Here is a 57,671-nt window from a genome sequence, read left to right on the forward strand (position 1 = left end):
CGAAAGTTTAAGCAATGCCTCTCGAGATAAGCATGGCGTATCACAAGGGACAATCAATAAGTGTGAGGAATTGATAGATTTTAGTGCTGAACAGATACCACCTAACGGACCAATGTCCTGCCAAGGCTCTGCATCACTCACCACCAACCGAGTTAAAGCGCGATAATGCTTAATATTACGATTTGCGCTGATCACGGTATCAATACATAAAGGTGATACCAGATCGACTAGGCGTCTCGCCATAGAAACACCCTGATACACCTGAAGACCTTTATCAACCCCCCCCATCCGCTGCGCCTGCCCACCAGCCAGTATCAAAGCAGTTAATTCAAACGCTTGCATCATACGTCTGAAATACCACGCTGCACTAATAAGGCTAACGCTAGACGATCTTTAACATGCAGTTTTCTAAAAACTGCCGTTAAATGCGCTTTGACCGTTCTTTCAGTAACCTCTAAATCACGGGCAATTTCTTTGTTAGATAGACCTTTAGCGATCAGCTTTGCAACGCCCACTTCACGCTCGGATAAAAGCTCTGATCCAACGAAATTAACAGCAGATTCTAATGGCTGCTCTGACGGTGATGCCTCTGAGGACTGCTTAATAAGCTGTTGGATAAACTCTTTCCCACCCCAAATCTCACCAGAAGACACAACTGACAATACCAAACGAAGCTGTTCTTTAGCGATATACGGTGAACATTGACCATTAATCCCCATAGAGAGCATTCGCATAGCGGCAGACTGACTGCTGAGATAAGGGAACGCAAGAATCTTTAACGCAGGAAATCGTTGACGCAAAGTAACTACGTTTTCAACCTTAGCAGAAAACTCGACGTCATCGACATAGATAAAGCAGTAGTCATAGGAGCCATTACGCAAAAGCTCAGCAGTCTCATCAAAACTATGACTCCGAATGAGCTGATCACGCTCTTCGCACACTTTTTTCCAGTGCTCAAAAACTGACCCATTCGTATTCCAGCACAGTACTTTCAAGATCTGCCCCTTATAAATAACAAACGAATATAGAAATTCATTCTATTTTCCCAGTAGTGACGACATTGTTACTTTTTGTTATGAGGATCCAGTTTGCTCAATATTTTTGTAACTATCGTTCACGCATTGCATTTTGTTGAGCCTTAAATATAGGCTTTAGCAAATAATCCAGAACTGTTTTTTTACCCGTGATGATATCGACCGATGACTGCATGCCAGGAATAATAGTTAGAGGTGCACTCTCTGGCCCCAGATAGCTTTTATCTGTTCTAACGCGAACAATGTAGAAACTGTTCCCCTCCTCATCAACAATGGTGTCTGCTGAAATATTTTCTACTTTAGCATCTAGCCCACCATAGATTGAGAAATCGTAAGCAGAAAGCTTTACAACAGCTGGAAGATGAGGCGTTATGAATCCGATGTCTTCAGGTCGTATTTTCGCTTCTATTAAAAGAGAGTCTTCCACCGGAACAATTTCCATCAAGCTCATTCCCGGTTTAATCACCCCGCCCACAGTATTAATTTGTATTTGCTTAACAAGCCCTTTTACAGGCGAACGTACCAGCGTTCGATCCACCTTATCTTCTAGCGTCACACTAGACTCTCTTAATTGATCCAACTGAGACTGCGTTTCCGTCAGCTGCTCTTGAGCTTCCGATCTGAATTTAGCAGAGCTTTCATCCAGTTTTTTGCGTGCTTCTTCTAACGCTGAACGCGCACGGGGAATAGCAAGCCTAGTCGCCTGTAGGTCACCTTGCAGCTGATTCACTTGACGCTCTAACTGAAGCAATTCAACGCGAGAGACGGCTCCTTGCTCGAAAGCAGGACGGGTAAGACGTAACTCCTCATTTGCTAAGTCATAGCTATCTTTAAAGTTACGAAGTTTGGCTTCTTGCTCAACTATTTCTTGCTGTCGCTGGGCAACTTGTTGCTCAAATATAGCGGAGTTTGCGCGCAAGGACTCCTGACGGTTTCGATACAACCCTAATTCACGGTTAATCAGCTCAGGATAGTCCGTTCGAATATCATCCGGAAAAACGGGAGCTATCCCGTTTGCCTCAGCTTTTAGTCTAATTGCCCTAGCTGTCAAATTAACACTTTCTACTTGCCTTTCCCTTAGGGATGACAAAGCCTCAGTATTTTCAATTGTCATCAGCAACTGTCCTTGTGATACCGCCTGACCAACTCTTATATTCACTTCTTTTAGAATGCCGCCCTCAAGGTTTTGAATAACCTGAACTTGACTTGAAGGTATGACCTTCCCTTGTCCTACCGTAACTTCCTCTAACGCTGTAAAATTCGCCCAAACCAATGCACATACAAAAAATGCAAAGACTCCCCAGAGGAGAATACGCCCCCCTTGTGGCGTTTTTAACATAATGGCAGCATTGCGATCACTGAGAAAATCTAGATCTGATTGCCCAACTTCTTTAGCACTCTTCTTACTAAACATACTTAGCTCACTTTTAGCTTGCCTTGACGCAGCGCTTCAAATACATGTTCTTTTGGCCCATCGGCTAAAATTCTTCCGCTGTCCATAACAATAAGACGATCGACTAAATCCAACATTGAAGATTTATGAGTAATTAAAATCAGCGTTTTATCCCCCATAATTTTATCCAACCTTCTGCGCATACGTGTTTCAGTTGTATTATCCATGGACGCAGTTGGCTCATCTAACACCAAGATGTTTGGGTCAAATAGCAGAGCCCTAGAAATAGCGACGCTTTGTCTTTGACCACCAGACAAATGATGCCCTCTTTCACCCACAATACTATCTAGTCCTGAAGGTTTTTTATTAGCAAACTCAGACACTCCGGATAAATCTGATGCACGGATAATCGCTTCATCCTCTACATACGGGACCCCGAAGCAGATGTTTTCTTTAATTGATCCGTAAAATAAAGTGACATCCTGGGAAACAGCACCAACGTTTCTACGTAGATCTACTGGATTAATCTGCCTTAAATCAATACCGTCAATTCTAACAGCACCGTCACTCGGCCCATAAAGTCCCATCATTAATTTACCAACGGTCGACTTACCAGATCCGATTCGACCAATAATGCCGACCTTTTCCCCCGCCTTGATTTTTAAATTAATATTTGTAATCGCATTTTGCTCTTGATCAGGATAGCTAAATGAAACGTCTTCAAATTCAAAGCTGCCATCAAACTTTGGACGATGCACAAACTTAACATCATCCGGTTGCTCGACAGGAGAGTCCATAATTTCAGACAATCCCTTAAAGGCTGTTTTTGCATGATTGTAGCGAGCAGCGAGAGCCGCAAATTGCGCCATAGGTGCTAAAGCGCGGCCAGTCAACATGACACAAGCAACGAGAGCTCCCATGCTCATCTCTCGCTCAGAAATCATATACACACCAACAATCACCATAACGACGGTCGTCATTTGCTGAGCGACCATAGCAAATGATGAACAAGATTGAGCCAACTGACGCGTCTTAAGCCCCCAATCGGCAATATTTCCTACGGCCTGCTCCCATTGATGCTGGAGAGTACCTTGAGCATTATTGATTTTGACACTTTCAGCGTTCGACAAGCTCTCAATCAGCACGGCATTTTTTTGAACCGATGTTTTTTGACCTTCTTCAATAGAGTGTCGGAGTGGTTTCTGAATAATCAAAGAATATAAAAAAACCAACAGAATTGTTACAATGGGAACAAAACCTAAAGGGCCGCCAATTAAGTAAATCACCCCAACGATAAGAAACATAAATGGGATATCAACCAACGTCGTGATGGAAGCAGACGTAATAAAATCGCGAATACTATCAAAGTCTTGTAGGTTTTTAGCAAATGCCCCAACAGATCTAGGCCTTGATGCCATGGTAATATTATTAACTTTGGAAAAAATATTAGACGAAAGCAATATATCTGATTTTTTACCTGCTATATCGATAAAATACGATCTTAACGTTCTAAGAAGAAAGTCAAATACATAAACGACCGTGACACCCGCCGCAAGCACCCATAAAGTATCAAAAGCATTATTAGGCACCACTCTGTCGTATACATTCATAATGAATAGTGGGCTAACGAGAGCGAATATATTAATTAATAACGATGCAATAAAAACGTCTCTATATATTCTCCAGGAAGAAACAATGGTCCCCCAAAACCAGTGCTTATTTTTAGATTCCCCTTCCTCTAATTGCGAACGCTTATCAAATTTAAACTGAGGACGTACAAAAAAACAGTAGCCTGTATACAGATTTAAGAGCTCATCAATAGATAAATCAACCTCTCCTTCACCTGACTCAGGCAGTAATATCTTGGCAATTCCGCGCTCTTTATCTACCCCAAGCAATACACATGCCTTTTTGTCATGCAGTAACAAAACGGCAGGCATCAATACACCAGAAATTTTATCGAGTGGGCGTTTTACAAATCTTGCTACAAAACCCACTTTCTTTGCGGCGCGCGCGAATAGCTCTGGCGTCATTCCCTCTTTTGAAACAGGCAGACCTGCAGATATACCGTCAGCAGTGTAAGGATTATTGTAATGTTTCGACAAAATGACCAAACAATCTAATAACGGATCAACATTCTCAAGTTTGTCGCCCACTTCAGACCATGAAGACGTAACAGAAGTCACTTGTTTCAAAACTTCAGCATTATCTTGACCCTTATTATTTGGATCACCTTCAAAGTCTGCTGGTTGATTAACTTTAAGCTCATCGTCGTTCTCATAAGCAGAGATAGTTTCACTTACCTCTTTTTTATTAAAGACATCCTGATTACCTTGCTTCTTCTTTCTAGCAAACAAGTTGCGCAAACCAAACAATGACTTTTTATCTTTTGAAGCTTCATTACCAGCTGGCGCAGAAACCCCACCAACAAAATTAGATTCTGGCTCTGGCTCTGGCTCTGGCTCTGGCTCTGGCTCTGGCTCTGGCTCTGGCTCTGGCTCTGGCTCTGGCTCTGGCTGAAAGTGTTGGGCATCTGAACGTAATTGCAACAGATCAAGTAAGGTTTTTTCAGATTTAACGGACTCAGATGTGGAATCATCTAAAGATGTATCAGGCAAAACCGGTTCTTTGGCGGACTGACTATCTTCTGCTAAGGTATCTATAGTTTTCGGTTTAGGTTTTAAATCGGGAGCTATAGCTATATCTGATTCTGAAAAAGACCGATGCAGTTCAGTTGTCTGACTTTCACTTTCTTTAATATTAGGAAATGCATTCTGCTCTAATGACTCAGTTTGATCCAAATCGTAGGGCTTAGATACGCTTAGCTTTTCTGCTAAATCAAATGTATCGACAGGGTGTTCTCGAGAGCTTACATCATCCCCTTCCTGTTGAGAGCACTGTAACTTATCGCTTAACTCAATCTCAGGTAAAACCGACTCTTTGGCAGGATACGTTTCTTTTTCTGAGGCGTCGTTAGAGTTAAGTTTGGCTTTCAGGTCGAAAGCTAAGTTCGGTTCTGCAAAAGGCTGATGCTCTTGATTAGACTGATGCTCATTTTCTTCAATATTTTTTGTAGATTCAGTTTGATCTGGATGGTGGAGCTGAGATGCTCTTAGCTTCTCAGCCAAATCAAATGTGTCGCCAGTTTTAGCGGGCGTAATAGAGTCTTCATGTTGAGTGTCCGGCAGGTCATCATTCGAGCCATTCGATAAGTCAACGCCATTTTCATTATCATCATTGGTTCGCTCAGTTTTTTCAAACTGCCGCTCTAAATTTTGTGTCAATGAAAAGCGTTCCGCTTTTTGCTCAGCTTCCGTATTACTTTTTTTGGTTGTTAGAGCACCAAGATTAAACAGCTCTTTTTCTACTAACTCATCAGGCACATTTTGTGTAACAGAAGAAAAGGCTTCAGGCTCTTCAGGAGCTTCAGGAGCTTCAGGCGCTGCAGGAGCTTCAGGCGCTTCAGGCGCTTCAGGCGCTTCAGGCGCTTCAGGCGCTTCAGGCGCTTCAGGCGCTTCAGGCGCTTCAGGAGTATTTAGCTCAACCAATTCAGATTCATCAACACTTGTTTCAGGTGCTACTTTAGTTTCTGGCGTATCATCTACAACCACGGTATCAGCTGATTTAGAGGTTGAGTTCAAGTCATTCTTCGACTCTATCTCTAACCACGCTTGAACATTATTTTTAACCCGGTCATCTCTCGATAACTCTTGATCATTTTCTGAACTGCGTTTTTTTCTAAAAAATAATGACATAAAGTGAGACTCTAAAAGCAGACTGATTAACTTACTTGGATTCTGAACTAGATTAAACAAATAGAAAATATAATACTATGACTCAAAAGGCATCCGTGCCATTAAAACGAAAAGGAAACCAACATGCTCTATGCAAAACTAAGCTCGCAAGGAGATATTTTAGATGTCGCGCCTTATCAAGACGGCGAATATTCAGTGTTGGTGGCCCCTAATGATCCGTTTGTAGCTGAGATTCTTGCTGCTAAAATAAGTCAGGAGTCATCTCAAGAGCTCCTAAACTCTTCAGACCAAGAGATGATGCGGGTACTGGAAGACTTAATAGACTTGCTAACCGAAAAACGCCTCATTCAATTTACAGAGCTACCAATGGCGGCCCAGAAAAAATTATTAAGCCGAAAATTTGTTCGCCGTATTCACTCAGGTAATAACGACACCCTGATTGGTGAGATTCCTGACGACGACGCCTTAATCTAGGAGTCGTCATCCATGTGATCTATGGCTAGTTATCAAAATCTACTGGCCTACCAATGCCATAACCTTGCAGGCCACTGATATCAAAGCGCTTTAAAATTTCAGCTTGCTTATCTGTTTCAACACCCGTTGCAATAACGTCGATATTCAAGCTGTTAAACATCTTACACAACGTGTGCATGAAAAATGATTCTGATTCTTTGCCAATTGCCATTTTTGTATAAGATGGGTCGACCTTAACGTAATCAGGCATCAAATTTTGTAAGTATTGAAACGCTGAGAACTGCTTGCCAACATTATCTATACCAAATTTTACCTTATGTCTTTTCAACGTTTGTGCCAGTAAAAAAGCATGATCTTCCGCACCTAAGACGCTTTGTTCAGACACTTCAAATGCTATTTTTTGCTTTAGCCTATCAGGCAACTCTTGAAGCTTATTATCCAGCCAACTTACAAACGATAATTTTGCATAGCCAGATGCTGATAAATTAACGACATAAGGACCAACGTCAGTCGACCTTGCAATAGCATCGATTACTCGTTGAATGATCACTTGGTCAACTTGCTCACCCAAATCGAACTGTTCCGCTAAACCAATAAAATAGCCCGCATGGTAATGCTTACCTTCAAATTCTAAACTGGCGTAAAGTTCTTGTTGTAACAAAATGTTAAGATCATTTGCTGAAGCAACCGCCTGACGGCGCAACACAAAGCTTTTATGCTCTATGGCGTGTTCCAGCATGTCTTTCCATGCCATACGACCAATAGCCATCTGTTGACCCATATCTGAATCAAATACACTAAACTGATTTGCACCGGCTTGTTTTGCTGAGCGCAACGCGGCATCCGCTTGTGCCATGGCATTAGAACGCTCAACTGAGGCATCAATAACCACAGCACCAATGTTTGCAACGGCATCAGAGTAGCTGATACGCGCTCCCACCAATTCATGCAAATCCGCCATGATGGCACCGACAAGCCCTTTCAGTCGGTCCGTTTCAATGTTCGGAATAAGGGCAACGAAATCTGCACCATTAAGACGAGCAAGCGTCGCATTAGGAAAGCTCAAGAGATGCTTTTCAAGCACTCCTGCGGCAGTACGGATGAAATTATCCGCCGCCTCATATCCCATTTCATTATTAATTTTGGATAAATCCAGTAAGCTCACTAAAGCCAAACCATCGTAAGTCCTGTCTGCATCAGCAAAGTGGGCAGAAACCTGACTTTCAAAGTAGTTTCGGTTACCCAAACCACTAACAGGATCCTTAAAGGCTTTTGCCTGGAGCCACTGAGCCGTTTGAGCTTCGGCCGCAAATTCACGCTCTAGATTTGCCACCATTCGATTCATTGATTCAACAACCGATTTAAGCTCTCGCGTTTTTGGCAAATTCTTCATTTGGATGAAACGTCGCTGCTGGATCGCCTCCGCCTGTTTTTCAACTTCTACAAGCGGTTTAAATAGCCATCTAAGCAGTAGACCACCCAGTAATACACAAGCGGCCCCAATGGCAAGAAAAGATAACAACAAGTCTCGTGACGCCAGCCACAGTTGATAGTACCCATAACCAGCACTCCCCGTGACGTAAACTTGGCCAAGTTCGTTCCATCCATTAGAAATCACGGCTTTTGCTGTAGGTACGTCAAAATCAATAACATCGGTAAACCAAGTGGGAACACCCGAAACCTTGATTGCATTACTGCGTACAATATTTTCATCTGTGGCGTAGACATGTATTCTCACTTCAGAGAAATAACCACTGTCAAACACGGCATTCACATAACTTTCGACAGACGTATAATCCTCAAGCGCCATAAAATCGGAAACCTGCATACTTAGAGTCGTTGCAGAATCCTGAGTTGTAGAGCGTAACTGATCTATCAAATAACTTTTAGTCGTCTGGAAATTAATCGCCATGACCACCACAAGCATCAGAGACAGCAGTAAAACAATAGTAATAAGTAATTGTCGAAAAAGTGTCACAAGTTGTCTCCTAGCCTTCTAAATCCGTTAATCGGTTATTTAAATCTGTCCATAAGCTCAGCCGTGAAGAGCCGCCTACCAGTTGACCGCGCCCTTTCTCCTTTGATAACCATAAGTTTTCAGCATTAAAAGAGTATATCGGTAATAAATCCTTTCGCTGCACCGCAGGTTTAATAGTTTTATCTAAATTATCTAGCAGAACAGGTACAGATGTGGGAGTGTGATAGTACGCCAACACCATATGGTGTTGATTAAGCGTTAGCGCTTTTACGTACACTAGCCTGAGCTTTTCATCTGGAACACCTAATTCACGTAAGGCGAAATACTTGGCAATGGTAAAGTCTTCACAGTCTCCACCACCTGTAGCGAGGAACTCAATGGGCGTCGCCCAATAGTCATTTTGACCCCAATGTTGCTGATCACTTACAAACTGCAACATATTAAAGAAGTTATTTACATTTTGTAACTTTTGACCGACGGACAGCCCCTGCGATTCTTCCACCGTTCGCCGCCAAGCCATAATTCTAAGCTCTGCACGTGGGCCATACTGAGCGCCAATGCGTTTTGCTAAGTTGACATACTTTTGCGATACATCAGCACTCAGAACCGATACTTCTACTGCACTTAATAAAAACAGAACAATTAACCCACAATTAAGCCAATTGATCTTTTTTAGTTTGTTACGTAGAAGCGATATTGTCATGCAAATTAATCTTTAGGGCCATTCTTTGCAAAGTCAGCCAATTGCTCCGCTGATGCTTTACCTTGATACTTTTCTTTCCAATCAGCATAAGGCTCCTTATAGATCACTTCGCGAGCTTGCTCGTAATCCATTGCTACACCTCGCTCTTGAGCGGCGGCGGCATACCACTTGCTCAAACAATTACGACAAAAACCCGCTAAGTTCATTAGGTCAATATTCTGCACATCTTTGCGTTCATCTAAATGCTCTACCAAACGACGAAACGCAGCGGCTTGAACTTCTAACTCGGTTTGTTTATCCACGAATACCTCTACTTAAGAGCGCTGTTTATGCTCTTGTGGTTGCTGTGACCATTGTAGTGCGATCGCCGCACTAAAAAAGTGTCTTAATTTAGAGATTTGTAACATTCCTAAACACTCCAACCCATAAGCTGCGGCTTCGAACGTCGATAATGCCAAGTTGTTTGGCGACTTACGAATATCATATTTTGAAACGGGTGGCGTTAAAAAATGCACTTGCCTGTACCTCAATAACATTGACTCAAGCAACATCATTCTTTTTGCTTTTGGCCACGTGCCATCCAGCAGGATTAAATGTTTGACCTTAGCTTTATCACTTTGTTCGATCGTTTCTAGACCCTCAGAACAACCACTGGGATAAAGCAATAAGCTGTTATCGGCATCAACGCTTTGAAAAAGATTGCTCATTTCTTCGGCATCTTCAAAGCTTACAATGACAGTCTTTAAATAGCACAAAGCAAATAAACGAGCCGTATTCTTCGCGTGCTTTGCCTCGTGCTTATCTTGTATCACCCAAACAGTCATGTCGCCTTCTAAGCTGACGATTAAATGGCAAACGCACTGCCCTAATGGATAACCACAATGCAAGCACGTTACTCGCTTACTAGAAGGGCTTGTCATTAAGACAATATTTCTAAATATTTCTTAACAACATTATCCCAGCCACTATCCAAGGCTTCTATCGTTAATGCGTGCCCAATAGACACTTCAGTTATACGTTTGCCTGCACACAACAAAGCTACATTTTCCAAATCTAAATCATGGCCGGCATTAACACCAAGCCCTGAATCCAACGCAGCTTGAGCAGCGGCTTGGTATTGCTGATTAATCTGTTCAATTCGATCGGTATGATAAGCATTCGCATACGATTCGGTATACAGCTCTACACGATCCGCACCAACCGCTTTAGCCAGCGCCATGTTTTCTGGAATTGGATCCATAAACAGTACAACTCGTATATTTTTTTCTCTTAACTTAGCGACTACAGAACGCAATGCATCTTGGTCACGGGCCACATTCCAACCATGATCTGAAGTCAATTGATTTGGATCGTCTGGCACCAAAGTACATTGATCCGGCTCTACTTCAAGCACCACTTCAAGGAATTTTTCGTCCGGGAATCCCTCGATATTCAATTCACGACCAGGATACTGTTTTAGAAGCTCTTTAATATCATAAGCATCACGATAAGTGGCATGACGTTGGTCTGGACGCGGATGAATTGTGATGCCGAATGCACCTAGATCTAAGGTTCGCTGTGCCATGGTCAACATACTTGGGTAATCTCGGCCACGAGAATTACGTAATAGCCCAATTTTATTTAGGTTTACACTTAGGTGAGTCATGTTACTTCCTATCAATAAATTATCCCTAAAGTATACGCGATACCCCCCTATTACTTTAAGAATTAAATTCCACGGATCAACCGCATAGCATCACCTATGATACAATTTGCCAATGAAATAAGGAGCAGAGTGTGACTTACGAACATTTCGATCTAATTTACGATCGCGCCATTTCAAGATTTAACAGCGAAGCGCTATTACAGACTAATCTCGCAACCCCAAAAACCACTGAAGCACTCATGAAAATAGGGGACGATCGCTGGTTAGCCGCTTTTACGCAGAAAGTGTTTCAATCGGGCATGAACTGGCAAGTCGTCAGTAATAAATGGCCTAACTTTGAAGACGCATTTTTCGGCTTTGACATTGAAAAGATGTTACTCATGCATGATGAAATGTGGGAAGAGAAAGCCAAAGACCCTAAAATCATTCGTCACTTTGGCAAAGTCATGACCATTCGCGAAAACGCCATCATGATGTCGGAAATACAAGCCAAACACGGCTCTTTCGCAAAATTTATCGCCGAATTCCCAGAAAATAACATTGTCGAACTTTGGCAGTACCTTAAAAAACAAGGTGCTCGTTTAGGCGGTAACACGGGCGCGTATACACTTCGTATTATGGGCAAAGATACCTTTTTACTAAGTAAAGACGTTGAAGGTTACCTGAGAAATCATGGGATCATCACCACAGGACGTGATACACAAAGCGCTCTTAAAGCAGCACAACAAGCATTCAACCACTGGCACGAACAATCAGGCCTGCCCTACTGTCAAATCAGTCAGTGCATCGCCTATAGTGTAAATTAACGGAGAAAACATGGCCGACTTAACCATCGATATCGTCGCTGACCCAATATGCCCATGGTGTTACCTAGGCTACACACGCCTCAAAGCCGCTATTGAGCACTTGGGCGATGACTTTCGCTTTGATATTCACTGGCTTCCATTTGAACTACATCCTGATATTCCAAGCGCTGGTGTATCACGTACGCAGTATCTAGGGCAAAAATTTGGCAGCCAGGAAAAACTTAACGAAGTATCTCACGCATTACAAAATGTAGGCTATGAAGCTGGATTAGAGTTTAATTTTACCGACGATGATCTCATTCCAAACACTAAACTTGCCCAACAATTTGTCGCCCAAGCTAGCCGTATGAGTTTGGCAACGCCTATGATGACCGCTTTGTTTTACGCCTATTTTACCAAAGGTGAAAACATTGGCGATGGGGCGGTTTTAAGCAGAATAGCGAAAGAAGTCGGACTGCAAGATGAAGACATCGAAGACGCGTTGTCTCGCGAAGCGGAGTTATTAGTTGAGGAGAAGATGGAGCGCTTGAATAGACTACAGATTGAATCTGTACCCACTTATATCGTCAATGAAAAGTACTTGGTTCAAGGGGCTCACCCACCAGAGACGTTTGCCGAAATATTAACGGACATCAATAAAGAAAATGACGCCTAGGCGTCATTTTTTATGCCCGTTAAATCCAGCACATACCAAAAAACTAAAATTTAATAAAATCTATCAAATTCTCTCTCTAAATTAATTTTATTTTATTGATAATAGTTATCATCCCACATAGAATCGAAGATAAATCGAATTGAGAGTGATTTTCATTTTATGTATGTATGTCTTTGTAACGCAGTCTCTGATAAAGCTATTAAGAACTCGATTGCCAATGGCGCTACGACGATGCGCGATCTTTACAGTGAGTACAACCTCGGAAAACAATGCGGTAAGTGCTGTAAAGATGTGAAGGGGATCCTTAACGAGGAGCTCCTAAAGCTGGCAGACGAGCTCCTCGTTAAAGTGGCTTAATACTTCAATAGATTAATGATCTATTGAAGACTCACCCATTTGCGACTGTAAGTAGTTTTGCAGACCTGCCGTTTTGATAAGGTTTTGCTGAGTTTCAAGCCAATCAATTTGCTCTTCCTGCTCATCCTGAATTTTCTCCAGCACTTCGCGACTCATAAAGTCTTTCTTCTCTTCACACACCTTTACACCGGATTGCAAATCAGGAAGTGTTGCTAACTCAAATGCCATGTTCGAGGCAATCATCTCTTCTGCATCTTCACCAATACGCAGACGACCTAAATCTTGTAAATTAGGTAACCCTTCTAAGAAAAGAATACGCTCTATCAAACGATCCGCATTTTTCATTTTTTGGATCGAGGTTTTGTAGTCTGCTTTATCAAGCACATCAAAACCTTGATCTTTGAACATACGAGCATGAAGAAAGTATTGGTTAATTCCAACCAACTCATTGGCCAGCACCTTGTTTAAGCTCGTTATTACTTCGCGATCACCTTTCATGCTGACTCCTTACATCTGAGATTGAATGTAGTTTTGTTCACCGATGGTATCCATCAAACGTAATTGCTTTTCAAGCCAGTACACATGATCTTCTTCTGTGTCATACAGCAGCTTTTCAAGCATTTCACGTGTCTGGTAATCACCTTTTTCTTCACAAATAGCGATCACATTACGCGCACACGTTACAACTTCAAGCTCAAGCGTCAGGTCATTTTTCATCATTGATCGCACATCCGTACCTACCAACAACTCACGACGCTTAGTCATGCATGGAACACCTTCCAAGAAAAGAATTCGCTTAATCAACCAATCAGAATGGTCTTTTTCTTCATCCATTTCATGGTTGAGGCGCTCATACAATTTACTTAGCCCCCAATCATCGTACATACGCGAGTGAATAAAATATTGGTCGATAGCGGCTAATTCGTTTTCTAGCAACATATTCAAACTATCGATTACTTTTTGGCTACCTTTCATTGGGTTTCCCTCTTTGTTGTAAAGACTACTTTCTCGTAGCGCTAAATAAATTTAGTGTCAGCTTTTTAAAGCTCACTCGGCTTGCCTTCACCCACTTTTATCTCCAGCAGATCGACACGCTGGAACCCTCTTGGTAATTTAAGCCCACGACGTCCACGCTCGCCAATGTAGTCTACCAATTCTTTTTCCGCAAAGGACATGAAACGTTTGCCACTGTGCACCATCAGCAAGTCATCTGGTTGGATTGAACTCATGGCACAGACCCACTCCTCACGTTCTTTTGCTCTTGCCGAAGAAATACTCAGCATTTTATTACCTTTACCCTTCGCCATTTGAGGCAATGACGCCACACTAAAGGCCAACATTCTGCCTTCGTTTGAAACAACTACAGCCCTAGCTGTTTCAGGGTCGAGAACTTTAACAGGAGGTAATACTTGCGCGTTAGCAGGCAAACTTAAGGTTGCTTTACCTGCTTTATTTTTCGCATGTAAATCGCCCAACTTAGACACGAAACCATAACCCGCATCAGAGGCAATTAAGTAATAAGCTTCATCATTATCCAATGTTGCTGCAACGATGTGCGTGTCTTTTTCCAAACTGATGCGACCCGTTATCGGCTCACCTTGGCCTCTTGCCGATGGCAAGGTATGGGCTTTAATGGAGTACGTCCGCCCATTGGATGCAAACAATACTAACGTTTGGTTAGAGCGACCTTTTGTGGAGAGCAAAAACTCATCGCCAGATTTATAGCTTAATCCACGTTCATCAATGTCATGGCCCTTCGCAGCACGAATCCAACCTTGTTTAGACATGACAACGGTAATTGGATCGTTTGACAACAAATCTTCTTCACTGAATGCTTGTGCTTCTTTACGCTCTACAATAGGTGTACGACGGTCATCTCCGAAATCGTTAATAGCTTCTTCAATTTCACCAATGATCAGTTTTTTCAACTTAGCGTCGGAAGCCAAATACCCTTCAAGCTGCTTACGCTCTTTCTCTAGTTCATCTTGCTCACCACGAATTCGCATTTCTTCAAGCTTGGCAAGATGACGTAATTTCAGCTCCAAAATAGCTTCAGCTTGCGTATCTGTTAAGCTGAAACGTTCCATAAGAACAGGTTTTGGTTTGTCTTCGCTGCGGATGATCTCGATCACTTCATCGATATTCAAAAAGGCGGTCAGTAAGCCCTCTAAAATATGTAAGCGCTTAAGCACTTTATCTAAACGGAACTCAAGTCGCCTGCGCACGACCCCAATACGAAAACGCAACCACTCGGATATAAATGTTGCCAGCGGTTTAACCTGAGGCAAGCCGTCTAAGCCAATCACGTTCATGTTCACACGATAGGATTTTTCTAAATCCGTCGTCGCAAATAAATGCGTCATGACACTTTCGACATCAACTCGATTAGACTTCGGTACGATGACTAACCGCGTAGGATTCTCATGGTCCGATTCATCGCGCAGATCCACCACCATTGGTAGTTTTTTGGCTTGCATTTGTGCCGCCATTTGCTCCAGTACTTTACTACCCGATACTTGATGCGGTAACTCGTTTACAACGATTTCGCCTTCTTCAACAGTGTACCGAGCACGGGCTTTAATTTGGCCTTTACCCGTTTCATAAAGTTTACGTATGTCATCACGCGGGGTAATAATTTCCCCTCCGGTCGGGAAATCAGGCCCTTGTACAAATTCAAGCAAATCATCCAATTTTGATTTCGGATTCTTTAACATATGAATACAGGCTTGGCCCACTTCACGCAGGTTATGCGGCAAAATATCCGTTGCCATACCCACCGCAATACCGGTGGTACCGTTAAGTAGCAAATTGGGTAATCGAGCAGGCAGAACCGCAGGCTCATTAAGCGTGCCATCAAAGTTCGGCATCCAATCGACCGTCCCTTGGTTTACTTCCCTTAACAACAAATCCGCGTATTTTGACAGGCGTGACTCGGTGTAACGCATGGCAGCAAACGATTTAGGATCATCCGGTGCGCCCCAGTTTCCTTGGCCATCTACCAACGGATAGCGATAAGAAAAAGGCTGCGCCATTAACACCATGGCTTCATAACACGCACTGTCACCGTGCGGATGAAATTTACCTAATACATCACCAACCGTACGAGCCGATTTTTTGTACTTCGCCGTTGCCTTTAAACCCAGTTCACTCATGGCATAGACAATACGTCGCTGCACAGGTTTAAGACCATCACCAATATGAGGCAGGGCGCGATCTAGTATCACGTACATGGAGTAATTCAGATACGCTTTCTCAGTATAGTCTTTGAGAGAAAGCGTCTCATTGGCTTCAAAGTCAGTCGTGTCACTCAAAAGCGTATTCCTTTCTTAAACGATTCGTTAAGCAAAAAGCCTAAAGATTTCGATAACTTAAATAATTTCACCTACTATAATCAGGCACTATTGTCGCTGCAACCGTTGTCCTTAATGAATTAGTTATTGGTCGATTTTTTCTTTAGCATGTACACTCAATAGCAACGGAACCTATTGTGAGCGGATCATTATGAAAGCAACTTTTGGACAAGACAGCTGGCAGACCATCATACATCACTCGGATAGGATGCGTGTCTATGAAATCCAACTTGCTATGAATGAGCATGCCAATCACAATTTTGCCTTTCCATTTGATAGTTTATTAACCGTTACGGATGGCCAAGTCTTTTTAGAGTCTCCAATCGAGGAAACCACTTTAAAAGCCAATCAAGCGGCTTGGCTCACCCATAATCAAAGCATGCGTTGTGTGGCTGTATCCCCGATCGCTCGGTTATTTATCATTGTCTTTACCAATCAAACGTCACGTCACAAAGAAAAATTCGAACGCTTTGCCAGCGGTACGGAACATAAGCATGAACTCGGCAGCGGCATTACGCATTGGACAGTCGAAAACAAAACTCTGGGTAAAGTTGAATGGGTTATGCTACCCGCTAACCACGTCGAGCCCGCTTATTATTTAAAAGATTCTGAGCAGTTTATCCTGCCACTCAACCACGATGACTCACTCAGTATTATCTACGATGATGACCGCCAAGAAACCATTACCGAGTCAGGAATCGTCATTGAGCAAGGGCGCTCGCGCAGCTTAGTCAATCAAGCGAATAAACCCATTACATTCTTAAGCGTTACCACGCCCTACCCTAAACACAGCCGTATCTTAAAATTAAAGGGATCTCGTTGATTTTAACGTAGTGTTAGAGCGGTCAGCACATGGTCTTCCCATTGCCCATTAATCTTTAAATAATGCTTTGCAATGCCTTCTTTTTCAAATTTTAAACGCTCCAACACGGCAGCGCTTTTATGATTCCGTGGCATATAACACGCTTGTATTCGGTCGATATTTAACTCTTTAGAAAGGTACCGAATACCCGCTTCGAGGCATTCATTCATGTAGCCTTTGCCCTGTAAATCTTCTGCTAAGCTGTAACCCAAAAAACAAGACTGCGATATTCCTCGAACAAACTGCGAATAATTACTGTAGGCCAACATACGGTCTTGCTCAGGATTAAGTAAACACAACACACAACCCTTATCTTCGATAAAATCTCGACGCATCTCTTTTACTCGAAGACGGCAGGTTTCGTCGGAATAATAATCTTCCCCACGCTGAGGCTCCCAACTGACTAAATGCTCGCGCTGCTCATTTACATAGGTTTTCAGTAAAGGGGCCTCACTTTCATCAAGAAGCTTCAACACGCCTCTCGCCGTTTTGATGACAGGAAAACGACCATTGTCCTGCCAACTCTTACCGTTCACAACCACTTTCTCCTTTTGCACTTCCATCAGCTTTACACTATAACGATCAAACCAAAACTGCACGCCAATCGATAGTGTTCTGATCATCATCGTATGATTCATCCAAGCGGTCGCTTGCTCTAATGTTGCCCAATAAAATATCAGTTGAGAACACGCCTCGGCACTCCATTCACTGTATAAAAAACCTTCTTGATCCGCAGCAAGCTCGATGACTTTCTCCGTCATAACGCGAAACATGACATCATCACGCAATGGCGATGTCGTTATACTGACGGCGTAGTAAGGCGTCACAAAGTTATTGTCCATACGTCTAGATTCCCAATTACCCTATAAATAATGAACCAAGTATCCGGCTATTTGTCTACACTTAAGCCGTCTGAGATTATGGATAATGAGCTAAGTCTCGGTGTGGAAGTGCTTTAATACTACTTCTAGGTGTATATTAGCTCCGTCATAAATTTGACGCTTTCCCCTTGGCGTCAACATGGAAAGCTTTTAGCCCACCTCGTAAGAGGTGGGCTTTTTTCCATAAAAAAAGCGAGGCGCAATTCGCAACCTCGCTTTCAAACCACGTAAACGGTTTTAAGAAACGCGCTCACCGTGGGCTTGTTTGTCCGCATGGTACGAAGAACGTACCAATGGGCCACAGGCTGCGTGTTTAAAGCCCAGCTCTTTCGCAACTTGCTCGTAGCGTTCAAACTCTTCTGGATGTACAAAACGATCCATTGGGAAGTGATGCTTTGAGGGTTGCAAGTACTGACCAATCGTTAGCATGTCAACGTTGTGAGCACGCAGGTCTTTCATGACTTCGACGATTTCTTCGAAAGTCTCGCCCATGCCTACCATCAAGCCAGACTTGGTTGAAACATCTGGGCAACGTTCTTTGAATTTTTTCAACAGATCGAGCGACCACTGATAATCTGAGCCGGGACGCACTTGACGATACAAACGCGGGATCGATTCTAAGTTGTGGTTGAAGACATCCGGTGGTGATACCTGAAGAATATCCAACGCTACGTCCATACGGCCACGGAAATCTGGCACCAGTGTTTCGATTTCAATCGATGGGCTTTGTTCACGTGTGTGATCAATACAATCGACAAAATGCTGAGCACCACCGTCACGTAGATCATCACGGTCTACCGAGGTAATCACGACGTACTTCAGTCGCATATCGCGAATCGCAGCCGCTAACTCTTTCGGCTCATCAGGGCTTAACGCATTCGGGCGACCATGTGCCACATCACAGAAAGGACAACGTCGGGTACAGATATCACCCATAATCATGAACGTGGCAGTACCGTTGGAGAAACATTCGCCTAGATTAGGACAATTAGCCTCTTCGCAAACAGACGCTAACTTATGTTCACGCAAGGTACTTTTAATACGTGCAATTTCTGGTGAAGCCGGCATACGCACACGCAACCAGTCAGGTTTACGTGGGATTTCTTCTGTAGGGATAACTTTTACAGGAATACGTGCCATTTTGTCGGCACCACGAAGTTTTTCACCCTGTACAACTCGCTTTTGCTGAGTAGTCATTTTTATTCACCCTTGTTGGATAATCGGATGAGAGTATCCGAGACGTTCAGCCAATACATTGGCAAGCTGAACTTTAACTTGCGCCATCTTGGTATCTGGCTGCAAGCGCTTCATATCAATCATTTGTAAGCCTTGATAGCCACACGGATTAATACGCAAAAATGGAGAGAGATCCATGTCGACATTTAAAGCCACACCATGAAACGAGCAACCTCTTCGCACGCGTAAGCCTAGCGAAGACACCTTCATTTCATTGACATAAACACCTGGAGCATCCGGCTTGGGGTAAGACTCAATGCCATGCAGTTTGCAGACATCGACAATGGAGTTTTCGATAAGCGTGACCAGATCACGTACACCAATCCCCAATCGCTTTAAATCAATCATGATGTAAGCAATCAGCTGCCCAGGACCATGATAAGTCACTTGGCCGCCTCGGTCAGCTTGAACAACAGGAATATCACCGGCATCCAGTAGATGCTCAGCTTTACCCGCTTGCCCTTGCGTAAACACGGACGGGTGCTCAAGCAGCCAGATCTGGTCGGGATCTTCTTTCGTACGAGTCTGGGTGAAATGTTTCATTTCTTCCCAGGTCGACTCGTATGGCACCACACCTAGGTCGTGGCACAGTATAGAATTAGGCATGAATCACATAACCATTTTTACGACATCAACAGCCATCAGATCTGTATGCAAACGCGATAGGTGATCTTCACTTTGCGCGGTGATGCGGAAAGTAAAGCTTACAAAGCGCCCTTTTGAGGACACATTCTTCCTGATCGCTGAATCATCAAGTTCCGGTGCATGCAGACGCACGCACTCAAAAACATTGAGATGCGTGTCATCACTGTCCATTGCGACAACTTTAATCATATAGTTGTCGCAAGGAAACTCGATTTTAGGGGCATCTGGCGCATCCTTGGCAACAACACCGTTTTGATTAATTAAAGCCATTTTTGCTGCTAACCCTTTTTAGAACAAGTTCATAAAGAACAATTTAACTTTATCGAATAAACGTTTGAAGAAGCCGCCTTCAGAAACAGGCTCTAGTGCGACTACGTCACGCTCAAGCAAAATATTTTCGGGCGTACCGACAATAATTTTACCCAGTACATCACCTGCGGCAATAGGCGCTTCAATTTCAGACTTAAGATCCAAAGAAGCAGGAATAGAATCCGCATTTTGACGTGGCATGGTCACCAATACGTCTTCAGAGAAACCAACTTTTACCGTATCAACTTCACCACCCCATACACGCGCATCGCTCAACACTTGGCCTGCACTGTATAGTTTACGTGTCTCATAGTAACGGAAACCGTAGTTCAACAATTTTTGCGTTTCTGCTGCACGGGCTTCGTCTGAACTGGTGCCCATAACAACGGCAATCAAACGCGTACCATTACGAACTGCGGACGCGGCCAAACAATATCCAGCGGCCTCAGTATGACCTGTTTTCAAGCCATCTACTGTTTTATCGCGCCACAAAAGTTTGTTTCGATTCGGCTGACGAATATCGTTATAGGTAAAATATTTCTCAGAGTACAATTCGTAATTTTGCGGGAAATGTACAATTGTCGCACGCGCCAATAAAGCGATGTCTAACGCGCTTGAGTAATGACCTTCTGCAGGAAACCCCGTTGAGTTTACGAAGTGCGAATTGTTCATGCCTAAGAGTTTTGCATGTTGATTCATCAAATCGGCAAAGGCCGCTTCGCCACCTGCAATGTGCTCAGCAACGGCCACACTGGCGTCGTTACCAGATTGAATGATAATACCGCGCATCAGGTCTTCAAGACGGACTTGAGTACCTTCGCGAATAAACATACGCGAACCCTCCATACGCCATGCTGTTTCGCTAATAGTGACCTGATCATTCATTGAGATGTTGCCTTTAGCAAGCTCATACTCAGCAATGTAAGCGGTCATCAGTTTCGTTAAACTCGCAGGTGGCAGCTCCTCACGACTATTATGTTCAACCAGAACATCGCCTGTATAGGCGTCCATTAACACGTAACTGTTCGCGGACAGTTGAGGTGGTGCAGGAATAAGTGATGGTGCAGCTTGCGCTACAGAAACCATGAATGAAATTGTGATGATAAAAAGAGATAACAGTCGTTTCATATTTTTAAACGTCTTAGCCTAATCCGTGATGGCAGGAATGATACTAAAGGGAGCTAGGAATCTCTAGCCTCGATAAAATTCTCTAAGGAGCTAACGCGACTTTTACACTTTTGCCAAAGCCGGCTTGCTCAAGTTTCTGCTGCCAGCCTGACAGCAGTTGATCACTTTCATAAGGCCCAACCAGAACCTTATATAAACCGTCATCCGCATGAAGTACTTCGATATTAATCGATGTATCAAAACGCTCAAACAATTTTTGCTTGAGTCTGTCAGCTGAGTTTTTTTGCGAGAACGCGCCCATCTGTAAATGACTAAACAACAAGTCATTTGACAATCCTTTTGATGTCGAAGGCACATTATCAACGGCCGCAGAAGGCTTAGCTACCGCCACCGCTGGTGTAGAGACCACTGTTGTAGCGGCAGCAGAAGCGGCATAACGCTCACCAGGTTTAGGGGTAATGGCTTCAACACGAACCCGAGCCAATCCTTTTTTGTGATAGCCCAAACGCGCTGCAGCAGCATAAGATAAATCGATCAAACGATCGCCATGAAAGGGGCCTCGATCGTTTACACGGACGATCACAGAGCGCTGATTCGCTAGGTTGGTCACTTTTAAAAAGGTCGGTAACGGCAATGATTTATGCGCGGCTGAAAACGCATACATGTCATAAGTTTCCCCATTTGATGTCTTATGACCATGGAATTTCTGACCGTACCATGACGCGGTACCCTCTGCTTTGTAGCCTTCCGCCGAGTTCATCACATAGTATTTCTTCCCCCAAACCGTATAAGGGGACTTATTACCGCCACGACTTTTAGCTTCATACTTAGGAATTAAATCAGGCAAATGGTCAACTTTGATGTCCCCACTGGGGGCATGATCTTGTAAAATGCTGTAGCGACCACCCCCTGAAGCCTTCTCATAGTCAATTGAACCACTTTTACCACCAATATGCTCAGTACTCATACAACCGGTCAGGCCAATGACAGAGATTAAACCAAGGTATTTAGCCACCTTCATGCTGTGCAATCCTATTCGCTAATTCTAAAACAGACATGGCATAACGGCGACTTGGGTTGTAATCCATGATCGTGAAAAAGTTCTCGTAGGCGAGCCAGTAGTCGACCATCTCCTCACTTTCACGCAGCCCAATTAAGCCTGTTTTACCTGCTGCATAATCTGTTGTCGCCCACACACCTTTGGTACTCCATTCATTCATAGAATACAGCGGTGCTCGGCCTTTATTTACAAGCTCTGATACTTGCTCAGGTTGATCAACACGTGCTGGGATTGCAGCGCGCTGTTGGTATTGCCAACCATGATGACGTAAATAATTTGCAATACTGCCAATGGCATCGGCCTCAGAATTCCAAAGATCGATCCGACCATCTTGATCATAATCCACAGCGAGTTTCATATGGTTACTTGGCATAAATTGCACCATTCCCAATGCGCCACTGTATGAGCCTTTCGTTGCCCCTAAAGTCCAACCTTGGTTGCGAGCCAATAACAAGTAGGCCTCTAGCTCACTTTGAAAATACGCGCCACGTCTTGGGTAATCAAAAGACAAAGTTGTAAGCGATGTAAATACATCGCGGTTACCCGTTACTTTACCATAAGCGGTTTCTACACCTAACAAAGCAACAATAACTTGCCAATCAACACCGTAATCCCGTTCGGCCTGTTCTAACCAAGCTTTGTTGCGCTGAGCGAACTTAACACCCTGTTGGACACGATAAGGATCAATAAAGTTCGCACGATATTCATGATAAGGCGTAATAACTTCTGGCTGATTATCCGATTTAGTGATTACCTGTTCTCGTTTGTAGGTATTAGAGAACATTGAGACAAGCAGCTGACGATCATAATTATGCTGACTCACCATCTTACTGATGAACTTCTGAACTTCGGGTAACTCACTGTATGGCACACTTTTCACGACTTCTGGAGCAGGTTGTGCCTCTACATGATTACTCATTGTTGAGCAGCCATATAACCCAATCGCCAAACTAATGGCTAACACTCTCGTAAACATTACCTTGCCCTTTTATGAGTTTGAATCGACATTAAAATTCCGAATGTCGCCATGATGGTAATGATGGATGTACCGCCATAGCTCACAAGAGGTAACGGTACACCGACAACCGGTAAGATCCCAGAAACCATGCCAATATTTACAAACATATACACAAAAAAGGTTAACGTAATACTGCCAGCTAACAATCGAGCATAGTTATCTTCTGCATACGCAGCAATAAACAAACCGCGTGCAATCACCAGCAAATACGCGCACATAAGCAATGCGCACCCTACCATGCCAAACTCTTCCGCCAATACGGCGATAATAAAGTCTGTATGACTTTCAGGAAGGAAGTTTAACTGTGCCTGAGTCCCCTCTAGAAACCCTTTACCATGCAGCCCTCCAGAACCAATGGCTGTTTTCGACTGAATAATGTTCCAGCCAGAACCAAGTGGATCGCTTTCTGGGTTTAAAAACGTTAATACTCGTTGCTTTTGATAGTCATGCATAACATGCCATAAGCTGTAGCCAGCAATGGGGGCTACAGCCGCCGCCCCCAGAATATAAAGCCAGCCGATACCGGCTAGAAATAAGGCAAATATTCCCGATACGCCAACCAGTAATGCTGTTCCTAGGTCGGGCTGCTTTGCCACCATCAAAGAGGGCACAGCAATAATCACCAACACGGTTATGATTTCTTTCAAACTCGGCGGCAATTGTCGATTAGCGAAATACCAAGCAACCATCATCGGCATGACAATTTTCATAATTTCGGAAGGTTGAAAACGCAGCCCTCCCGGTAAAGCAAGCCAACGCTGGGCACCTTTGGCGCCTACGCCAAACAACAAGACACAAACGAGTAAACCAACCAAGAAAACAAATAAAAATGGAGAGGCTCGGCGCATGTATTTCGGCGGTAATTGTGCTAAGGCAAGACAAACAACCATACCAATGCCTAAACGAAGTACTTGACGCTCAACCATTGCTACGTTTTGTCCCGATGCCGAGTACAAAATAAACAGGCCTCCCGACATTAAAATCAGCAGCGCTAGCAATAGCAATACATCAACGTGAGTCAAACGCCACAGCCGAGCATTGGTGAATGCCAATATACGCTGATAAAACTGCACATTCATCGGCTCGACTCCTTGAAGTAGTCGTATTCTTTCGGGTATTTATCGTATAAATACGCATCAAACAGAGCTTTTGTTAAATCGGCAGGTTTAGCACTGCTGCCACCATTTTCAAAAATAGCAAAGACGGCAATTTTAGGGTTATCTGCAGGCGCAAAACCGATAAACAAAGCATGATCATGAAGGCGTTTATCTAAATTATCGGCATCATACTCTTCATCTTCTTGTAGACTGAATACTTGGCCCGTTCCCGTTTTACCGGCGATTTTATAGTCCGTGCCTTGTAAACGACGACCCGTACCACGAGAGTCTGTTATTACCTTCTCCATGGCCTTGACCATTCGCTCCCAGTTGCGCTGATCTTTTAACTTAATCTCGTGTTCAACGCCATCGTTACCTTCAAACGTCGCTGGCTCATTCGCAATCTGACTGACCATTCGTGGGTAGTACATGTGGCCACGAGCAGCCATCGCCGCAGTAGCGGTCGCTATTTGAATAGGCGTCGCTACCATAAAACCCTGACCGATCCCTACGTTTACTGAGTCACCAGGGTACCAAGGCTCTTTGTATCGAGCCTTCTTCCACTCATTAGACGGTAACAAACCAGCGCTCGCGCCATTTAAGTCTAAAATGGAAGTTTGTCCAAAACCAAGTTTAGACAAAAACGTATGAATCGGTGTAATGCCCATTTTATGAGCCAGTTGATAATAATAGGTATCGACAGACTCGATAATTGAGCGCTCAAGGTCGATCCAACCATGACCACTTCGCTTCCAGTCTCGGTAGCGTCGACCATTGGGATTAATTTGATAGTAACCGCGCGCATAATAGGTCTCAGTCCAAGAGGAGAAACCATACTCTAACCCTGCCAGTCCCATAAACGGTTTAATCGTCGAAGCAGGAGGGTAACCTCCTCGTAGTGCGCGATTAAACAAGGGAAGACGCTTATCCTCCCTAAGTTCAGCGTATTTACTGACGGAAATGCCACGCACAAATGAATTCGGGTCGAAGCCCGGTTTGGACACCATAGCAAGCACCCCGCCGTTGTTAGGGTCAATGGCGACGACCGATCCTTTATAGCTCCCTAGCAAATCGTAAGCATACTGCTGTAAACGGGCATCCATGTATAAATGGAGATCTTTTCCTGGAACAGGATTTTGCCGCTCAATTTCAGACATAATTCGGCCACGAGCATTCACCTCAACTTTTGAGATGCCAGGATGACCAAAAAGCGTCGACTCGTAATATTCTTCCACCCCTGTTTTACCGATAAACAGGGCTCCTTGATACGCAGATCGATCTACTCGCTCAAGATCTTTAGTGGTAATTCGTCCCACATAGCCAACAGCATGAGCAAACGCTTCACCATAAGGATAATAGCGCGTTAACTGCGCCTCGACCTGGACGCCATCGAGCCGATAAAGGTCAACAGACACTTTGGACCACTCTTCATCCGAAAGCTGGGATTTCAAGGTAATGGATTGATACGGGCGACGATAATCTTGCAAACGACTTTCGTAATCAGCCCATTCTTCATCGGTTATATCTACCGATTCACTCAAGGCTTTTTTGAGCTCAGGAAGGCTAAGCGCTCGTTCTGGAATCACCGTCAAACTGTGTATCGGGCGGTTATCGGCTAACACAACACCATTACGATCAAAAATAAGCCCTCTTGGCGGAGGTTCAGTGATCAGCATGAGACGATTGTCATTTGCTTTAGTTTGGTACAGCTCGTGTTCGACGACTTGCAGATAGAATAAGCGCCCCATCAATACACCGACCATCATCAGTACAAAGATTGCAGCGACGACTACCCTGCTTTTGGTCAGGGCATGTTCTTGACGATGATTTCGAAAAACTTGATGATGCTTGCCCAAAACAGAACTCTAACGGTGATATGGATGATTATTCATAAGTGTCCAAGCTCGATAGATCTGCTCAGCCAATAAAATACGCACCATAGGGTGAGGCAGTGTAAGCTTGGAAAGTGACCAAGCTTGATCCGCACGTGCGGTACAGCGGGGATCCAGTCCATCTGGACCACCCACCAACAAAGAAATGTTGTATCCATCCATGCGCCAATGAGATGTCTGCTCAGCTAACTGCTCGGTACTCCACGTTTTACCCAAAACTTCCAAAGCAATAACCTTATCTCCAGAAGGGATCGCTGCCAGCATTGCATCACCTTCCTTTTGAATGGCTTTTGCAATGTCAGTGTTTTTCCCACGGGGCGACATCGGTAGTTCAACTAACTCAAGAGAGAAGTCTTTGGGGAGGCGTTTGGCATACTCTTCGTATCCTTCCACTACCCATTTTGGCATTTTTGTACCAACAGCAATCAATCTAACGCGCATGTCAAAACCTTAACGCTGCTCTGGTTTAATGTCCCAAAGTTTTTCTAGGTCGTAGAACGAACGAGCTTCTTCTGTCATAACGTGTACAACAACATCGTATAAGTCCACAAGAACCCAATCGCTGCCCATCTCACGGCCTTCACTGCCTAATGGCTGAAGACCTTTGCTTTTAGCGTGCTCAACTACGTGTTGACCAAGAGAGTTCACGTGGCGTTTTGACGTACCCGTACAGATGACCATAAAATCCATCATGTCGGTTAGTTCACTCACGTTAAGTACCGTGATGTTATCGCCTTTCACATCCTCTAGTGATTCCACAGCAAGTTCGAGAATTTGATCAGCAGATAATTGGTTTTGGCTCATAGTTTCGGATAACCCTATTTATATAAAGAATGCGCTTCAATGAAACGCTGTATAGTTTCTGGAACCAAGTACGCTATAGACGCTTTTTTGCGACAAAGGTTTCGTACTTGGCTTGATGAAATTGCAAGAGGTGTAAAACTCTCCATCCATATCTTTCCAGCGGGCGCGCATTGTAACTCAGCTGCGCTCTTGGCTCGATGCTTTTCATAAAAAGACTCAAGACTGGAAATAAAGTCAGGCTCCCACCCGGGTCGAGATATGACTAAGATGTGTGCCACACTCAATAACTCTTGCCAACGAGACCAAGTCGGAAGCGACAGAAAGCTGTCCATCCCAACGACCATAATCAAAGGTTCGTCTGCACCTAACTCATGACGCAGCTGCGTCAAAGTATCAATACTGTAACTGCGCCCTTCTCTTACGATTTCTCGCTCATCAACGCTCAATCGTTCATCCGCCTGAATTCCTAACCTCACCATTTCTAAGCGCTGTTCGGCACTGACAGAAGGTTGATCTTTATGTACAGGTTGATAACAAGGGATTAAGCGTAGATTTCTGAACTGAAAATAATCCAGTATATCGACAGCCGAACGAAGATGGCCATGATGGATAGGATCAAACGTCCCCCCCATCACAACCGTGCCTTTCTGTTGAATATCAGATAACTCAGTTGTCACGTGTGTGACCATCGCCTAATACGATATACTTTTGACTGGTTAGTCCGATCAGGCCAACGGGGCCACGAGCATGAATTTTATCGGTAGAAATACCAATTTCTGCCCCTAGTCCATATTCGAAACCATCCGCAAACGCTGTTGAGGCATTGACCATCACCGACGAAGAATCAACCTCCGCCATAAAGGCTCGGGTTTTGGAGTAATTCTGCGTCACAATCGCATCAGAGTGGTGTGAACCATACTGATTAATATGCGCAATGGCTTCATCCATATCGTCGACCAATTTAATGGACAACTTCGGACCTAAATATTCGGTGTACCAATCGTCTTCGGTGGCTGGTTGCGCATTAATTAAAGCACGCGTTTGCTCACAACCAACTAGCTCAACCCCTTTTTCAACCAAAGCATCGGCTAGACGAGGCAAAATCTCCTGAGCGATACGCTGATTAACCAGCAATGACTCCATCGCATTACACACGCCATAACGACGCGTTTTAGCATTCATAGAAATGTTAAACGCTTTTTCAAGATCCGCTTCGTCATCAATATACACATGACAGTTTCCATCAAGGTGCTTGATCACAGGCACTCGCGAATCATTACTAATACGTTCAATCAAGCCTTTACCACCGCGTGGTACGATAACGTCGACAAATTCAGGCATCGTAATCAACAAACCAACGGCTGCACGATCAACTGTATTGATCACCTGCACAGCATCTTCTGGCAAACCAACTGCCGCCAAACCAGACTGAACTGCTTGCGCAATCGCTTGATTCGAGTAAAACGCTTCACTGCCACCTCGTAGGATCGTCGCATTGCCAGACTTTAAACATAGACTCGCCGCATCAATCGTTACGTTTGGACGAGACTCGTAAATGATACCAATCACTCCCAATGGCACACGCATTTTGCCCAGCTGTATACCCGATGGACGATAAACCATATCGGTAATTTCACCCACTGGATCTGGCAATGAAGCAACCTGCTTCAGGCCTTCAATCATGCCATCGATACGGGCGTCGTTAAGCTCAAGACGATCAAGCAATGCAGCTTCTAGACCTTTTTGTTTACCGCTTTCCAAGTCCTTAGCATTCTCTTCTTTAAGTCGAGGTCGTGCAGACTCCAAAGCATCCGCCATAGCGAACAAGGCATTGTTCTTTTGCTCTGTCGTGGCACGAGTCAATTGGCGTGACGCAGCACGAGCCTTTTGACCAACTTCATTCATGTAAGATTCTAAGGACATTATTTACTCTCTTCTTTATCCAGCGATGTCATTTCCCTTATGGGACGCTATAAAAATAGATAAGCGGTATACTACCACATCTTATTCAATCTGATTCTCAATTATTCAACGCCTAAACGATTAATTTACCTATGACGAACACATTTCAATTTCAGCAGATTGGGGTTACTCATTCTTGCTACAAAGAAAAATTTGGTATTCCTCGTCAACCAGGCCTTGTCACTGAGGCTGCAGCATCAATTGAACTGCTGCCTCCGTTCAACCGCATGGATGTCTTAGATGGACTGGAAGGCTTTTCACATATCTGGGTACATTTTATCTTTCATCAATGCATTCAAGAACAATGGAAGGCAAAAGTCAGGCCACCGCGATTAGGCGGCAACAAGAAAGTAGGCGTTTTCGCTACACGCGCCACTCACCGCCCCAACCCTATTGGATTATCCGTCGTTGAGATACAAGGCATTAGACAAGACAAAAAACGTATCTTTATTGATATCATCGGGGCCGACTTATTAGATAAGACGCCCATCATTGATATAAAACCATACTTACCTTACGCCGATGCGCTGCATAACGCACAGGGCGGATTTGCCCCTGAAGCTACCTCTCTTACACCTGTGCAGTTTTCAAAACTGGCATTAACTCAAGCCCTTGCCTATAAAGAAGAGTACAAGAGAGAATTAATCCCTTTAATAGAACAAGTCATTGGACAGGATCCGAGACCTTCCTATCTCACAAATGTTGATGGCAGAACTCACGGCAACTTGCTATGGAACACCAATGTAAAATGGACAGTCAGCAGCGACCATATTTTAATCACAGAGATAGAGTACCCAGTGGGTGAATGATATGAACAAGTCAAAAATGCTGAATGCTTATAAGTCTGTGAATAACTTAAAAGGCAAACCGCAACATGAAGAAGAGAACAAAACAAAGACACCTAAAATTTATCGCTCAGAATACGATGAAAAGCTGATAAAAGAATACCATTTCGCTAAATTTCAGAAGAATTTAGACTTACTTCAGAACAACCAAGAAGTGATCGCCCTACTCAAAAAAGAAGAGTGGGACGAAGAAGATATCAAAACTTTACTCGCCTCATTTCGTTAACGAAAAGCTATACCCACGTTTATCCACATCTTCTGTGTATAGTTTATTTGTCAATCTGATCTAGAAAAAACACATAAAAAAAGCGGACCTGAAAGGTCCGCTTTTTTTAAAACTTAGCACTTAAATAGAACTAGTTTTGGTTCTCAAGTTGAGCCTTGATCAGGTCACCGATTGTAGTCGGGCCAGTTGATTCAGCTTGCTGCTTTTCAGAGTGTGACTTGATAGCCGCTTTCTCTTCTGTAGCATCTTTCGCTTTAATAGAAACAGCGATAGTGCGAGCTTTACGATCAACGTTAGTGATCGCAACTTCAACAGATTCACCTTGCTTAAGAACAGTAGAAGCATCTTCTACACGATCACGGCTGATTTCAGAGACTTTCAAGTAAGCTTCAACGCCTTCTGAAAGAATCACAACAGCACCTTTAGCATCTACTTCACCGATAGTACCAGTAACGATAGCGCCTTTGTCGTTTTCAGCAACGAATGCAACGAAAGGATCTTGCTCTAGTTGTTTAACACCTAGAGAGATACGCTCACGCTCAGCATCGATAGAAAGAACAACCGTTTCTAGAACGTCACCTTTCTTGTACTTACGTACTGCTTCTTCACCAGCTTCTTCCCAAGATAGGTCAGATAGGTGAACAAGGCCATCGATACCGCCGTCAAGACCAATGAATACGCCGAAGTCAGTGATAGACTTGATAGCGCCAGAGATCTTGTCGTTTTTGTTGAATGAAGTAGCAAACTCTTCCCATGGGTTTGGAGTGCACTGCTTGATACCTAGAGAAATACGACGACGCTCTTCGTCGATGTCTAGGATCATAACTTCTACTTCGTCACCGATCTGAACAACTTTAGAAGGGTGGATGTTTTTGTTCGTCCAATCCATTTCTGAAACGTGAACTAGACCTTCAACACCTTCTTCAAGCTCAGCGAAGCAACCGTAGTCAGTTAGGTTCGTTACACGTGCAGTAACTTTAGTACCTTCTGGGTAACGAGCTTTGATTGCAACCCATGGATCTTCACCCAATTGCTTAAGACCTAGAGATACACGGTTACGCTCACGATCGAACTTAAGAACTTTAACGTCGATCTCATCACCTACAGCGATGATTTCGCTTGGGTGCTTGATACGCTTCCAAGACATGTCAGTGATATGTAGAAGACCATCAACACCGCCCAAGTCAACGAATGCACCGTAATCAGTAAGGTTCTTAACGATACCTTTAACTTCTTGACCTTCTTCAAGGTTAGCAAGAAGCGTTTCACGCTCAGCGCTGTTAGTCGCTTCCATAACGGCACGACGAGATACAACAACGTTGTTACGTTTCTGATCAAGTTTGATAAGTTTGAACTCAAGTTCAACACCTTCAAGGTGAGATGTGTCGCGAATAGGACGAACATCCACCAAAGAACCTGGCAAGAAAGCACGGATGTTAGCGATATCCACAGTGAAGCCACCTTTGACTTTACCGTTGATAACACCCTTAACGATTTCACCTTCTTCGTAGGCTTGCTCAAGAACAGCCCAAGTTTCAGCACGCTTAGCTTTCTCACGAGAAAGTTTCGTTTCACCGAAACCATCTTCTACAGCATCAAGTGCAACTTTAACTTCGTCGCCGATGTTAAGAGTGAATTCGCCGCTCTCAGAAAGGAATTGAGAACGAGGGATAACGCCTTCAGATTTTAGACCTGCATGAACAGTTACCCAGTCGCTGTCGATGTCGACAACTAGACCAGTAACAATCGAGCCTGGAGCCATTTCTACGGTTTTAAGGCTTTCTTCAAACAGTTCTGCGAAGCTTTGAGTCATTGTGATTCCTATATACACGGAACAACTAAATGTTCCCTGCCACATCGCCAGCTTATGTGGGATTAATTTACATTGTTTGCGATTTGGCGTTTGCTGGCCCCAAATCGACTTAATTTAATCGACCTATTTTAGCACAAAGATTGAACATAAATACAGTTCAAACTTAAATGTAAGAGGCTTTTGCCGCTTCAGACAAGATAATATCCACAACCTGCTCAATCGATAGCTCTGTGCTATCGATCTCAAGAGCACCCGTTGCAGGCACCAAGGGAGCAACAGCACGATTTGCATCGCGCTCATCACGCTCTTTAATGGTTTTAACTAACGCATCAAAATCGACCACATCCCCTTTCTGTTCAAGCTGTAACAAGCGACGCTGCGCGCGCTCTTCAGGTGTTGCCGTCAGAAAGACTTTGATGCTCGCCTCAGGAAACACAACGGTTCCCATATCACGACCATCAGCAACCAAACCCGGCTCCTGTACAAAAGCACGCTGACGTAACAATAAACCTTCACGTACATCACCAATAGCGGCCAACTTAGACGCTTGATTACCAACGATTTCCGTCCGGATCGCCTGCGTAACGACTTCCCCTTCAAGCACAATCTCAACCTTACTATCTTCAGATTGCTTAAATTGAATATCTAAATGCTCAGCAAGAACTTTAAGCGCTTCCACGTCATCACTTTCAATACCATGATGGGACGCCGCTAAAGCCAACAAGCGATAAAGCGCACCACTATCAAGCAAATGCCAACCCAGCTTTTCGGCGACCAATTGACTTACTGTGCCTTTACCAGCACCACTAGGGCCATCAATCGTAATAACTGGGGCTTGATTCATCATAACTGTTCCTCTTATTTAGCTAAGCACTGAGCACTTCAGGCCCAGTGTTGTCGCAATTTCTTCTAAGTTTGGAATTTGTGCTAACAATTTCTGACAATCTCTGACTGTCGCTCCATTGCGGCAACGAGCAGCAAGCAGCAAGAATGCCAATGCCACAAGCTCATTCCCTGCACTGTCCAAATCCCCTCCATGAGGAGTACTTCCTTTTATTAATAGGGTTCCGGCGTGCCATTCTCCAACACCACCGATATGATTCACGCCATCAACTAACGTTGTCATGCGATCCTCATAGAAATAAGGCAAATTCGACACAGCCTCAAACTGACTGTCGCCTTCCGCATAAACGGCCGCCATGGCAAGACATGGCAAAAACTCGCGAAATTCATAAGATTGCTCTGCGCTCAGCGAAAAAGAACGCAATTTTGCAAATGAAACACGTAATCTTTGAGTAGCGAAGATACCCAAAGGCTCACCACACCATTCCAACTTGGCGCCATTCTGCTGCAGCAGATCCAACAAAGCCCCCATGCGACCAGAATGTGTCACGCCTTGCAGCTGTAGCGCTGAACCTGGTAGCAAAGAAGCTAACAACACGCACCATAGACTTTGCTGCATATCAGATGGCAACTCTATATTAGCAGCCTCTAACTTAGATTTTCGTACTGTTATAGAGGCTTGCCCTTCAATTTCAACACCAAAACTGGCGAACAATGCGCGCACCTGCTCATCAAATTGCATTGTCGATTCAAAACCAGAGTCACCTTGCGCAAACAGACCTAGCAACACCGCAGATGACATCAGCCTTGAGGATGCAGGTCCTGGCAACTTCCCAGAAACCGCGTTAATGGAAGACGGCAAAAACTTAAATGGCAAACAATCTGCCGCCCCCGAAGAGACCGCTGCACCCGCATTTTTTAGCAAACGCAATAGATTCGTAAACGGCGTATTAAGAAGAGAATCATCAGCTAACACATCAACAGAAAATGCTTGCCCTGCTAACACTGGCGCAAGCAAATACAAACTTGTGGCAGAGCCATGAACATTAATGGGCGCAATTGGAGCTCGAAGACCCGTTCGCCCGACCCCATGCACCCGCACAGAACCGTAGCCAAACTCTTCAATCACGACCCCCATATCCTTGAGCGCCTGCATGGTGACTTTTACGTCGCCCGCTAAATCCACGTTGGCTAATTCACTAACACCATCAGCTAAGGCTGCCATGATAAGAGCTCTATGTGACAAAGATTTGTCACCGACCAACTTAATATCGCCATTAATAGCCGATGCCGGGCTAACCGAAATTGACAACTGCTTTTCTTGTGGTTTACCCAAGGTACGCTGCTCTAACAATCGTAAAAAATGATCTCGAGCGGATTTCGCACGAGTAAACACTCCGTACATTGAAGCACCATCTGCATCAACAATTGCCTGACGCATGTCAGATAAACGATCAGTAAATAAATCAAGCGTTGCCAGCGTGGCATCTTTGTTCGCTAGAAACACATCGCGCCACATCACAGGGTCACTCGATGCAATTCGTGTAAAGTCACGAAAACCACCCGCAGCAAACCGGAATATGTCCTGACTGCGATCAGCATTGGCCAACGTATCGACCAACGTGTACGCTAACAAATGCGGCAAGTGACTCGAGGCGGCTAAGACATGATCATGATGATCCACATCCATACTCACAACATCTGCCCCGACTGCACGCCATAGCCGATGAAGACGATCAAGCAGCTCTGGATCGGAATAGGGTAATGGCGTGACAATCGCCATATGCTTTTCAAATAGATGAGGATTAGCAGCTAGCACGCCGCTTTTCTCAGCACCGGCGATAGGATGACCTGGAATAAAGTTCGCGGGGGCTTCGCCAAACACTTTGGCAGCTGCAGCGACAACACTCCCCTTTGTCGAACCAACATCGGTAATCAGAGTGGTTGGTTTAATAAACGCTTTAATCTCAGTTAATACGGACTCCATGGCACGCACAGGCGTTGCCAAAATAATAATGTCCATATTACTGATGGTAACTTCGTCTAATTGAGCCGGGTAATCAATGACCCCCGTTGACACCCCTAAGGTCAACTCACCAACACGACGATCAGCACCAAACAAAGTTGCCAAGCCTTGTTGCTTTAAACTTTTTGCGAAGGAACCGCCGATCATGCCCAACCCAACGATTAAGACATTACCGAACTCTCTCTTATTGTCATACATACTAAGCGCCTTATAACGAATTAAGCAAAGCGCTTACAGCACAGCGACTGGGTAAGAGCCAAGCACTTTTACTTCCGATGCACGTTCACGTAGCTCGTCAATAACGACTCGACACGCTTCGTCTTCACAATGCCCCCAGAAGTCGATATAAAACACATATCCCCACTTACTAATAAGAGAAGGACGTGTCTCCAAACGCGTCATATCAACACCGTGACGCTCAAACGACTCGAGTAAGCGGTACAATGCACCCGGCTCGTTTTTCGCACTCACCAACAAAGATGTTTTATCTTTGCCGCTCGCAGGCACTTTTTCATTACCAATAATTAAGAAACGAGTAGTGTTTTCAGGGTGATCTTCAATATTAGCCGACACCACCTCTAAGCCATAAAGCTGGCAAGCAATGTCACCAGCGATGGCTGCGACAGCCTTGCCATTCTTACCTGCCTCAGCAGCTAAACGCGCACCTTCGGCATTAGAGCTTACCGCAACGCGCTCCGCATGAGGCCAGTAACGATCAAGCCAAGCACGACATTGAGCCAAGGATTGTTGGTGTGAATAGATGTGTGTCACATCATCAGGTGCAATATTAGGCGCCACCAACAAGTTATGATGAATACGAACTTCTACCTCACCACAAATTTTCAGACGCGAACCACGGAAACTGTCCAGCGTATGATTAACAACGCCTTCGGTGGAATTTTCTACTGGCACCACACCGTAATTAGCGGCACCCGACTCTACTTCGCGGAAAACTTCGTCAATAGCGGCCATTGGCGCACTCACAATTGACTGACCAAAGTGTTTCAACGCAGCCTGCTGAGTAAAGGTACCTTCAGGCCCTAAAAAGGCAATGCGCATAGGACGCTCTAAAGCCAAACATGAAGACATTACTTGGCGGAAAATCTTCGCCATTTCTTCATTGCCTAGCGGTCCTTTATTACGCTCCATAACGCGACGAAGCACTTGAGCTTCACGCTCTGGACGATAAAAAACAACGTTATGATCACCTTGCTCCGCAAGCTTAACCTCTGCCACTTTTTGCGCACACGCGGCGCGCTCATTTATCAAATCTTGAATCTGAGCATCAATTGCATCGATTCGATCACGTAACAATGGCAACGTCATCGGGATTGTGTCTTTTTTTATCGTCATAGAGCGTTTGTCCTAATTACAATTAACCGTAGCGTTTCTCAAATGCCAGCATGAAGTCCACTAATGCTTCAACACCCGCTTTAGGCATCGCATTGTAGATACTTGCACGCATACCACCTACCGAACGATGTCCAGCAAGTGTTTTCAGCCCGGCTGCCTCTGACTCGGCTAGGAAAGTTTTTTCTAGGGATTCGTCTGCCAAAATAAATGGCACGTTCATTCGAGAACGGTAACGAACATCAATTGGGTTTGAATAAAAAGTGCTGTTATCAATAGTGCCGTATAGTAACGCGGCTTTCTCGATATTGATTTGCTCGATGGCAGACACTCCGCCCTGCCCCTCTAGCCACTCAAAGACTAGATCGGCCAAATAAATGGCAAAGGTAGGCGGTGTATTTATCATAGAGTCATTCTTCGCAAGATTCTCATATGACCAAACCGTCGGCAAAGAATCGTTATCACTGCGCGCTAATAGGTCTTTACGAATAATGTTAATCACTACACCTGCAGGCCCAACATTTTTCTGGGCACCTGCGTAAATCATACCGTATTTAGAAACATCAACCTGTCGGGACAAAATAGTAGAAGACAGATCAGCAACAATAGGTAGGTCTGTTTCAGGCAATGCATCAAACTCTAATCCACCAATGGTTTCATTAGGCGTCAGGTGCAAATATGCAGCGGTTTCATCCAATACTAGGGACGAAAAGTCTGGAACGGTGGTGTAGTTCACATCTTTTGATGAACCCGACACAATGACATTGGTGTACTTACTCGCCTCTTTAAGCGCCTTCGTAGACCATGCACCAGTGTCTAAGTAGCATGCTGAATCAAATCCAGAGGTCAAATTTGCCGGAATTTGAGCAAAAGATGCAGAAGCACCGCCTTGCGTAAACACGATCTCATAATCATCCGGAATATTCATCAAACGAGCGAGTCGCGCTTTAGCCGAGGCTAAAATCGAAACAAACTCATCACTACGGTGGCTCATTTCCATGACTGACACGCCTTTTCCATGCCAATCAAGGAGCTCTGCTTGCGCTTTTGCTAATACAGCTTCTGGAAGCGCGGCGGGACCAGAACAAAAGTTATAAACTCGGCTCATTCTGCCTTAAACCTCATTTAAGTATGTGTCATGACAACACAAAAGAAGGCGCACCGAGGTGCGCCATAGGATTTTTTACTCTTCTGAGCTTGGGGGGGTACTCGTCAGATCATCCGTTGTTTCGACTGCTTCTGCATCCGCTTCCACCTCTTCGATTTCAACAACCGCATCGTCATCTTCAACAACGCGTTCGACACCGACTAATTTTTCTTCATTAGACAGTCGAATCAAGGTAACACCCTGAGTGTTTCGACCTTGGCAAGAAATTTCAGAAACGCGCGTACGAACCAAGGTACCCATATCAGTAATCAAGATAACTTCATCCGACTCTTCAACTTGCGTCGCACCCACTACTGGGCCGTTACGCTCGGACACTTGAATACCAATAACACCTTGACCACCACGGCCGTAAACAGGGAAATCACTGATCATGGTACGTTTACCGTAACCATGCTCACATGCCATCAAGACCGCCGTTTCTGTTTCAGCACTCGGTACAATCAGCGATACTACTTTGGCCTCTTCGGGCAATTTAATACCGCGTACACCGGCTGCCGTACGACCCATAGGGCGAACATCTGTTTCTTTAAAGCGAATCGTTTTACCTGAGCTCGACACCAACATAATATCGTCTTCGCCGGACGTGCGCGCTACACCAACCAGTGCATCACTATCATCCAAGTTCAATGCGATCAAGCCGCTTGTACGAGGACGGGCAAAATGCTCCATTGCCGTCTTCTTAACAGTACCGTTGGCAGTTGCCATGAAAATATAGCTACTCGCCGTTTCATCTGACTCTTCAACGTCTGTATCTGCATCCGTTTTTTCAGGCGCCGTTAGCGGCAACAAGGCAGAGATATGTTCACCTTCTGCCAATGGCAATAGATTAACAATTGGACGACCTTTAGAAGCACGACTACCGACTGGAATCTCAAATACGCGCAGCCAATACACTTTACCGAAGTTACTAAATAGCATAACGGTGTCATGACTACTTGTTACCAACAGGTGACTGATATGGTCTTCGTCTTTCATACCTGATGAGGACTTGCCACGACCACCACGGCGCTGGGCTTTGTATTCTTCTAGCGGCTGTGTTTTCGCATAACCTGTATCCGAAATCGTCACCACCATTTGCGCTTCATCAATCAAGTCAGCAATGGTTAAATCTTGTTTCGACGTCAGGATTTCAGTACGACGCACATCACCAAACTGATCACGCGCATCTTCAAGCTCTTCGCGAATCACTTCCATTAGACGATCTGGATTACCCAAAATTTCTAACAGCTCAGCAATCAAGTCGATTAGAGACTTGTATTCGCCCAAAAGCTTTTCGTGCTCCAAACCTGTCAAACGGTGCAGGCGCAAATCAAGAATTGCTTGTGCTTGCTCTGGAGACAAATGATAAACATCACCATTAAAGCCGTAAGCAGGATCTAAGTCATCAGGACGACAAGCATCAGCACCCGCACGCTCAAGCATGGCATTTACATTGCCTGGCTCCCAGCTTTCAGAGATCAGTTTCTCTTTCGCTTCAGCTGAGGTAGGTGACTGACGGATCAGCTCAATAACTCGATCAATATTCGCCAGTGCGACCGCTAAACCCTCTAGAACATGGCCACGCTCACGAGCTTTACGAAGCTCGTAAATCGTACGACGCGTCACAACCTCACGACGGTGTTTCACGAAGCATTCTAGAATTTGTTTTAGGTTCAACAATTCTGGACGACCATCAACCAAGGCCACCATATTGATGCCAAAAACAGATTGCAGCTGAGTTTGAGTGAATAGATTATTCACTACTACATCTGGGTTTTCACCTCGACGCAGTTCAATAACGATACGCATACCATCTTTATCAGACTCGTCACGTAATTCGCTAATGCCTTCAATTTTCTTCTCTTTTACCAACTCAGCAATTTTTTCAATGACTTTTGCTTTGTTTAGCTGGTAGGGAATTTCAGTAAAAACGATCGCCTGACGATTGGCCTTTTCCATTTCTTCAACATGGTGACGAGCACGCATGTAAATACGACCCCGACCTGTTTTGTAGGCTTCTACAATACCAGCGCGGCCGTTAATGAAAGCACCGGTAGGAAAGTCAGGACCAGGCACAAACTCCATCAGCTCATCGATGGTAATTTCAGGGTTATCAATGACGTTTAGGCAGCCATCAATGATTTCACCCAAGTTGTGAGGAGGAATGTTGGTAGCCATACCAACAGCAATACCTGCGGAGCCGTTTACCAACAACCCAGGGATACGCGTTGGCAGCACACCAGGCATAAATTCAGTGCCATCATAGTTAGGCACGAAATCGACAGTTTCTTTTTCCAAGTCCATCAGCATATGGTGCGATATGCGCGCCATACGGATTTCGGTGTAACGCATGGCTGCGGCGCTGTCGCCATCTACAGAACCAAAGTTACCTTGGCCATCCACCAGCATGTAACGCATTGAGAATGGCTGCGCCATACGAACGATGGTCTCATAAACAGCTGAATCACCATGAGGGTGATATTTACCGATCACGTCACCGACGATACGAGCCGATTTTTTGTAGGGCTTATTCCAGTCATTCTTAAGTTCATTCATCGCATACAGCACGCGACGGTGAACAGGTTTCAAACCGTCTCGAACATCAGGCAATGCACGCCCTACGATGACACTCATCGCGTAATCTAGATACGAACCTTTCAGCTCATTTTCGATACTGACGGGAATAATTTCTTTGGCTAATTCACCCATAGATACTACCGTTCCTTATGTTTGGAGCAAGATAACAATACAACCGCTCCGGCCATCTTTTTGTAAGCGCGGCATTATACCACAAGCGAAACCTGAACACCCATTATCTATAGCGCATTTATTTTCATCAAAGCGGGGAACATAAACCCACTCACTTCTGTCATTAAAAGACCTTAAAACAGATGGCAATGATCAATATTCATAAAAAAGCCTCGTTCAAATCATCATCCAAGTTTGTCGCCAACCATAGAATCGCTATAATGCCATGATCCAAATAGCGGCGAGCGCTCGAATAATAGGAATTCACCTAATCGTTAATGCAGTAGCCACGATACAATAGGAACAAGAGATGACCTCAAATCAAACCAACTCCACCAATGTAGACCTAGATGAAGTCGCCAAATTTGAAGCGCTAGCAAGTCGCTGGTGGGATAAGACCAGTGAGTTCAAGCCTCTTCATGACATCAACCCACTGCGCGCCAACTTCATCAATGAGCGCGCCGCATTAAATGGTAAAAAAGCCATTGATGTAGGCTGTGGTGGCGGCATCCTTTCAGAAGCCCTAGCCCAAATGGGAGCCACCGTTAAAGGCATTGACATGGGTGAAGCACCTCTTGCCGTCGCAACACTTCATCTCGAAGAAAGTGGCCTTGAAATCGATTACGAGCGCATTACCGCAGAAGAAATCGCTGAACGCGAAGCAGAGCAATACGATGTGGTTACCTGCCTTGAAATGCTAGAACACGTTCCAGACCCAGCATCCGTCATTCGCGCCTGCATGAAATTGTGTAAGCCTGGTGGTCACGTCTTTTTCTCAACCATCAATCGTAATCCAAAATCCTATTTATTCGCCATTGTGGGGGCTGAGTACGTTCTCAAGATGTTACCAAAAGGTACGCATGACTACGCCAAATTCATTCAACCTTCAGAGCTTACTCAATTTGCCCGCCAAGCAGGACTTGATGTCACTCACATGACAGGAATGACCTATAATCCAATTACGAAAGTCTACAAACTGAATGATCGCGACGTGTCCGTTAACTACTTAATGCACACGCAAAAGCCGATAAAAAACTAGGAGGTCTAAGATGCTGGACTACCAAGCGCCGAACGATCTGTTAAAAGAAAAAGTAATTCTAGTAACCGGAGCCGGCGACGGCATCGGTAAACAAGCCGCCCTAACCTATGCGGCCCATGGCGCCACCGTTATCCTATTAGGACGCACTACCAAAAAGCTTGAAGAGGTTTACGATCAATTTGAGAGCCTAGATTATCCACAGGGTGCCATCGTACCACTCAATCTCGATACAGCAGTCGAGCACGATTACATTGAATTAGCCAATACAATTGAAAGTGAGTTTGGTCGTCTCGATGGCATCCTTCATAATGCCAGCTTGCTAGGAGATCGCACGACCCTCGCAAACTATGAACCAAGCACATTTGAACAGGTCATGCGGGTCAACGTTAACGCGGCATTTTTGCTCAATCAGGCACTCATTCCGCTACTACAGAAAGCCCCAAGCGCCTCCATCATCTTTACAACCTCATCCGTAGGCCGCAAAGCAAAAGCCTACTGGGGGGCGTACGCGGTATCAAAATTTGCTACGGAAGCCATGATGCAGTTGCTGGCAGACGAACTTGAAAACATCTCTCAAATACGCGTCAACGCTATCAACCCTGGAGCCACTCGCACCAATATGAGAGCTTTCGCTTACCCAGCTGAAGACCCAAATACTCTCAAAACACCTGAAGACATTATGCCTCTATATCTTTACCTAATGGGCAACGACAGCGCAGATGTAAACGGTGAATCTCTAGACGCCCAACCAAAATAAATCCGCACACCTTGCACATCATCATAGGAACGGGCTAACCTGTTTCTATGATGAAATTTACAGCAAACATTCATACCCTTTTCGCCTCGATCGCAGCGACCTGCGTTCTTTTTCTAAGCCTCCCTGTAGTAGCTGAATCTATGCAAACAATTTCTGGTAAAAGCCCATCAGACCAACATACCTATGCCCACACAACACTCAATAACGGCCTTTCTGTTATCTTAGTATCTGACCCGCAAGCCGAGCGCCCCGCGGCGTCATTAGCGATTAAATCAGGAAGCTACAGTGACCCTGACAAACATTTAGGTTTGGCTCACTTACTAGAGCACATGCTATTTCTAGGCACTGAAAAGTACCCAGAAGCAGGCGCTTACCAAGAGTTTATTCGTGAACACGGAGGCTCACATAACGCCTACACCAGTGCGCAACTGACTAACTATTATTTTGATACTTTGCCTGAGACATATCCTGAAGCACTGGATCGTTTTGCTCAGTTTTTTATCGCCCCGACATTGGATCCAGCCTACATAGAACGAGAAATCAATGCGGTTGATTCAGAGTATCGCGCTAAATTAGACAATGAACAGCGCCGTAGTAATCAAGCAATGAAAACGTTATTCAACCCAGAACACCCTGGCAGTCGTTTTACCGTCGGAAATATTGACACGCTGGGCAATATTCCAGCCAGCCAATTACGCGACCTACTTGTCAATTTTTTTGAGCGCCATTACACACCTGACAACATGGTTCTGACATTAACCGCCAAGCAATCCACAGAAACTCTGGCCGCCTACGCTCGCACCTACTTCTCAGGCATCCCAGCACGCCAAAACCCCACAACTCCTGAATTGCCGGATTTGGTCGGTGACGGTGGAAAACTACAGTTTTTTAAAACCAACACAGATAAAAGCACGGTCAAGTTTTCTTTTCAGATTCCAAGCCAAACCGAAAAATACGACACTCAGCCTGCGCGATACTTATCTTATGTACTCGGCGATGAGTCGCAAAACTCCCTTTTTGCACACTTAAAGCAACATCATTGGGTACAGTCTTTACATGCAGGCGTTAGCCAAGACGATGGTCAGCAGGCACTGTTTAGTATTTCTATGCGCTTAACCGATGAAGGAACAGTGCAACGGAGTAAGGTCGCTGAGTATTTATTTAAAACCATAGACAACTTAAAAAAAGCGCCCATTTCGAAGCAATATCTGTCTGAGACCAAGACTCTTAGCCTGCTTAATTTTCGATACCACGACTACATTACACCCATTAAACTGTCTCAAATTCTATCAAGTCGGGCACTGGATGTGGGCGTAGAACATCTATTGAACAGCTTTCATATTTCAGAAAGCGCTGACAAACAAGACATACAAGCCTTACTCAACTCATTAAGCTCAGACAATCTAATTATTCAATGGCAGCACCCCTCCATTTTCCCTAAGGAGTGGATGGACGGCGACATCAAGTGGCAGCACGAACCCCTTTACAACAGTGACTATGCCAACGGAAAGCCAGCCCTAAATCAAGAAAAAATCGCCTCCGATAGCGTATTACCAAACGACTTCGGTCTTCCGGCTGCTAATCCCTATATGCCGGACAATTTAGACCTGCTACAGGCAAAAACTCCCTCTCTTCCTGAAAACATTGAAAATCAAGCAGGTTTCGACTTCTGGTACAAAGCTAACACCCAATACCAAAAGCCAACGGGTATGATTTTTGGCTATTTTGGCTTTTTAGAAAACCCAAGCACACGCGATCGATTACTTCTTCAATTGTGGGCAAAATTATTTAACGATGCCGTAAGCGAAAGCACTTACCAGCCTTACATGGCAGGTTTAGGCTATCAACTTTACGCCCATGGCAATGGTTTAACACTGCGCACGAATGGCTATAACGACAAACAAGGGGACTACTTCTACTCTCTGGTTGAACAACTCATGGCCTTCAGAGCGTCAAGCAAACGACTATCCATTGCGAAACAGGATGTTTTAAAGGGCTTAAGCAACCTTGAAAGCCAGCCACCGTATGCGCTAGCACGTCATAATTTTAGCCAAGTCGCCATCAAAGGAAACGCGCCTTCCGACGCTCTAAAGGAACTTGTCACCGACATATCAACCGATGACATCAACCGATTCATTAGCCAGCACATACAGCACTTTCAATACATTGGTTATATGACAGGAAACTTTAGTAAAACGGATGCGCATGGCTTAGCAGGGAAAATCAGTCGTCAAGTTGACAGCTGCTTGTATAAGCATCCGTACCGATATGTTGAGTTGAAGCAATTTGAAGCTCAGCAACGCTATATATACACCTTCAATACGCGTAGCGACGACAACGCCGTACTCTACAGTTTGATTGCGACCGACAATAATAATGCAACGTACGCCGAACGCGCCAACGTCCGCATCTTATCCCAACTTTTAGGGGCTAGGTTTTACAATGAGTTTCGTACCGAAAAACAATATGGCTACATCGTTGCGGTTACCAACCAAACCATTGAAAAGACTCCCGCAATCGGATTCTTAGTACAATCCCCCAATACCTCAACCGAAGTGCTGGTTACGGAGATAGAGCGCTTTATCGACGAAACGAGCTGGACCGACGAGGACGTCTCGGATAAATCCTTTGAACAAGCACGCAAAGCCGTCTTAGCTGCCTACAAAAAACAGCCCACAAGCTTACGAGAAGACGCTTTAGAAGAGTGGCCACATATTGTTGAACCAGAACATAACTTCAAGGATCGTCAACAATGGATAACCGCATTAGAGCAACAAACCAAAGCTGCATTCCTTGAGTTTATTAATATGAAAGTTGAAAAAGATCAAGCCGCGCGCTTATTGATTACTAACAAATGGCACGCGGATAAAAATGAAGATTGGAAACCACTAAAGATCGAATAATGGTTGCAGGAATGCACTAACCACCAATGAGCTGCTCTAGCTTTTGCTCATTGGTGAGTTCTGACTGATCGGTTGGCGCCTCCGCCGATTCCCCCGGCATCACACGATTACCAGGCAGCACCTCACTGAACTCACCTTCTGCTGCCGAAGCTGTATCCCCACCATGCAATTCAGCCTGATCTTTTTCAAGCTTATCCTTCTGATCACCAAAGATTCCGATCTCAGGCATCATACTAAGACGTCTTTGTTGTATTTCTTCAGGTATATGCCCTGTAAACAACACAGTGAACGGAGACTCTTCGGTACGTCGATTTACCTCACGGTAGATCTCTTGCTCGCGCTTGGCAATCGCAGACTCTTCTAGGTAGGACAGTTTACTCGGATTCGCTGACACAACCATATTGGCAATAGCATTCAACTTAGGCTTTTCGGCAGGGATAATAGTGACATCCTCACGCGAGCTGATAACCACTTGATGCTGACCACTGTAAACTTGATTGCCATACAAAACCTCAATCGGCTCAATCTTAATCGTCTGGGCATTTAGTAGCGGCACAGTCGCCGCTAGCACACTTAAAAATACGGTTTTCTTAGGTAACATCAAAACTCTCCGAAGGCTCACTCCACTATAGAAGAATCTTTGCACAAAAAAAAGGAGACCAATGGTCTCCTTTTATAACGACTTGTAAACAAAAGTCTTAAAGTGTAATTACATCAAACTCTACTTGCGTATCGACGTCTGCTTCGTAATCCACACCTTCGATGCCAAAACCAAACAACTTCAAGAACTCATCCTTATAAAGCTGGTAATCTGTTTCAGCAAACAAATTAGCATCCGTCACTTGTGGCCAAAGGTCGCGACATGCCTGCTGAACGTCTTCACGAAGCTCCCAGTCATCTAGACGTAGGCGATTGTTGTCGTCCACAAGCTCTGCAGGATTATTATCATTGTACAAACGTTCAGCGAACATGCGGTAAATTTGATCCATACAGCCTTCGTGCAAACCCTTCTCGCGCATCACTTTAAATACCATCGCAAGATACAGCGGCATGACAGGGATGGCTGAAGAGGCTTGAGTAACAACAGACTTAAGTACGGCAACATTAGCACCGCCCCCCTGCTTAGCCAGCTCTGTATCAATTGCTTTCGCAGCACGATCCAAGTCTTCTTTTGCTTTGCCCAACGCACCGTGCCAGTAGATTGGCCAAGTAATATCAGAACCGATGTAAGAGTAGGCTACCGTGCGAGCACCTTCAGCTAAGACACCTGCATCGGATAACGCTGACATCCAAAGCTCCCAGTCCTCACCGCCCATTACGGTAACCGTTTGCGCGATCTCTTCTTCTGTCGCCGGTTCAATCTCAGCATCAATGATGACATCACGGTTAGTGTCAATCGCCGTCGACTTGTAGGTTTCACCAATAGGTTTAAGAACAGAGCGAATAACTTCCCCTGATTCAGGCATTTTACGCACAGGCGAGGCTAAAGAGTAAACAACTAAGTCAATTTCGCCCAGGTCTTGCTTAATAAGCTCAATAGCTTTATCACGCGCTTCATTTGAGAACGCATCGCCATTGATGCTTTTCGCGTACAGGCCTGCTTCATGCGCCGCCTTATCAAACGCAGCAGCATTATACCAACCCGCTGTACCGGGCTTTTTCTCTGTGGCTGGCTTTTCGAAAAAGACACCAATCGTAGCCGCACCAGAGCCGAACGCTGCCGCGATACGAGAAGACAGGCCGTAACCGCTTGATGAACCGATTACCAACACTTTTTTAGGGCCATTTTTAATGTCGCCATTCGCTTTTACTTTAGCGATCTGGTCTTGTACGTTTTTCTCACAGCCTGTTGGGTGAGTCGTTGTACAAATAAATCCACGAATTTTCGGCTTAATAATCATAGTTAAGTCTCAACGTCATGTTTCCATAGCATGCCATCCAGTCTGTTTTAGACCGACAACACAAAGTTGGCGCACATGATACAATACCCAGCAATACTTGTCCCTTTTCTTTATTTTCAAGCTAACTCAATCATCCCTATGAAGATTTTAATTATTGGTTACGTTTGGCCCGAGCCAAACTCCTCCGCGGCCGGCAGCCGTATGATGCAACTCATCGACACATTCCGCGAGCAATCTTGGGACGTTGAATTCGCCTCGCCTGCACAAACGACCGAACACATGGTGGACTTAACCCAACATGGTGTTACATCCGCCAACATCCAACTCAATTGCGATAGCTTTAATAAATACATTACTGAGCTCGCACCGGATGTTGTTGTTTATGATCGTTTTATGATGGAAGAACAGTTCGGCTGGCGCGTAGCAGAATATATGCCCTCAGCACTACGGATTCTAAACACAGAAGACTTACACTCTCTGCGCGATGCACGCCATACTGCGGTTAAACAAAACCGTGAATTCACCATGACGGACATGCATTCTGACGTGGGCGTTCGAGAAATTGCCGCTATTTATCGTAGCGACCTTACACTGATGATATCGGAGTACGAAACAGAGCTATTAAAAACAGCATTCAATGTGCCTGAAACACATGTGATGCACTTACCTTTTATGCTCGATACAGCGACATTAAGCGCCAAGCCATTCGCTGATCGAGAACACTTTGCCTTCATCGGTAACTTTCGTCATGCGCCGAATTGGGATGCGGTGTTACAACTTAAGCAAGTGTATTGGCCAAAAATTCGCAAACAGCTCCCTAAAGCTAAACTCATGATCTATGGTGCTTATCCACCACCCAAAGCCACGCAACTGCATAATGAAAAAGACGGTTTCTTAGTAAAAGGCTGGGCTGAAGACGCTCAAAAAGTCATCGCAAACGCCAAGATTTTACTTAGCCCTATTCGCTTCGGAGCGGGCATTAAAGGCAAGTTAGTGGAGGCGATGCAAGTCGGTACACCAAGTATTACAACCTCTGTCGGCGCCGAAGCCATACATGGTGCATTACCGTGGAATGGTGTAGTAACGGATAATATCGAGGATTTTGTCAACGCCAGCGTCAGCCTCTACCAAGACGAGCTGAGCTATGGGCTGATGCAAGAAAACGGTCATGCCATCATTCAGCAGCGCTATGAAAAGAAAGCTTGGCAGGAAAAGTTGATCACTCGAATAAACATTCAAGTGCAATTAAAAGAGCGTTTACGGGACAGCTTTTTCTTAGGTAAATTGATACGCCATCACTCCATGAAAAGCACTCAATACATGTCTCAATGGATTACGCTGAAAAACGCCAAGTCTGACGTTTAAAGCACAAATTGACTGGCACATTCTCGCTGGCGGACTTGTTCCATCACCGCCAGCTGCTCTTCGCGGGACATACGCCCCCATTGGCTGATTTCTACGCCGGTTCGATAACAACCAATACATACGTCATCATCGTTTAATGAACAAACACTGGTACAGGGTGATCGCACTGGCTCTTGCTTGATCGGCGAAGGAGATTGTACTGGATCGTTATGATTCATTATCTTGCTCTTTAGCCTGGGAGGTATTTTGTGCGTCTTTTATGGCTTTTTGCTCTGCATTCCATTCACGCAACGCCTCATAGTAAGTATCCCATACGCAAGGTGAGCATTCGCTTTCACAGCACTCCCAATCTTCTGGCGGAGTTGGACGTTCGTTCATACTACCCTCATAGAAAAAACCCTTCAGCAAAGACCTTGGCAAACCTTACCCGTGTCGCTACCGAAGGATTATTTAATTAGAATTCAGCGTTATGGTACACGCGCTGAACGTCATCTAGATCGTTTAATAAGTCTAGGAAACGTTCAAACTGCTCTACCTCTTCACCTGAAATTTCAGTAGTCATCTGAGGGATAAACTGAATTTCATCGACATCAAAGTCCACATTACCAAAGCTTTCAATGATGGCGTGACGCGCTTTACCGTATTCAGTATTCGGCGTAAATACTGTTACTTTGCCTTCATCGTATTCGATATCGGTGACATCAACGTCAGCTTCTAACAAGGCTTCCATCACAGCATCTTCATCTTCTGCAGAAAAAACAAAGATCGCGTTGTGATCAAACATATGCGACACACTGCCTTGTGTACCAATCTTGCTTTTCACTTTGTTAAAGCAAGTGCGCACATCACCAAACGTACGGTTCGGATTATCAGATAGACAGTCTACAATCACCATTGTATTGCCCGGTCCAAAACCTTCGTAGCGAGCCGTATCAAAGTCTTCGCCACCACCACCCTTGGCTTTGTCGATCGCTTTATCGATAACGTGCGTGGGTACTTGGTCTTTTTTGGCACGGTCAATCAAGCTACGTAGCGCAAGGTTACCATCTGGGTCAATGCCACCAGATTTTGCACACACATAAATTTCACGTCCGTATTTACTGTAAACCTTGGCTTTTTGATCCGAGGTTTTCGCCATGGACTCTTTTCGGTTCTGAAAGGCTCTGCCCATTAGATATTCCTACTCTGTTCAATCATTTAGAAAACAAAATTCTAACGCTAAGTGCCGCCCTATGAAACTCCCTAATCCACATTTAGCGAATTATTAGTCGTGGAAGAAAGGCTAAACAGTCCACAAAAACGTACAATGACTCACAAAATCCTCCTACATGACTATCTACGAAGAACATTTTTCGTGCTAAAATATTTTTTATTAAACGTCCATTTAATAAAAATCACTTATAAACTGCGTAAACAATGAATCTGGAGATGCGCAATGCCTAATACCCTACGCCGCTGGCTGCCTTGGCTTACACTTGTTAATGGATCAACCGTTAAGGCAGACTTTATTGCAGGGTTAACATGCGCATCTATGTCTATTCCTCAGGGCATAGCATTTGCAGCCATTGCCGGCCTGCCTGCCGAGTATGGTTTTTACAGCGCTATTGTTGCACCGATCATTGCCGTTTTATTTGGCTCATCTTGGCACATGGTTTGTGGCCCTGCCACGGCTATTTCTGCGTTGCTGTTTTCCTCTCTTTCAGGTCTTTACGTTCCCGGCTCAGCAGAGTTTATCCAAGCAGCATTGGCTATTACATTCTTAGCAGGATTAATACAGCTTGCACTTGGCTTGGCCAAGCTTGGCAACTTAACTAATTTCGTGTCGCACGCAGTTATGGTGGGATTTATTACCGGTGCAGCGTTTTTGATCATGCTAAGCCAAGTCCAGCATGCTCTAACAGCAGACTTACCCAGACCGGAAAATTTATCGAGCTTTTTAAATGCACTGCTTCACATTGGCCCTGAAACAAATATGTACTCGGTCTCTATTTGCCTCGTTACAATACTTGCAGCAATCATCATTCGAAAAATATCGACTAAGCTACCCCACTATTTACTGGCATTGATCGCCGGCAGTGTATTTGGCTATTTTTTGAATGCTGGAGCAAATAATGTACCGCTTGTGGGTGAACTTAACGAAGCGATCCCGCCTTTTGCTTTGATCGACTTATCTTCTAATACATTACGAGAACTACTCCCAGGCGCCGTCGTCCTTGCTCTCATTGGTCTACTTGAAGCGGCTTCTATTGCCAAAGCCATTGCCCTGAAAACACACCAAGAAATCGATACGAACCGAGAATTTATCGGTCAAGGTATGTCCAATACCGTTGGAAGCTTGTTTTCAAATTACATGAGTTCAGGGTCATTTACCCGAAGCGGAATCAATGTGGAAGCGGGTGCGCAGACGCCCCTAGCGATCATTTTCTCAAGCGTATTTTTATTACTTATTCTCAGCTTAATTGCGCCATTATTTTCACACCTTCCGATCCCCGCCATGGCTGGCATCATCATGCTAGTAGGCTGGCGTCTTATTGAATTCAAAGAGTTACTGCACTACGCAAAAACCAGTCGTGCTGAGTTAAGTATCGCCATGGTGACGCTGTTAAGCACCATTGGCATCAGCCTTGAGTTTGGTATCTTAGTCGGTGTCGGATTAAGCCTAACACTCTTCTTAAACCAAACAGCCAAACCCAATGTGCGTATCTTAGCGCCAATGGATACCCATGAAGGGCGTTACTTTCATAACATCATGCACTTTGATTTAGACACCTGCCCGCAAATCCACTTTATAAGGTTGGATGGGCCACTGTACTTTGGCTCTGTGGACTATATGTCTAAACAGTTTCAATTGATTGAACACGATTACCCTCACAAAGATCATTGGGTCATCTTATGTCGTGGATTGTCTGCCATCGATATGCAGGGTGCTCATTTTTTAAAGCAGCTGGTAGATAGACGTCGTGAAGAGAATACGCAAATTCATTTAGTAGTTCGATATTTGTGGCAACTTGATTTACTTGAGCGCTTCGGTGTACTAGATAAAGTAGGGGCGGATCATACCTACCCAGCGAAAGGTGTCGCTGTCGAGAAAATTGAACGCGACATGAACCTCAAACAATGCGCTGCTTGTGAGAAAAATGTATTCCGTGAGTGCCAGCAACGCAAACGAAAAGGGGAAACATTAATTGCCAAAACACCTATCAAGTAATGAAAGTTAATAGTTGCTCCTCATTATTTGCTCACCTAGGTAATAGTCAATGTGTGGTTATCATTATAATATAGCTGCACAATGGGTCAGATCTCTAAACAAAACGACAACGATACGAGCTTATGATTGGCACAAAAGGTTTTCAAATTCGCCACAAATTATTCTTAGTGTTTGTACTAAGTAACGTCTTGTTGATCGTCTCCATGTGGCAAGTCTTTCAATGGAGCTTCGATCGTGGCTTTGTGACGTATGCCACAGAGCGTGACCGCGACTTTTTACAGCAAATGGCGAACCGTACTGCTAATTTGTTTATTTATTACGATGACTGGTATTTTCTTGTTCAAGAGAGTCGCTTAGAGAAAGAGTGGCAGCAAGCCAAGCTGGAAAACATTCGTGATCTTATTCCACCTCCTAGTACGCCTAACTTAGACCTAATTTATCCTTCTCAGTACTATCGCCAGCGTTTTTTGTTGTTCGATCAGGAAAAACAGCCTCTGATTGGCGATGTAACATTCGCTGACGCCGAAACCCACGCTGTTATGGTCGACAATTCACTGGTTGGCTATGTCGGGCTGCGTTCTATGCGTGCATTAGTTCAAGATCAGACACTGCGGTTTGTTAGACAACAAGGCGAAGCTTTTTTATTGATCTCAGCGTTCATGCTAACGATTGCAGCCTTACTAACTTGGCCATTAGCGCAATGGCTTAGTCGACCCATTTGTACCGTGCGACAAGCAACAAAGCGCTTGGCGGCTGGAGATTTTGATACACGTATTAAAATAAAAGGCACAGACGAACTCGCCGACTTAGGCCGTGATTTTAACCATCTAGCTTCTACGCTTGAGCACATGCGTGATGCGCGTAAGAAGTGGGTCGCTGATACTGCTCATGAGTTACGTACTCCGGTCGCAATCTTGCGGGGAGAAATTGAGGCCATGCAAGACGGCATCATTAAAGTCTCGGATAACTCTCTAGCCTCTTTGCAACAAGAAGCGGTTCACATTGCGCGCTTAATTGATGACTTAAACCAATTATCTATGCATGATATGGGTAGCTTGAATTACTGTATGGAAGAAGCGGACTTAAATGATATTTTAGAGCAAACCGTTCACTCCATGCAGTTACCGTTCGATGAGGCGGGCTTAGAATTAGAACTTGTGATTGTGAAAAAGAACCCAATTATAATCACAGGCGATGACGACCGTTTACATCAACTGTTCGCTAACCTCATGAACAACACACTTAAGTACACCAACGCTCCTGGTAAATTAACAGTCACTTTGACTCGTGAGAACAAGAAAGCTGTGGTATTACTTGAGGACACTCCTCCAGGTGTCTGTGATGAGGATATAACACAAATATTCGAACAATTTTTCCGTGTGGAAAATTCACGCAACCGAGCAACTGGCGGGCGTGGCCTTGGCCTTGCCATCTGTACGAATATTGTCGATGGACACCAAGGCACTATTTCCGCTTACCACTCTCCTTTTGGTGGGTTGGGAATACGCGTAGAATTCCCTTTAAATTGATATGGAATCGATAACTATGAGTAAAGTACTGATTGTAGAAGATGAACCAAAACTAGCTGAGTTAATGGCTGCCTACCTTGAGCAAGCAGGTTACGAGCACCACCATATCGATCGTGGTGACCAAGTCGTAGATTACCTAAAAAACAATCAGGCTGACCTTATGCTTCTTGACCTTATGCTTCCAGGCCTTGATGGCGTTGAAGTATGTAAGCAAGTACGCCAATTTAGTGGCATGCCAATTATTATGGTCACAGCAAAAGCAGAAGAGATTGACCGTCTAATTGGTCTTGAAATGGGCGCTGATGATTACGTATGTAAACCATTCAGCCCTCGTGAAATTGTAGCGCGTGTAAAAGCAAATCTACGTCGCGTTGAGCTTGATCAGACAGAAGCACCAAAAACTGATGGCTTCGACTTGGACGCTGACCGTTTACGTGCAACGTACAAAGGCGAGCTAATCGACCTAACGACAGTGGAATTCCAATTGCTTCAATTATTGATCAAAGAGCCAGGTCGTGTTTTTGGTCGCGATATGATCATGAAAAGCATCTACACAGATAGCCGAGTAGTCAGTGACCGTACAATCGACAGTCACATTAAAAAACTGCGTAAGAAAATCGCTGCTGTAGCGCCAGAACTTAACGTAATTCACTCTGTATACGGTGCAGGTTACCGCTTTGAAAACAACGACTGATCAGTCGTTGTTTTTCCTACCTTGTTAATTGTTTTATAACGGCTGACACGTTCAGCTGTTACTTGATTTGAAAATTAGGCAGCTCACATGGACGATTTTCTTGGTGTAGTGGAATTTTCTCTTTCTATTACCGCACCTATTTTTTTAGTTCTTGTCATGGGTGTTGTGCTCGAGAAAATAGGCATGATTAACGATAACTTCGTTGAGGTATCGTCGAAAGTCATTTTTAACGTTGCTATGCCTGCCTTAATTTTCATCAACATTACCCAACAAACAACAGATCCAAGCAGCCACCTGTCTTTAATGGTGTATGCAATCATTGCCACCTTCATCACTTATCTAGCCTTAGAAGCACTTGCGGTAAAACTCGTCAAACAGAAAAGTGATCGAGGTATTGTTATTCAAGGGGCATTTCGCTCAAACATGGCAATTATTGGGCTAGCCTATTGCTTAAATGCTTATGGTGACAGTGCCTTAGCCGCAGCTACCGTCTACATAGGTGGCGTAATGGTGCTTTATAATGTTTTAGCCGTCATCACGATTAATCGCTCAATGAATGCCAATAAAAGCATTGCTGCTTCCTTAAAAGCGATCGCAAAAAACCCCCTCATCATTGCCATCGTGGTCGCCCTAACAGCCAATCAAATCAATTTGCAGTTGCCTGAAATTGTTACTCAAGCAGGAAATTATTTCGCCCAGTTAACGCTTCCTTTAGCTTTGTTGTGTGCTGGCGCGTCATTACGTTTTAAAGAGCTAAAGAAAGATATAACCCCTGCGCTGATTGCAACAGTTGGCAAGCTGATTGTCATACCTCTAATTTTAACCATGGGCGGTTTTTTTCTTGGATTTAGAGGTATCGATCTAGGCATTTTATTCTTACTATCTTCAGCACCTTCTGCCTCGGCTGGATACATTATGGCTCGAGCCATGAATGGCAATGCCGTTTTGGCTGCAAATATCATCGTATTAACCACCGTATTTTCCTTTCTAACCACAAGTGTGGGTGTCACCTTATTGCGTGCATTCAATCTCATTTAAAAATAATTTCACTTTTTGAATGAGAAGCACTTGCATTTGTTTGCAACAACCTTTTAAATAGTAATCATTCTCAGAACTGACCGGATGATGACTCATGATCGTACAAGCAATCGACTTATTTGAAGAGACTGGCAAAGTAAGCCAACGCTACGCTTACTGGCTATCTGGTCATCAACAAATAAAGCAGCCGTTATCAGGTCTTCGTCTTGTTCAGCAACAGTTTCACATTTTTGAGCCACTGACTATTCAAGAGCATGTTGCGGCTGGGGTATACATTACATTTAATACTGTAAGCCCATTGAACAAGCTGCAAAACACCACCCCGATTCAAGTATTGCCTGTTTACGAAGACGCACAGGTCGATTGGGAAGTAACGCAAGAATCTAAATTCAGCTGGAGTCAGATTTTTATGACTTGGGAACAATTGGCCTCTATTACAGGAGAGTCTATTGCTCAGGTAAAAGCGTTCTTTACACGTCATGTCAGCAAAGAAACCGGTACTCCTAAGTCTCTGACACTGACACGTACTCTGAGCCAAGAATTTAACCGTTTGATGCAACGTGATGGCAAGCAACTAGCACTGGTTGGCAAGTTATACAACCTAGTATTACAGACCATTGAGCACATTCAGGTTCAAAGCCATATTCAGCAATGTCCCGATTGCCAAAAGAAACTCTTTGAAAGTCAAAATATTATAGAAGCAGATCAATTCGCTTCCACAGACGATTTAGCCGAACAAGTAGGCCTAACCCATACCGCACTTGAACTGGGATTTGCTGTCATCACCGGTATGAGTATTGGTGAATACCAAATTGAAATCGCGTTTCGTCGAGCCCTTGCTCAGCCTAACAACAACCAATCTTTAGCCAGCCGTTTGACAGCAGACACTGGCTGGACGCAACAAGACATTGAAAAAGCTTGCCTAAAACGTTTTGGGGTCATGAGCCACCAATTAGGCAGTATGCAGTAACGTTGAGGACACTATGAGCACAACTAGCACAATCGGCCTTTTTTATGGCACCGATACATCAAATACCGAAATGGTAGGACAGAAAATTCAACAACAGTTTTCCGAGCTCGATCAATTGGTAGAACTGCACGACATTAAAGACTCTGACATCAACACGTTACTGGACTATGATTTTTTAATTTTAGGAATTCCAACATGGGATTTCGGTGGCATCCAAAGTGACTGGGAAGATGTTGGTGATGCGTTATCTGAGCTGGACTTATCTGGCAAGGTTATCGCTTTATATGGCTTAGGTGACCAATTTGGCTATGGCGATTATTTTGTCGATGCCATTGGCTGGTTGCACGAAAAGCTCGTCAATACGGGCGCTACCTTTATCGGCCAATGGTCGACCGAAGGCTATGACTTTGAAGCGTCTCGCGGCGCTAACGCAGATAAAACAGAATTCGTCGGCTTGGCAATCGATGAAGATCAGCAATTTGACCTTACTGACCAACGTGTTGAGCAGTGGGTGATACAGCTTTATGCAGAGCAGGCACTGGCAGCCGCCTAAGGTTAGATAGACTGGCTCACGATTTTGCACACGACTCGTTTGGCTTCCACTCATTCGCTGCCCCGAATGACCAAATTCGTGCAAATAGTGATTAACCAAAGGTTAATTTCTGCATAAAAACACGCTTCTCCTTTCTCTCTCCTGCTTTTGGGGAAGCGTGTTTTCTTTTTTTCCAACCTTTTGTAAGCTTGAGTCCTACTCATTAAGATCTTACAACATGAACCTAACCCTACTAGACGTTTGCCTTATCTTCGCGTTCTTCTGTTTTACTTTGCTCGCTTGGCAGCATTTTAAAATACGCGAATACACCCTGATGCGAGTTAAACAACAGTGTTCTAAACTTGATCTACAAATGCTGGATGAATCCATCTATGGCAGCTATTGGCGGCCCGTTATTGAGCGAGGTCAAGTAAAGATAAAACGACGCTATCAGTTTTACTTCACTTCCACTGGAGAAGGTCGATACCAAGGAGAGATTGAAATGATCGGCATGCAACAAAGCCATATTCATTTTGATCCTCATGCTATGTAATTTGTCTATTTTTTAAACAAAGCATCAAAAACGTCACGTAAAGCTGCAATAAAGCTATTTACAAAAGCGATCTTAGGCTAAATACTCTCTTTATAATAATTAGACAATTGTCTTACATAACTATAACTATAAAATATCAGTAGGTGGATATAATGCTGGCAAATTTCAGTTTTAGAGCCAAACTCACTATTTTACTCGCCTGTGGTCTACTCGGCTTTGTCGTAGTAACTGTCGTGGCGTTGAATGGTATGAGCGCACAAACTTCGGCTTCTGAGCGTTTTGAAGTCATGACGAAAGTACAAAATGACTTATCTTCTCTCGTTATTGCCAACATGGAGCTGTACGAGCAACTCGATAAGCTTAATGACAACAGCTACTCCGCGTTCTTAGATGAACTAAAAACAAAAGAAAACCGTTTCTCTGCCTTGATCGCTGAAGATGCAGAAATGGTGAATCACCCGCAGACCGAAACCACGCTTGCAAATATTTCCGATCTTATAAACCAATATTCGCTGACCCTAGAAGAACTCGTTAACCTTAACCAGCGACTAGGTTTTAACGCTAGTTCAGGCATGAAAGGTGAAATTGCTGCTCTAGGTGAAGTAGTCATCGAAAAAGTGTCATTCTTGAGTCTTGTTAAACAAGAGTTCTTACCAGTACGTGAAGCCGAAAAGAATTTTGTCTTTGAACCCACATCGGAAAACAAAGATGTTTTTGAAGAGCGCTATAAGAAGTTTTACCAACGTGTGGTGAATTTCGGTCTTGAAGAGCGTTTTGGTGATGTAGTCGTCGCTTACTATGATAAAGTCCAACTTTATGCCAACACAGTGGGCAGCTTAGAGACATTGCAGCAGAAGTTTCGCGATGTTCGAACGAAGTACAACGATGCGACGAATCAAGCTCAAGAGTTACTAAAACAAGCCGTTGTCGAAGCACGCCAGCAAGCATCCGCACAATCTAAACAAGCCAGCATCAGTGTCATTGTCGTTAGTATCATTGTTGCTGTTATCGCTGGATTGCTGATGATGGCGATTGGACGCAGCGTTAACCAAACACTTAATCAAATAATTCGTGACCTTAGTAAAGTAAAAGGTGGTGACTTAACGGCTCGTTTAACCATCAACCATAAACGCAATGATG

55 protein-coding genes (2 of these 55 cut by a window edge) are annotated in these 57,671 nt (G+C 44.3%); 19 read left to right on the forward strand and 36 right to left on the reverse strand.

Translation table 11 applies throughout. The features are described 5' to 3' along the window. The 4 genes from AYW76_RS00560 to AYW76_RS19585 all read right to left on the reverse strand — a co-directional run. Window positions 1-345: the 5' portion of a molybdenum cofactor guanylyltransferase gene (locus AYW76_RS00560; RefSeq protein ID WP_067214515.1), read on the reverse strand. 234 nt of this gene lie to the left of the window's left edge; only the first 345 of its 579 coding nucleotides appear in the window; it begins with the start codon at window positions 343-345; the stop codon falls past the left edge of the window. Continuing rightward, window positions 342-995: a response regulator transcription factor gene (locus AYW76_RS19295; RefSeq protein WP_067214517.1), complete on the reverse strand. Its 654-nt coding sequence runs from the start codon at window positions 993-995 to the stop codon at window positions 342-344. The genes AYW76_RS00560 and AYW76_RS19295 overlap by 4 nt, the downstream gene beginning before the upstream one ends. A 112-nt stretch (window positions 996-1,107) precedes the next feature. Then, window positions 1,108-2,448 carry an HlyD family type I secretion periplasmic adaptor subunit gene (locus AYW76_RS00570; protein ID WP_067214519.1) on the reverse strand — a complete coding sequence of 447 codons (1,341 nt, stop codon included), beginning with the start codon at window positions 2,446-2,448 and terminating at the stop codon, window positions 1,108-1,110. 2 nt (window positions 2,449-2,450) lie between these two features. Then, window positions 2,451-6,242 carry a type I secretion system permease/ATPase gene (locus AYW76_RS19585; RefSeq protein ID WP_331709426.1) on the reverse strand — a complete coding sequence of 1,264 codons (3,792 nt, stop codon included), beginning with the start codon at window positions 6,240-6,242 and terminating at the stop codon, window positions 2,451-2,453. A gap of 63 nt (window positions 6,243-6,305) precedes the next feature. On the opposite strand from AYW76_RS19585, the gene AYW76_RS00580 reads away from it, so the two are divergent. Beyond that, a complete protein-coding gene (locus AYW76_RS00580) occupies window positions 6,306-6,656 on the forward strand; it encodes a hypothetical protein (protein ID WP_067214521.1) in 351 nt (116 codons plus the stop codon). A gap of 25 nt (window positions 6,657-6,681) precedes the next feature. Here AYW76_RS00580 and AYW76_RS00585 read toward each other — a convergent pair whose 3' ends face one another. The 5 genes from AYW76_RS00585 to AYW76_RS00605 are packed head-to-tail and all read right to left on the reverse strand — an operon-like array spanning window position 6,682 to window position 10,982. Further along, complete coding sequence (locus AYW76_RS00585) at window positions 6,682-8,634, reverse strand: bifunctional diguanylate cyclase/phosphodiesterase (protein WP_067214523.1); 1,953 nt, start codon at window positions 8,632-8,634, stop codon at window positions 6,682-6,684. 10 nt (window positions 8,635-8,644) lie between these two features. Next, window positions 8,645-9,337, reverse strand: coding sequence for a transglutaminase-like cysteine peptidase (locus tag AYW76_RS00590; protein WP_067214524.1), 693 nt, complete (start codon window positions 9,335-9,337; stop codon window positions 8,645-8,647). 5 nt (window positions 9,338-9,342) lie between these two features. Further along, window positions 9,343-9,639, reverse strand: a complete 297-nt coding sequence (locus tag AYW76_RS00595; protein ID WP_067214530.1) for a DUF1244 domain-containing protein — start codon at window positions 9,637-9,639, stop codon at window positions 9,343-9,345. A gap of 12 nt (window positions 9,640-9,651) precedes the next feature. Beyond that, window positions 9,652-10,257 carry a tRNA-uridine aminocarboxypropyltransferase gene (locus AYW76_RS00600; protein ID WP_082866038.1) on the reverse strand — a complete coding sequence of 202 codons (606 nt, stop codon included), beginning with the start codon at window positions 10,255-10,257 and terminating at the stop codon, window positions 9,652-9,654. Next, the gene (locus AYW76_RS00605) at window positions 10,257-10,982 is read right to left on the reverse strand and encodes a pyridoxine 5'-phosphate synthase (RefSeq protein ID WP_067214532.1); all 726 of its coding nucleotides are present in this window, start codon (window positions 10,980-10,982) and stop codon (window positions 10,257-10,259) included. Before AYW76_RS00605 ends, AYW76_RS00600 begins: the two co-directional genes overlap by 1 nt. Window positions 10,983-11,113: 131 nt before the next feature. Here AYW76_RS00605 and AYW76_RS00610 point away from each other — a divergent pair, with 131 nt between their 5' ends. The 3 genes from AYW76_RS00610 to AYW76_RS00620 all read left to right on the forward strand — a co-directional run bounded on the left by AYW76_RS00610 (window position 11,114) and on the right by AYW76_RS00620 (window position 12,800). Next, window positions 11,114-11,788, forward strand: coding sequence for a DNA-3-methyladenine glycosylase I (locus AYW76_RS00610; RefSeq protein WP_067214534.1), 675 nt, complete (start codon window positions 11,114-11,116; stop codon window positions 11,786-11,788). A gap of 10 nt (window positions 11,789-11,798) precedes the next feature. Beyond that, window positions 11,799-12,443, forward strand: coding sequence for a DsbA family oxidoreductase (locus AYW76_RS00615; protein ID WP_067214535.1), 645 nt, complete (start codon window positions 11,799-11,801; stop codon window positions 12,441-12,443). 159 nt (window positions 12,444-12,602) lie between these two features. Next, a complete protein-coding gene (locus tag AYW76_RS00620) occupies window positions 12,603-12,800 on the forward strand; it encodes a (2Fe-2S)-binding protein (RefSeq protein ID WP_067036230.1) in 198 nt (65 codons plus the stop codon). Window positions 12,801-12,812: 12 nt separating this feature from the next. Here the strand turns inward: AYW76_RS00620 and bfr (AYW76_RS00625) are convergent, their stop codons facing one another. From bfr (AYW76_RS00625) to parC, 3 genes are all read right to left on the reverse strand, one after another. Beyond that, window positions 12,813-13,298: a bacterioferritin gene (gene bfr, locus AYW76_RS00625; RefSeq protein ID WP_067214536.1), complete on the reverse strand. Its 486-nt coding sequence runs from the start codon at window positions 13,296-13,298 to the stop codon at window positions 12,813-12,815. Window positions 13,299-13,307: 9 nt separating this feature from the next. Beyond that, window positions 13,308-13,775, reverse strand: a complete 468-nt coding sequence (gene bfr / locus AYW76_RS00630; protein ID WP_067214538.1) for a bacterioferritin — start codon at window positions 13,773-13,775, stop codon at window positions 13,308-13,310. 65 nt (window positions 13,776-13,840) lie between these two features. Further along, the gene (gene parC, locus AYW76_RS00635; RefSeq protein ID WP_067214539.1) at window positions 13,841-16,111 is read right to left on the reverse strand and encodes a DNA topoisomerase IV subunit A; all 2,271 of its coding nucleotides are present in this window, start codon (window positions 16,109-16,111) and stop codon (window positions 13,841-13,843) included. A gap of 190 nt (window positions 16,112-16,301) precedes the next feature. Here parC and AYW76_RS00640 point away from each other — a divergent pair, with 190 nt between their 5' ends. After that, the gene (locus AYW76_RS00640; RefSeq protein ID WP_067214541.1) at window positions 16,302-16,973 is read left to right on the forward strand and encodes a hypothetical protein; all 672 of its coding nucleotides are present in this window, start codon (window positions 16,302-16,304) and stop codon (window positions 16,971-16,973) included. Window positions 16,974-16,975: 2 nt separating this feature from the next. On the opposite strand, the gene AYW76_RS00645 is transcribed toward AYW76_RS00640, so the two are convergent. From AYW76_RS00645 to AYW76_RS00705, 13 genes are all read right to left on the reverse strand, one after another. Next, the gene (locus AYW76_RS00645) at window positions 16,976-17,854 is read right to left on the reverse strand and encodes a GNAT family N-acetyltransferase (protein ID WP_082866039.1); all 879 of its coding nucleotides are present in this window, start codon (window positions 17,852-17,854) and stop codon (window positions 16,976-16,978) included. Between the two features lie 276 nt (window positions 17,855-18,130). Next, window positions 18,131-19,090, reverse strand: coding sequence for a lipoyl synthase (gene lipA / locus AYW76_RS00650; protein ID WP_067097258.1), 960 nt, complete (start codon window positions 19,088-19,090; stop codon window positions 18,131-18,133). Between the two features lie 6 nt (window positions 19,091-19,096). Next, window positions 19,097-19,735: a lipoyl(octanoyl) transferase LipB gene (gene lipB / locus AYW76_RS00655; protein ID WP_067214543.1), complete on the reverse strand. Its 639-nt coding sequence runs from the start codon at window positions 19,733-19,735 to the stop codon at window positions 19,097-19,099. 3 nt (window positions 19,736-19,738) lie between these two features. Continuing rightward, a complete protein-coding gene (locus AYW76_RS19055; protein WP_067214545.1) occupies window positions 19,739-20,044 on the reverse strand; it encodes a YbeD family protein in 306 nt (101 codons plus the stop codon). An 18-nt stretch (window positions 20,045-20,062) separates the two neighbouring features. Further along, complete coding sequence (locus AYW76_RS00665) at window positions 20,063-21,211, reverse strand: D-alanyl-D-alanine carboxypeptidase family protein (RefSeq protein WP_067214547.1); 1,149 nt, start codon at window positions 21,209-21,211, stop codon at window positions 20,063-20,065. Window positions 21,212-21,293: 82 nt separating this feature from the next. Next, window positions 21,294-22,232, reverse strand: a complete 939-nt coding sequence (locus AYW76_RS00670) for a septal ring lytic transglycosylase RlpA family protein (RefSeq protein ID WP_067214550.1) — start codon at window positions 22,230-22,232, stop codon at window positions 21,294-21,296. Continuing rightward, window positions 22,219-23,247, reverse strand: a complete 1,029-nt coding sequence (gene mltB / locus AYW76_RS00675) for a lytic murein transglycosylase B (protein ID WP_067214552.1) — start codon at window positions 23,245-23,247, stop codon at window positions 22,219-22,221. Before mltB ends, AYW76_RS00670 begins: the two co-directional genes overlap by 14 nt. Further along, window positions 23,247-24,368, reverse strand: a complete 1,122-nt coding sequence (gene rodA / locus AYW76_RS00680; protein WP_067214553.1) for a rod shape-determining protein RodA — start codon at window positions 24,366-24,368, stop codon at window positions 23,247-23,249. Before rodA ends, mltB begins: the two co-directional genes overlap by 1 nt. Continuing rightward, window positions 24,365-26,242, reverse strand: a complete 1,878-nt coding sequence (mrdA, locus tag AYW76_RS00685; RefSeq protein WP_067214554.1) for a penicillin-binding protein 2 — start codon at window positions 26,240-26,242, stop codon at window positions 24,365-24,367. Before mrdA ends, rodA begins: the two co-directional genes overlap by 4 nt. Window positions 26,243-26,251: 9 nt before the next feature. Continuing rightward, window positions 26,252-26,719, reverse strand: coding sequence for a 23S rRNA (pseudouridine(1915)-N(3))-methyltransferase RlmH (gene rlmH / locus AYW76_RS00690; RefSeq protein ID WP_067214555.1), 468 nt, complete (start codon window positions 26,717-26,719; stop codon window positions 26,252-26,254). 9 nt (window positions 26,720-26,728) lie between these two features. Then, window positions 26,729-27,082, reverse strand: coding sequence for a ribosome silencing factor (gene rsfS, locus AYW76_RS00695; protein WP_067214561.1), 354 nt, complete (start codon window positions 27,080-27,082; stop codon window positions 26,729-26,731). A gap of 14 nt (window positions 27,083-27,096) precedes the next feature. Further along, a complete protein-coding gene (gene nadD, locus AYW76_RS00700; protein WP_231872512.1) occupies window positions 27,097-27,759 on the reverse strand; it encodes a nicotinate-nucleotide adenylyltransferase in 663 nt (220 codons plus the stop codon). Next, window positions 27,749-29,005, reverse strand: coding sequence for a glutamate-5-semialdehyde dehydrogenase (locus AYW76_RS00705; RefSeq protein WP_067214569.1), 1,257 nt, complete (start codon window positions 29,003-29,005; stop codon window positions 27,749-27,751). Before AYW76_RS00705 ends, nadD begins: the two co-directional genes overlap by 11 nt. A gap of 131 nt (window positions 29,006-29,136) precedes the next feature. Between AYW76_RS00705 and tsaA the strand changes: the two genes are divergently transcribed. Together tsaA and AYW76_RS00715 are read left to right on the forward strand one after the other, a co-directional pair. Beyond that, window positions 29,137-29,853, forward strand: coding sequence for a tRNA (N6-threonylcarbamoyladenosine(37)-N6)-methyltransferase TrmO (gene tsaA / locus AYW76_RS00710; protein WP_067214574.1), 717 nt, complete (start codon window positions 29,137-29,139; stop codon window positions 29,851-29,853). A 1-nt stretch (window position 29,854) separates the two neighbouring features. Beyond that, window positions 29,855-30,115: a hypothetical protein gene (locus tag AYW76_RS00715; protein ID WP_067214576.1), complete on the forward strand. Its 261-nt coding sequence runs from the start codon at window positions 29,855-29,857 to the stop codon at window positions 30,113-30,115. Window positions 30,116-30,245: 130 nt separating this feature from the next. On the opposite strand, the gene rpsA is transcribed toward AYW76_RS00715, so the two are convergent. The 6 genes from rpsA to gyrA form a co-directional block, all read right to left on the reverse strand. Further along, window positions 30,246-31,928 carry a 30S ribosomal protein S1 gene (rpsA, locus tag AYW76_RS00720; RefSeq protein WP_067036175.1) on the reverse strand — a complete coding sequence of 561 codons (1,683 nt, stop codon included), beginning with the start codon at window positions 31,926-31,928 and terminating at the stop codon, window positions 30,246-30,248. Between the two features lie 163 nt (window positions 31,929-32,091). Beyond that, window positions 32,092-32,775 carry a (d)CMP kinase gene (gene cmk / locus AYW76_RS00725; RefSeq protein ID WP_067214579.1) on the reverse strand — a complete coding sequence of 228 codons (684 nt, stop codon included), beginning with the start codon at window positions 32,773-32,775 and terminating at the stop codon, window positions 32,092-32,094. 15 nt (window positions 32,776-32,790) lie between these two features. Beyond that, on the reverse strand, window positions 32,791-34,995 hold the full coding sequence (locus tag AYW76_RS00730; protein WP_067214582.1) for a prephenate dehydrogenase/arogenate dehydrogenase family protein: 2,205 nt from the start codon (window positions 34,993-34,995) through the stop codon (window positions 32,791-32,793). Window positions 34,996-35,028: 33 nt separating this feature from the next. Then, window positions 35,029-36,150, reverse strand: coding sequence for a prephenate dehydratase (pheA, locus tag AYW76_RS00735; protein ID WP_067214586.1), 1,122 nt, complete (start codon window positions 36,148-36,150; stop codon window positions 35,029-35,031). Between the two features lie 22 nt (window positions 36,151-36,172). After that, window positions 36,173-37,255: a 3-phosphoserine/phosphohydroxythreonine transaminase gene (gene serC / locus AYW76_RS00740; protein ID WP_067214588.1), complete on the reverse strand. Its 1,083-nt coding sequence runs from the start codon at window positions 37,253-37,255 to the stop codon at window positions 36,173-36,175. 75 nt (window positions 37,256-37,330) lie between these two features. Next, the gene (gene gyrA, locus AYW76_RS00745; protein WP_067036160.1) at window positions 37,331-40,003 is read right to left on the reverse strand and encodes a DNA gyrase subunit A; all 2,673 of its coding nucleotides are present in this window, start codon (window positions 40,001-40,003) and stop codon (window positions 37,331-37,333) included. Between the two features lie 349 nt (window positions 40,004-40,352). Between gyrA and ubiG the strand changes: the two genes are divergently transcribed. The 3 genes from ubiG (at window position 40,353) to AYW76_RS00760 (ending at window position 44,741) form a co-directional block, all read left to right on the forward strand. After that, window positions 40,353-41,081: a bifunctional 2-polyprenyl-6-hydroxyphenol methylase/3-demethylubiquinol 3-O-methyltransferase UbiG gene (ubiG, locus tag AYW76_RS00750; RefSeq protein ID WP_067214592.1), complete on the forward strand. Its 729-nt coding sequence runs from the start codon at window positions 40,353-40,355 to the stop codon at window positions 41,079-41,081. Between the two features lie 10 nt (window positions 41,082-41,091). Next, window positions 41,092-41,838, forward strand: coding sequence for a YciK family oxidoreductase (locus AYW76_RS00755; protein WP_067214594.1), 747 nt, complete (start codon window positions 41,092-41,094; stop codon window positions 41,836-41,838). 140 nt (window positions 41,839-41,978) lie between these two features. Then, complete coding sequence (locus tag AYW76_RS00760; RefSeq protein ID WP_197467740.1) at window positions 41,979-44,741, forward strand: insulinase family protein; 2,763 nt, start codon at window positions 41,979-41,981, stop codon at window positions 44,739-44,741. Between the two features lie 16 nt (window positions 44,742-44,757). Here the strand turns inward: AYW76_RS00760 and AYW76_RS00765 are convergent, their stop codons facing one another. Continuing rightward, on the reverse strand, window positions 44,758-45,342 hold the full coding sequence (locus tag AYW76_RS00765) for a hypothetical protein (RefSeq protein ID WP_067214598.1): 585 nt from the start codon (window positions 45,340-45,342) through the stop codon (window positions 44,758-44,760). Window positions 45,343-45,439: 97 nt separating this feature from the next. After that, window positions 45,440-46,642 (reverse strand): enoyl-ACP reductase FabV, encoded by a 1,203-nt coding sequence (fabV, locus tag AYW76_RS00770; RefSeq protein WP_067036134.1) that lies wholly within the window; start codon window positions 46,640-46,642, stop codon window positions 45,440-45,442. Between the two features lie 138 nt (window positions 46,643-46,780). On the opposite strand from fabV, the gene AYW76_RS00775 reads away from it, so the two are divergent. Next, on the forward strand, window positions 46,781-48,007 hold the full coding sequence (locus tag AYW76_RS00775) for a glycosyltransferase family 4 protein (protein ID WP_067215137.1): 1,227 nt from the start codon (window positions 46,781-46,783) through the stop codon (window positions 48,005-48,007). Here the strand turns inward: AYW76_RS00775 and AYW76_RS00780 are convergent. The 3 genes from AYW76_RS00780 to AYW76_RS00785 form a co-directional block, all read right to left on the reverse strand. Next, complete coding sequence (locus AYW76_RS00780) at window positions 48,004-48,225, reverse strand: DUF1289 domain-containing protein (RefSeq protein WP_067214601.1); 222 nt, start codon at window positions 48,223-48,225, stop codon at window positions 48,004-48,006. The genes AYW76_RS00775 and AYW76_RS00780 overlap by 4 nt on opposite strands. Then, window positions 48,215-48,385 (reverse strand): oxidoreductase-like domain-containing protein, encoded by a 171-nt coding sequence (locus AYW76_RS18880; protein ID WP_082866041.1) that lies wholly within the window; start codon window positions 48,383-48,385, stop codon window positions 48,215-48,217. Before AYW76_RS18880 ends, AYW76_RS00780 begins: the two co-directional genes overlap by 11 nt. A gap of 76 nt (window positions 48,386-48,461) precedes the next feature. Continuing rightward, complete coding sequence (locus AYW76_RS00785) at window positions 48,462-49,178, reverse strand: YebC/PmpR family DNA-binding transcriptional regulator (RefSeq protein WP_067036127.1); 717 nt, start codon at window positions 49,176-49,178, stop codon at window positions 48,462-48,464. A 264-nt stretch (window positions 49,179-49,442) separates the two neighbouring features. On the opposite strand from AYW76_RS00785, the gene AYW76_RS00790 reads away from it, so the two are divergent. The 8 genes from AYW76_RS00790 to AYW76_RS00825 all read left to right on the forward strand — a co-directional run. Then, window positions 49,443-51,215: a SulP family inorganic anion transporter gene (locus tag AYW76_RS00790; RefSeq protein WP_067214602.1), complete on the forward strand. Its 1,773-nt coding sequence runs from the start codon at window positions 49,443-49,445 to the stop codon at window positions 51,213-51,215. Window positions 51,216-51,337: 122 nt separating this feature from the next. Then, a complete protein-coding gene (locus AYW76_RS00795) occupies window positions 51,338-52,744 on the forward strand; it encodes an ATP-binding protein (RefSeq protein WP_067214604.1) in 1,407 nt (468 codons plus the stop codon). Window positions 52,745-52,760: 16 nt separating this feature from the next. Then, window positions 52,761-53,438, forward strand: coding sequence for a response regulator (locus AYW76_RS00800; RefSeq protein WP_067036118.1), 678 nt, complete (start codon window positions 52,761-52,763; stop codon window positions 53,436-53,438). Window positions 53,439-53,525: 87 nt separating this feature from the next. Then, window positions 53,526-54,476 carry an AEC family transporter gene (locus AYW76_RS00805; RefSeq protein WP_067214606.1) on the forward strand — a complete coding sequence of 317 codons (951 nt, stop codon included), beginning with the start codon at window positions 53,526-53,528 and terminating at the stop codon, window positions 54,474-54,476. Between the two features lie 94 nt (window positions 54,477-54,570). Continuing rightward, the gene (locus tag AYW76_RS00810) at window positions 54,571-55,446 is read left to right on the forward strand and encodes a hypothetical protein (RefSeq protein ID WP_067214609.1); all 876 of its coding nucleotides are present in this window, start codon (window positions 54,571-54,573) and stop codon (window positions 55,444-55,446) included. 13 nt (window positions 55,447-55,459) lie between these two features. Then, the gene (fldB, locus tag AYW76_RS00815; RefSeq protein ID WP_067214611.1) at window positions 55,460-55,999 is read left to right on the forward strand and encodes a flavodoxin FldB; all 540 of its coding nucleotides are present in this window, start codon (window positions 55,460-55,462) and stop codon (window positions 55,997-55,999) included. 217 nt (window positions 56,000-56,216) lie between these two features. Further along, entirely contained in the window at window positions 56,217-56,531 is a 315-nt protein-coding gene (locus tag AYW76_RS00820) for a DUF3301 domain-containing protein (RefSeq protein ID WP_067036106.1), read from the forward strand. 152 nt (window positions 56,532-56,683) lie between these two features. Continuing rightward, window positions 56,684-57,671: the 5' portion of a methyl-accepting chemotaxis protein gene (locus AYW76_RS00825; protein ID WP_067214613.1), read on the forward strand. Its footprint extends 899 nt past the window's final position; only the first 988 of its 1,887 coding nucleotides appear in the window; the start codon lies at window positions 56,684-56,686; its stop codon lies beyond the right edge, outside the window.

Source organism: Marinomonas gallaica (genome assembly GCF_001639745.1).
In the GTDB taxonomy this organism is placed as follows: Bacteria; Pseudomonadota; Gammaproteobacteria; order Pseudomonadales; family Marinomonadaceae; genus Marinomonas; species Marinomonas gallaica.

What these genes read in the sequence shown, in the direction of transcription:
- AYW76_RS00760 (WP_197467740.1), top strand. Translation starts at nt 41,979, where the DNA reads ATGCAAACAATTTCTGGTAAAAGCCCATCAGACCAACATACCTATGCC.
- AYW76_RS00765 (WP_067214598.1), bottom strand. Translation starts at nt 45,342, where the DNA reads ATGTTACCTAAGAAAACCGTATTTTTAAGTGTGCTAGCGGCGACTGTG.
- cmk (WP_067214579.1), bottom strand. Translation starts at nt 32,775, where the DNA reads ATGATGAATCAAGCCCCAGTTATTACGATTGATGGCCCTAGTGGTGCT.
- AYW76_RS00780 (WP_067214601.1), bottom strand. Translation starts at nt 48,225, where the DNA reads ATGAATCATAACGATCCAGTACAATCTCCTTCGCCGATCAAGCAAGAG.
- AYW76_RS00570 (WP_067214519.1), bottom strand. Translation starts at nt 2,448, where the DNA reads ATGTTTAGTAAGAAGAGTGCTAAAGAAGTTGGGCAATCAGATCTAGAT.
- AYW76_RS00810 (WP_067214609.1), top strand. Translation starts at nt 54,571, where the DNA reads ATGATCGTACAAGCAATCGACTTATTTGAAGAGACTGGCAAAGTAAGC.
- bfr (WP_067214536.1), bottom strand. Translation starts at nt 13,298, where the DNA reads ATGAAAGGTGATCGCGAAGTAATAACGAGCTTAAACAAGGTGCTGGCC.
- AYW76_RS18880 (WP_082866041.1), bottom strand. Translation starts at nt 48,385, where the DNA reads ATGAACGAACGTCCAACTCCGCCAGAAGATTGGGAGTGCTGTGAAAGC.
- AYW76_RS00645 (WP_082866039.1), bottom strand. Translation starts at nt 17,854, where the DNA reads ATGGACAATAACTTTGTGACGCCTTACTACGCCGTCAGTATAACGACA.
- AYW76_RS00640 (WP_067214541.1), top strand. Translation starts at nt 16,302, where the DNA reads ATGAAAGCAACTTTTGGACAAGACAGCTGGCAGACCATCATACATCAC.
- AYW76_RS00590 (WP_067214524.1), bottom strand. Translation starts at nt 9,337, where the DNA reads ATGACAATATCGCTTCTACGTAACAAACTAAAAAAGATCAATTGGCTT.
- AYW76_RS00805 (WP_067214606.1), top strand. Translation starts at nt 53,526, where the DNA reads ATGGACGATTTTCTTGGTGTAGTGGAATTTTCTCTTTCTATTACCGCA.
- AYW76_RS00620 (WP_067036230.1), top strand. Translation starts at nt 12,603, where the DNA reads ATGTATGTATGTCTTTGTAACGCAGTCTCTGATAAAGCTATTAAGAAC.
- gyrA (WP_067036160.1), bottom strand. Translation starts at nt 40,003, where the DNA reads ATGGGTGAATTAGCCAAAGAAATTATTCCCGTCAGTATCGAAAATGAG.
- rlmH (WP_067214555.1), bottom strand. Translation starts at nt 26,719, where the DNA reads ATGCGCGTTAGATTGATTGCTGTTGGTACAAAAATGCCAAAATGGGTA.
- AYW76_RS00775 (WP_067215137.1), top strand. Translation starts at nt 46,781, where the DNA reads ATGAAGATTTTAATTATTGGTTACGTTTGGCCCGAGCCAAACTCCTCC.
- rsfS (WP_067214561.1), bottom strand. Translation starts at nt 27,082, where the DNA reads ATGAGCCAAAACCAATTATCTGCTGATCAAATTCTCGAACTTGCTGTG.
- fldB (WP_067214611.1), top strand. Translation starts at nt 55,460, where the DNA reads ATGAGCACAACTAGCACAATCGGCCTTTTTTATGGCACCGATACATCA.
- AYW76_RS00615 (WP_067214535.1), top strand. Translation starts at nt 11,799, where the DNA reads ATGGCCGACTTAACCATCGATATCGTCGCTGACCCAATATGCCCATGG.
- bfr (WP_067214538.1), bottom strand. Translation starts at nt 13,775, where the DNA reads ATGAAAGGTAGCCAAAAAGTAATCGATAGTTTGAATATGTTGCTAGAA.
- AYW76_RS00605 (WP_067214532.1), bottom strand. Translation starts at nt 10,982, where the DNA reads ATGACTCACCTAAGTGTAAACCTAAATAAAATTGGGCTATTACGTAAT.
- AYW76_RS00800 (WP_067036118.1), top strand. Translation starts at nt 52,761, where the DNA reads ATGAGTAAAGTACTGATTGTAGAAGATGAACCAAAACTAGCTGAGTTA.
- AYW76_RS00730 (WP_067214582.1), bottom strand. Translation starts at nt 34,995, where the DNA reads ATGTATGACAATAAGAGAGAGTTCGGTAATGTCTTAATCGTTGGGTTG.
- AYW76_RS00665 (WP_067214547.1), bottom strand. Translation starts at nt 21,211, where the DNA reads ATGAAACGACTGTTATCTCTTTTTATCATCACAATTTCATTCATGGTT.
- tsaA (WP_067214574.1), top strand. Translation starts at nt 29,137, where the DNA reads ATGACGAACACATTTCAATTTCAGCAGATTGGGGTTACTCATTCTTGC.
- pheA (WP_067214586.1), bottom strand. Translation starts at nt 36,150, where the DNA reads ATGACGATAAAAAAAGACACAATCCCGATGACGTTGCCATTGTTACGT.
- rpsA (WP_067036175.1), bottom strand. Translation starts at nt 31,928, where the DNA reads ATGACTCAAAGCTTCGCAGAACTGTTTGAAGAAAGCCTTAAAACCGTA.
- AYW76_RS00670 (WP_067214550.1), bottom strand. Translation starts at nt 22,232, where the DNA reads ATGAAGGTGGCTAAATACCTTGGTTTAATCTCTGTCATTGGCCTGACC.
- AYW76_RS00715 (WP_067214576.1), top strand. Translation starts at nt 29,855, where the DNA reads ATGAACAAGTCAAAAATGCTGAATGCTTATAAGTCTGTGAATAACTTA.
- ubiG (WP_067214592.1), top strand. Translation starts at nt 40,353, where the DNA reads ATGACCTCAAATCAAACCAACTCCACCAATGTAGACCTAGATGAAGTC.
- AYW76_RS19055 (WP_067214545.1), bottom strand. Translation starts at nt 20,044, where the DNA reads ATGGCTTTAATTAATCAAAACGGTGTTGTTGCCAAGGATGCGCCAGAT.
- lipB (WP_067214543.1), bottom strand. Translation starts at nt 19,735, where the DNA reads ATGCCTAATTCTATACTGTGCCACGACCTAGGTGTGGTGCCATACGAG.
- AYW76_RS00795 (WP_067214604.1), top strand. Translation starts at nt 51,338, where the DNA reads ATGATTGGCACAAAAGGTTTTCAAATTCGCCACAAATTATTCTTAGTG.
- serC (WP_067214588.1), bottom strand. Translation starts at nt 37,255, where the DNA reads ATGAGCCGAGTTTATAACTTTTGTTCTGGTCCCGCCGCGCTTCCAGAA.
- AYW76_RS00755 (WP_067214594.1), top strand. Translation starts at nt 41,092, where the DNA reads ATGCTGGACTACCAAGCGCCGAACGATCTGTTAAAAGAAAAAGTAATT.
- mltB (WP_067214552.1), bottom strand. Translation starts at nt 23,247, where the DNA reads ATGTTTACGAGAGTGTTAGCCATTAGTTTGGCGATTGGGTTATATGGC.
- AYW76_RS00785 (WP_067036127.1), bottom strand. Translation starts at nt 49,178, where the DNA reads ATGGGCAGAGCCTTTCAGAACCGAAAAGAGTCCATGGCGAAAACCTCG.
- rodA (WP_067214553.1), bottom strand. Translation starts at nt 24,368, where the DNA reads ATGAATGTGCAGTTTTATCAGCGTATATTGGCATTCACCAATGCTCGG.
- AYW76_RS00580 (WP_067214521.1), top strand. Translation starts at nt 6,306, where the DNA reads ATGCTCTATGCAAAACTAAGCTCGCAAGGAGATATTTTAGATGTCGCG.
- lipA (WP_067097258.1), bottom strand. Translation starts at nt 19,090, where the DNA reads ATGACTACTCAGCAAAAGCGAGTTGTACAGGGTGAAAAACTTCGTGGT.
- AYW76_RS00600 (WP_082866038.1), bottom strand. Translation starts at nt 10,257, where the DNA reads ATGACAAGCCCTTCTAGTAAGCGAGTAACGTGCTTGCATTGTGGTTAT.
- AYW76_RS00705 (WP_067214569.1), bottom strand. Translation starts at nt 29,005, where the DNA reads ATGTCCTTAGAATCTTACATGAATGAAGTTGGTCAAAAGGCTCGTGCT.
- AYW76_RS00790 (WP_067214602.1), top strand. Translation starts at nt 49,443, where the DNA reads ATGCCTAATACCCTACGCCGCTGGCTGCCTTGGCTTACACTTGTTAAT.
- AYW76_RS00820 (WP_067036106.1), top strand. Translation starts at nt 56,217, where the DNA reads ATGAACCTAACCCTACTAGACGTTTGCCTTATCTTCGCGTTCTTCTGT.
- fabV (WP_067036134.1), bottom strand. Translation starts at nt 46,642, where the DNA reads ATGATTATTAAGCCGAAAATTCGTGGATTTATTTGTACAACGACTCAC.